The sequence below is a fragment of the Solibaculum intestinale genome, assembly GCF_040096205.1.
Taxonomy (GTDB): domain Bacteria; phylum Bacillota; class Clostridia; order Oscillospirales; family Acutalibacteraceae; genus Solibaculum_A; species Solibaculum_A intestinale.
Map to the genome: position 1 here is coordinate 1 of NZ_JBBMFD010000013.1, position 57671 is coordinate 57671.

The window sequence follows — 57671 nt, forward strand, 5'->3', positions numbered from 1 at the left end:
CCCGGCCATTTGGCCGGGCGCAATCAACTGGGAGGATGGAGAAGATGAAAGCGACGGGGGTTGTCCGCAAGCTTGACAAGCTCGGTCGGATCGTGCTGCCGAAGGAGCTGCGCGATTCCATGAACATTCAGGCAGATGATCACATGGAAATCTTCATGGAGGATGACGGTAGCATCATCCTGCGTAAATATGCGCCCTTCTGTGCGGCCTGCGGGAGCATGGAGGAGGTCGAGACATTTGGGGAAACCAGGCTGTGCAAGGCGTGTGTGAAACTGATTAAACACAATAATTTGTGATAACGCCTCTTGACAATCGCAATATATTGCGATATTATATATTTGTAATCGATATCTGTGCGCTCTCCGGTTTGGAGAATGCAGGCCCACGCGGCTTGCATAGCATACGTTTGTTTGAAGTTTGTACGTAAGTGAATTTTTTATTCACGAGTTAATTTTGCACGTGTCGTGGCCTTTTTGGGGTATGCGATTGATTTTGACAGAATGGACACGGGGGACTCCTCCAATTTTACAAAGGATTTATAATTAGGGCCAACGGCCGCAAAGCAGTTCGAAGGAATTTGTTTTGCGGCCTTTTTGCGTCTCAAACGGATCACGATGTTGTATCGGGAAAAGCCAGCCTGGTACGCATATAAAGAAGGAATGGTTAGAAATGAATCGGATTCGGATAATTAGGATATTTACCCGCCCGCAAGCAAAGGAGGCGGGAAAGTTAAAACAAGAAATCCTTTGCAGAAGAGGTTTGGCAACCTTCTTCGGACCGGTAGAGGCGGTACCGGTTATCTTACTCAAGGCTTGTTCTCCGTCCGGACAGGCCGCAGAGCGCCCGCATGTGCAGCCGGACTTCTCCGGAAATTTGCCGAATGGCAAAACGGCGCTTGCCGCTTGGGAAAACCAAGGCTTTTCAAAGCCTGATCTGCGGCTTCTTACTAAACAAATATCAAGTTGCTTCCTGTCAGAGACAGAAGGGAAAAAGACTGGATTCACGGCTTAAAATCAGGGCTTTTTTGGTTTTATGCTCAGAAAATTACCGGAAACCTTCCGTCGTGCTAATGGGGAAGCTGCGCCAATCGGCGGAAAGGAACGTATGAAAACCAATCTTTATCAGAATTTACTCGTACAGGCAAACAAGCTTTATCGGCATAACCGGCAGGGGAGCTATCGCACCCGGCAGCGGTATTACGAGGCGTACCAGCGCTTTTTACGCTTTGCGGCGAAAGAATTCCACTTGGAAAAGCTCAGCAACTGTTCGGGAAAGCATCTGTCCGCCTATGTGGAGGACATGCAAAAAAGAGGGCTGTCTGCCTCGACCATAAAAACCGATCTGGCCGCCATCCGGTTCTGGCATGACCAAATTCCTAACGCTCACTATGTGTTGCCGGGCAATGAGGAATTTGAACTGGAACGCCGCCAATTCGGGAAGATGGATCGGAGATGGACCGATCAGGAGCTTGAAGCGATGCTGTCCTTATGCCTGGAAGAAGGGCAGGAAGACTACTGGGGCAGTCTGATCCTCGCGCGGTACGCAGGACTGCGGCTCCACGAAGTGCTGCGGATCGACACGGCCATAGCCCGCGCCGCCTTAAAAACCGGATTTCTTACCATCAAAGGAAAGGGCGGGAAAATCCGAAACGTACCGATCTGCGAGCCGGTTCGGGAAGCGCTATCAAAGGCACTCAAGAAAACACCGTCGGGACAGAAACTATTCGTGTCCAAAGAGACCCCGACCCACGAAAGAAAGGCCGCGATCCAAAACTTCATTCGCGCCCATCGCGGACAGGTGCAGAAGGACGGCGACAGGCTGCCTATCACCTTCCATGGCCTGCGGCACACCTACGCGGCCGAACAATATGAGAAGGAAATGAAAGACGGAACAGAAGGCACGCTTGGCGGTTTCCAGGCTCTTGGGCCACGAACGGGAAGATGTCACCCGCGTGTATCTGGGAAGTGCGCAGAAGGTGCAACGAACGCCCAAACTGGTTGACGGACAAAAGGAGCGGGAGGAAAAAGGGACCCATGAGGATGCTGCGGACGGGAATAAAAAAACATCCGGACACATAGGATTGTAGTATCCCGATCAGAAGGGGGTGGGGGTATCGAGATCCGGGTCCATATTCCAAACACCCAGGAGGATGAAAAAGCGCTGAGGGAAAAGGTGGCGCTGGTCTATGCCCAAGCGGTTCTTTACACGCTCGAAAAGACGCCTTGCCCCAAAGAACAAAAGCTGGAATTGCTGAAGGCCGTTTCAAAACAGACGAAAAGCAACATTCTCCGATAGGGATACATAGTGGGCGGCTGATCATCCAGCCGCCCACTTCTTTGAGAGAAAACCAGTGGATACCTTATATAATACGAAGGAGCATTTCCCATGTCTCCTTTCGCATTCGAACCCTGCCGCTCTCCCATTTCCTTACGGTGCCCGCCTGTACGCCCAACCGCTTGCCGAATTCTTGTTGGCTCAAACCCAGGCGCTCGCGCATGTTGCGAACCTGCTCGCCCTGATTCATTAAAAACCGGTTATAGTCGTCGAGCAGCAGTTCTATGTCCACCTCCAGCAGCGCGGCGATCCGGCGAAGCTTGTCCAAAGGATAGCGTTCGTGACTCGGATTCTCATAATGAAGATAGGTACTCTTAGGAATCCCTGCCCAGGCGGCTACCTGCCGCTGAAGCAGGGATTTTTGATACCGGTAGTACCGCAGCTTCTCCGCAGTGAAAGTGAGGAGAGAATCGTCAAAATAAAAAGCGCGAAACCGTTCGGCCGCCAAGGAATGGGAGGGGGAAAAGGGGAAATGAAGAAGCACCAAGGGCGCATAGCGAATACCGGTCGCGCAGTGCAGGGCCATGAGAATGATTGGTCCGCTCACCTGGCGTAATGGACGCCAGATTTGCGCAGAGGGAGCCTTCCTTGCAAGATTGCCACACATGGAAGCCGCTATGGTAGAATAGCATTTTCAATGCATTTGGCTGCGTAAGTAGCGAGACGGCAGTTTTTCGCCCCGTTGAAGGTGTTTACCGCCTTGATCAGGCCGATGGTGCCGATGGAAATCAGATCGTCCTGATCCTTGGCGTTGGAGTAATATTTTTTGATGATATGGGCAACCAGGCGCAGATTATGTTCAATGAGCTTGTTGCGTGCTTCCAGATCGCCGTTGTGGAATTTGTCCAAACATTCCCGCTCCTCGGCGGCGGACAAAGGACGGGGAAAGGACCCGGCGTGGGTCACGTGCAGGGCAAAATAAATGAGGTTTGAAAAGATGGTGAACAAGAGGCTGGAAAACATGCTCGACCACTCCTCCTTCAAAGAGGTGTATTAAGGGCATGTTTTGAAAATTCAGCGCCGAGCATTTTCAAAACACGCCCTTAATGAGAGTATATGTCGTTTGGAAGGGAAATGTGCCAGTCCTCAACTGGTATAATCTTCGAGTATGGTTTGCAGCTCCTGGGTGGAGTAGGCGGTAATGCCTCTTCGCAGGAGGGCCTGGTCGGTTTCCGGAAGCTCGCTTATGAGCACATCCTCGTAAAGCTCCACCGGCCGGTCGTTCCCGTCCTGGAACACCGCCAGCTTTCCTTCGTATACCCCCACCGTCCAGGTGCTCGCTACGGCAGACGGATGATCGGCCTGGGAAACGGTCAGAGGCGGCTTTGTGGTGGCGGAAATCGCGGACGCGGCGCCGATGACGATGACGCAGACCGCCGTGACCAGCAGCAATATTTTCATCTTTTTATCCATCGTGATCCCTCCGTTGACGTCCAAAATGAACTGGACCGCCGAGAAGTTTGCAGCCATATGCTTTTGCTCGGTGTTATTCTTGCCCGATTCGGTCCATACTATGCGGGAACAGGAAATTTGTTACAAAGTCAGCGGCAAAACGGCGGGAATCCGGGAGATGGGGGAGAAATGCAAGAATGGGCAGAATTCAAATTATTGCCTTTCTTTCTGAAATAGATTATGCTATAATACCCTGACAAGGAGGCGAATAGTTGCATGAAGCAGAAAAAACCTGTGACCGGCAAGGAAAAAGACGAAGCGGCCAAGCGCCGCGAACGTCAATTAAAAAAATCCCTTCATATTGCCGGCGAGGTCTTCTCCAGTATTTTCAAGGTACTGCTCAGCGTTGTCCTCGTCATTATGATCACGACCACGATCGTCGGCGGCGCGATGGCCATTTATGTGGTCAAGGCAGTGGACCGTACGACGAACATCGACCTGGACCGGCTTACTCTAGACTATACGAGCTTTTTGTATGAACAAGATCCCCTGACGGGAGAATGGTTGGAGGCGGCTCAATACTACCATTCGGAAAACCGCATTTGGGTGGACTTCGACCAGATCCCGGAGTATATGAAGGATGCGGCCATCGCCATTGAGGATAAACGCTTTTATGAGCACAAGGGGGTGGACTGGAAGCGCAGCATCAGCGCCACCATCAACTCCTTCGTTCCCATCTACGGCAACCGCCAGGGCGGTTCCACCATCACCCAGCAGCTGATCAAGAACCTCACCGACGACGACGACGTGAGCTTTACCCGTAAGCTGCGGGAGATCATGCGCGCGTTGGAATTTGAAAAGCACAATTCCAAGGATAAGATTCTCGGTGCCTACTTAAACACCATTGCGCTGGGAAGCGGCTGCAACGGCGTGCAGGCGGCGGCGCATAAGTATTTCGATAAGGACGTGGGCCAGCTCAACTTGGCGGAGTGCGCGGCCATCATCGGAATCACCAAGTATCCCACCAAGTACAATCCTTTTATCAACCCCGAATACAACAAGGAGCGCCAGGAAACGGTGCTGCAGGCCATGTACGAGCAGGGGAAGATTTCGAAAGCGGAATACGATGAGGCGGTGGCTTATCCGCTGGAGTTTGCTACACAAAACATTGTCAGCCAGGAGACCATTGAAAACGACGTGGCCGGCTGGTATCAGGACATGGTGTTTGAGGACGTGGTCAACGACCTGCAGGAAAAGCTGGGCTATGAGGAAAAGTACGCCAAGAATCTGATGGTCACCGGCGGCCTGCGTATCTATTCCGCAGTGGACCGAGATATCCAAGCCCAGGTGGAAAATATTTATCAGAACGCGGACAATTTCCCAAAGATCAGCACCAGCGCCATCCAGCCCCAGGCGGCGCTGATCGTGATGGATTACGAGGGTCGTATCGTGGGGGTAGCGGGCGCCACGGGGAAGAAGACCCAGAGCCGCGCCTTTAACCGGGCGACGATGGCGTACCGGCAGACTGGTTCGAGTATCAAGCCGCTTACGGTATATTCCCCCGGCATTGAGCTCGATAAGATCACCTATTCCACCCTATACGACGATACGCCTCCCTTTAAGCTTAGAGGCGAGCCCTGGCCTAACAACTATTCGGGCACCTATACCAATGATCCCACCACCATTGCCAAGGGCCTGGAGCGGTCTCTCAATACCATCGCGGCTGGCGTAGTGAAGGACTTGGGATATAACACATGCTTTGACTTTGCAAAGGAACGGTATCATCTAGAAAATCTGATCGACGAGCCCAAAGACGAGACCGAGAAGTCCGACCGGGACGTGGGTTCCATGGCCCTGGGCGGCGTCAACGGCCTGACTCTGCGGGAAATGACCGCGGCCTTTGCCACCTTTGGAAACGGCGGTCTTTATTACGAGCCGTATTCCTACTATAAGGTGGAGGACAACAACGGAAACGTCCTGCTGGAGAACTCGCCCACTCCTGACCGGGCCATCAGCTCGGATACGGCATGGGTGATGAATCGGATGATGACCCAAGTCATTGATGGCTCCCAGGGCACCGCCAGGGCAGCACGCTTCCGCAGCGGCATTGAGCTTTTTGCGAAGACCGGTACCGCCGGCAACGACACTCTCGGCTCTACCGACGCCTGGCTCATCGGCGGGTCCCCCTATTACGTGACGGGCAGCTGGTACGGGTTCGACCGGATGAAGGACATTACGCCGGTGGTCACAACCGGTGCGGTAACCGGCTGGAAGATGGTTATGGCCATGATCCATAAGCATCTGGATAACGCGTCGTTTGACCCGGACCCGAATGTGGTGACGCGGACGTACTGCATGGACAGCGGACTGCTGGCAGGTTCCGGCTGCTCTCATACCGCAACAGGGTATTATAAAAAGAGCAACATCCCGACGACCTGTGACGGCAGGCATGGGGGCAGCGGAGGAGAAGAGCCGCCGGTTACTTCCTCTAGCTCCCCGTCTTCGTCGTCTAGTCCGTCTTCGAGCTCTTCGAACTCATCCTCTTCGAGTTCATCCAGCTCCTCTTCATCCAGTTCCTCTTCCAGCTCATCCAGTTCCTCAGTGAATTCGGAGGACGAGGATGCAGTAGGTTAATAGAAATGAAAAAAGCGCCCGGTATCTTTGATACCGGGCGCTTTTTGTTTTGTAAGCAGATATGCGCCAAAGAAAGGGAAGACACAGACGGCTGATGAAGAAATGGGCGATGGAAAGTTATCGCCTGCAGGCAAACGGGAAGAGGAAGGCGCCATATAAGGATAAACGTCGGTTTTGAAACAAAAAATTCCCGGCTGCGAAAGAATTTCACAGCCGGGAGCAAGATGCAAGAGGGCCATTAACCAAAGAACTTACTGTGCACCGCGCTGACCGCCCGGTCCGCGTCTTCCTGGGCGATGAGCACGGAAATTTTGATTTCACTGGTGGAAATCATTTGAATGTTGATGTTCGCATCAAAAAGCGCCTCGAACATTTTCGCCGCCACGCCCGGATGGGTTTCCATCCCCGCGCCCACGATGGAGACCTTGGAAACGGTTTCGTCGTGGGTAATGCTGGAGGCGTGCATGACTGTGGGGTTGGTCTTAAGCGCCTCCACCGCCTGCTTGACCTGGCTCTGGGGAACGGTAAAGGCAATATCCTTGGTGTTGTTGCGTCCCACCGATTGCAGAATAATGTCCACATTGATCTTTTCGCCGGCCAGCTGGGAGAAGATTTTAAACGCAATGCCGGGTTCGTCCGGCACCCCGATAATCGAAATCCGGGCTACATCGTTGTCCTTTGCTACCCCTTTGATCAGCATTTGTTCCACCTTGACTGCCTCCTTTACCTTTGTACCGGGTACGCGCTCCAAGCTGGAGAGCACCTCGAGATCCACATTGTATTTCTTCGCCATTTCCACCGAACGGTTGTGAAGCACCTGGGCGCCCAAAGTCGCCAGTTCCAGCATTTCGTCGTAGGTGATTTCCTCGAGCTTTTTGGCGCCGGGTACCTTACGCGGATCGGCGGTGTAAACCCCGTCCACATCGGTGTAAATCTGGCAGCACTTGGCGTGCATCGCCGCGGCAATGGCCACTGCGCTGGTATCCGAGCCGCCCCGGCCCAGGGTACTTACGTCGTCAAACCGGTTGAGGCCCTGGAAGCCCGCCACCACGACGATCTTTTTCTTATCCAACTCCTTGGTCAGACGGCCGGTGTCGATGCGCTTGATGCGCGCAGCGCTGTGGTTGGAGTCGGTAAGAAACCCAGCCTGCCAGCCCAACAGCGAAACCACCGGGCAGCCCATCTTTTCGATAGCCATGGCCAGCAGTGCGATGGAGATTTGTTCCCCGGCGGCTAGCAGCATATCCCGTTCCCGCTTGGAAGCGTCGGGGTTGATTTCGTTGGCCTTTTCGATCAGGTCATCGGTGGTGTCGCCCTGGGCGGAGACCACCACCACCACGTCGTTGCCCGCCTTGTAGGTATCGGTGACAATGCGCGCGACGTTTTGGATGCGTTCGGCGTCCTTGACTGAGGTACCGCCGAATTTTTGCACGATCAGACTCATGAAGTTCCCTCCAGAAAGTTTAGTAGAGGCACGTGAATGTATCACAAAAGCCGGTCCGGATTTCCAGACGCTTTTTTGACAAAATTGGCTTTAAAAAGGGCCGTCTTCCGACAGAATTTGTGCGCCGTTTTGGTCGCAGTCGAGCAAGACCGCCTGCCAGCCGGAGATGCCCTGTTCCAAAAGGCCCTGCTGCATACGGACGGCAAAGGAATTGTCCTCCCCGTCCACAATGGCCACCAAGGTGGGGCCCGCGCCGCTGAGATATACCCCGAAGGCGCCTTCCAGGTAGGCCAGGTCGAACACCTCCTTGGAATGAGGGATGAGCCCTAAGCGGGTGGGCTGGTGAATCCGGTCCTCACAGGCGACTTTGAGCACTTCCCGGTCCCCCGAGAACATGGCCGCCGTCATCAGTGCAGCCCTCGACAGGTTAAAAACCACGTCCGTTCTGGAAAAGGTCCCCGGCAGGATGGAGCGGGCAAAGGATGTTTTCATCTCGAAAGCAGGGATCAGAGCGGCAAAGCGCATGGTCTTGGAAACCGGGACACTGATGGAATGAACCTGGCCTCCCTCAATGACCGAGGTGACCAAACCTCCCGCGATGGCGGGAGCGATGTTGTCCGGATGGCCCTCGATGTGAGCAGCCAGGGAGATGATGTCCCGCTTTTGCATGGGGTCCCCCAAAAGCCGGTTTGCCCCCAAAAGCCCCGCCACAATACAGGCCGAGCTGCTTCCAAGGCCGCGGGTCATGGGAATGCGATTTCGCTGGCGGATTTTTAATCCCGGCAGTCTTTTACCACAGATTTCGTAAAGCTGGCGGACGTTTTCATAGATCATGTTGTCTTCCCCGGCGGGAACGGCCACGTCGTCGAGAGACTGGATGTCCACCGTGTCCCATTCCTCCAGGTAGACCTCGTTATAGAGGGTCAGCGCCAGGCCCAGAGCGTCAAAGCCGGGGCCTAGGTTTGCGCTGGTAGCGGGAACGCTTACCTTGAGCATAAAACACCTACTCCCGCTTTTAATAATCGCACAGGCGGATCATGCCCAGCACCTGAGCACCCTGTTTCTTGAGGACATCGAGCTTGCTTCTCAGTTCACCTTCCGGTCCCTCACCAGTGACAAAGGCCAGCTCATCATCCGGCGCGCCCGGGCGGCTTAAGCGCTGCACCTCGCCGAACTCTTCTCGGATGGCCGCCAGGGTTTCCATAGGTTTCTGAGCCGACAGGCGTACGTAGAACCGGGTGGGAACCTCCAGATAATCGGCAATGTACCCCTCCGCCTTATCCTCCCAGAAGAGGAGCTTGCGGCGGTTTACATGCTTGGCGCAGTCGATCACGTCGGCCACCACCGCAGAAGCGGTGGGCAGCTTTCCGGCGCCCCGGCCGTAGAACACCACGTCTCCAATGGCGTCGCCTCGTACCAGGATGGCGTTAAACACGTCCTCCACCCCGGCGAGCTGACCGGAGCGTTCCACGATGGCGGGGGATACCATCACCGACAGACGGCCGTCGTCGAGCTTCTTGACCCGGCCAAGGAGCTTGACCACGCCGCCGTAATTGGAGGCATATTCCACGTCCTCCAGCGTAATCTTGGTAATGCCCTCGGTATGGACCTGGTTGGGATACACATGCTTTCCAAAGGCGAGCGAGGCAAGAATGCAGATTTTGCGGCAGGCGTCCGCCCCTTCAATGTCGGCAGAGGGGTCCCGCTCGGCATAGCCGAGCTTTTGGGCCAGCGCCAGCGCATCGTCGAAGCTCATCTGTTCATGGATCATCTTGGAAAGGATGAAGTTGGTGGTGCCGTTCAAAATGCCGGCGATTTCGTAGACCTCGTTGGCCGCCAAGCACTGGTTTAACGGCCGGATGATCGGAATGCCGCCGCCCACGCTTGCTTCAAAGAGGAAGTTTACATTCTTGTCCTTTGCGATGCGAAGAAGCTCAGCGCCCTTTTCCGCCACCAGCTCCTTGTTGGAGGTGGCGACGCTTTTGCCCGCAAGCAGGCAGGCCTTTACGAAATCATACGCGGGATGAAGCCCGCCCATGCATTCCACCACTACCTTGACCGCGGGGTCCTTTTCGATGATGGAAAAGTCTTTTACAAACCGGTCGTGAAGGGGGGAATCGGGAAATTCACGCAGGTCGAGCACATATTTGATGTTGATTTCCTCGCCTGCTTTTTTCGCAATGCTGTCGTGGTTTTTGAGCAAAACCTCCACCACGCCGGAACCTACCGTTCCATGTCCCATGACTGCCACGTTGATCATGCTGCACCATCCTATCTGTTTCGTTGTGCGTTTCGGTTACTGGCTGACATTGCCGGAAATGTTCTCAATGCTCTGCACCCCGTCCAGCGCCTGGATGGAGCCGAGCAGCTCCTCCAGCGACCCCTTCATTCCATCGGTGCTCGCGGAGATGGAGACCGGCGCCGCGCCGGACACGGGAATGTTCTGATTGAGGGTGAGAATGTTCGCGCCCGCCTGGTAGAAGGCGGCGATGACCGGGGCGAGCACCCCGGGCCGGTCCTGCAAAATCAGGTGCAGGGTGATGATCCGGTTGCCCTCCCGTTCATTATAAGGGAAAACCGCGTCCTTGTACTTATAAAAGGCGCTGCGGGAAATGCCGGCCATCCGCGCCGCTTGGGCGGCGGATTTGGCGGCGCCGCATGCGAGAAGTTCCTTTGCCTGCATCACAAGCCGGAACACCTCGGGCAATGCGTCGGCTTCCACCACAAAATAACGCTGGGCGTCTGTCATTGTCGTCCACCACCTGAATACGATTGTCCGTATGCTGTATACTATAACACGATTGGGCGTCCGTTTCAAGAGCAATCGGCATTTTTCGCGGGAAAAAGGAGAGAAGAAGCGGAAAAGAAGCTGGATAATTTTGTGCAAAGAGGCCCTTGTCCAAAAAAATACGCGGGTTTTCGTTGTACCAGGCCGCCTTTCCCGGTATAATAGTTAAAAAGCGGAAAAGCTTTGGCTTCCCCGGCCGAGGCGGGCGGCTTTTGCAGGGCCAAGAAGGGGAAAAGCCTTCGTACATCCCAGTTGCTCAAAAAAGCGGCTGTGTTTTGGCCGCTCCCATTTGAAAGGAGAATATCATTGCAACTGCAAAGGATTGAGAGACGCCGGGCGTTTCTCATCAACGTAGCGTACATTGCGATCCTTATAGCCATTGCGTTTTTAGCCATCAAGTATCTGATCCTTTGGATCATGCCGTTTGTCATCGGGTTTGGGGTGGCGTTCGTCTTGCAGCGCCCTATTGTCTGGCTGAGTGAGAAAACCCGGATGAACCGAAGGCTGGCGGCGGTGCTGCTGGTGTTTGTGACCATGGCGGTGCTGGTGACGGTGCTGCTGGTGGTAGGGTACCAGGTGTACGCGGAGCTTTTAAGCCTGCTTCGTAAGCTGCCGGAGATGGTGCAGTCTGCTTTTCCTTCCATCACCAAAGGAATCGAAGAGGCTTTTTCCGGCCTGACGAGCACCCTTTCGCCCGACGCGGCCGAACAGCTGGCGTCCATGCTGGAAGGAGCGGCCGGTTCGCTCCAGTCCCAGCTTATTTCCCTGTCCGGCTCCATGCTTTCCTGGCTGGGACACGGGGTAACCCAGCTGCCAAGCTTTCTGATTTCCCTGCTGGTGACCATCATCGCCACCTTTTTTTTGAGCATGGATTACCGCAGGGTGGTGGACTTTATCCGCCGCCAGATACCGGAAAGGCACCAGGCCCTGGTCACCACCATCAAGGAAACCTTCGTATCCACCATCCTCAAGGTGCTGCGGGCCTATCTGATCATTATGACCATCACCTTTGTAGAGCTGTCGCTTCTCCTTACCTTCTGGGTGCAGGTGGATTATGCGGTTATCCTGGCGGGCGTCATTGCGCTGGTGGACATTCTTCCCATACTGGGTTGCGGTACGGTACTCATTCCCTGGGCAGTGGTGGCCGCAATTATGGGAGACTGGATGCTGGCGATCAAAATCGCCACTTCCTACGGCGTCATCACCATCATCCGAAACGTCATCGAGCCGAAGATCGTGGGCCAGCAGATCGGCCTGCACCCGCTGGTCACCCTCTTTTGTATGTACTTCGGCTTGCAGGTGCTGGGCGTGCTAGGGATGTTTTTGGTACCGGTCACGGTGATTTTACTAAAGAAAGTGCAGGATTCCGGGCAGATAAAGATCTGGAAATAGGAGGCGAAAGAATGAAGCCTGCGGTTGCAATTGTGGGCGGCGGCGCGGCCGGGCTCTTTGCGGCGGTGACGGCGGCAAGGGCGGGCGCTAAGGTAACGGTGCTCGAAAAGGCGGACCGGGTGGGCCGCAAGCTGCTGGCCACAGGAAACGGCCGGTGCAACCTGACCAATCTTAGGGCCTCGGCCGCTGATTACCATACCGACTGCCCCGCCGCGGTCAAAGCAGTGCTTGAGCAGCTGCCCCCGGCCCAGGCGGTCGCCCGGTTTGAACAAATGGGGCTTCTCTGCCGCGAGGAGGAAGAGGGCCGGGTGTATCCGTACAGCGCCCAGGCTGCCGCGGTACTCGACCGGCTGCGTTTTGCCTGCGCCCACCTGGGAGTGGAGACGGAAAGCGGGTTTTTGGTGCAGTCTATGGAAAAAAGCAAGGGCGGGTTCCTGCTGACGGACGAAACCGGCCGCCGGGTTCGGGCCGGCCGGGTGCTGCTGGCGGCGGGAGGTGCCGCCGCGCCGCAGCTCGGCGGGTCTTCCGACGGCTGCCGGCTGCTCGAGCGCTTTGGGCACACCGTTGCCCCATTGACCCCGGCGCTTACGCCGGTAAAAACCGATCCTGCCCGAGTAAAGCCGCTCAAAGGGGTACGGGTACGGGCGGCGGTGACTTTGCTTGTAGACGGCAAGCCGGGCCCGCGGGAGCTGGGCGAGGTACAGTTTACCGAGCAGGGCCTCTCCGGAATCGCGGTCATGCAGCTTTCCGGCCGCATCGGGGCGGACACGAAGGGAAAACATGCCTTCGCTCTTTCCCTGGACCTGATGCCCGACTTTACCCGCGAAGAGGTGCGCCGGCTGCTGACCGGCCGGCTTTCCTACGCAGGGGAAGAACCGGTCTCGGATTTTATGATCGGTCTGCTTCCCAAACGAGTGGGGCAGATGGCGGCGAAGGAGGCGGGGGCCTGCTTATCTCAACCTGCGGGTAGTCTGCCTGGGGGAGTGTGGGACAAGCTGGCACGAACGCTCAAGGATTGGCGCTTTGAGGCAAAGGGAACCCTGTCCTGGCCTCAAGCACAGGTGATGGCAGGAGGCGCGCGGCTTTGTGAATTTGATCCGTATACCCTGCAGTCAAACCGGGTGGTGGGTCTTTATGCGGCGGGGGAGGTCCTGAATGTGGACGGCCCCTGCGGCGGATACAATCTCCAGTGGGCCTGGGCATCCGGTTTTGCGGCCGGGCGCGGGGCGGCAACGGAAGGGAATCGAACATGATACGCATTGCAGATATCAAATTGATGCCTGGAAAGCCGGAAAGCGCCTTAAAGGGTAAGGCGGCCCGGCTTCTTGGCGTGCAGGAGAAAGACATTCAGTCCTGGCGGGTGGTCAAACGCTCGGTGGATGCCCGCAAGCGCGACCAGGTGCACTTGGTTTACACCATCGACGTTTCCTTGGGTGAACAGGAGGACGCGGTTTTTGCCCGCCAAAGGGAAGGCAAGCTTTCCAGGCCGAAGGAAACCGCGTATGTTTTGCCCAAGCCGGCCAGGCAGCCGGAGCACCGGCCCGTCGTGGTAGGAGCGGGTCCTGCTGGCTTATTCGCCGCGCTGGCGCTGGCGAAGGCAGGGCTAAAACCGGTTTTACTGGAGCGAGGCAAGCCGGTAGAGGAGCGGCAAAGGGATGTTTCTCGGCTGCAAAAGGACGGCGTTCTAAACCCTCAGAGCAACATCCAGTTCGGCGAAGGGGGGGCCGGCACCTTCTCCGACGGGAAGCTGACCACCGGCATCAAGGACCCCCGGTGCGCCGAAGTGCTGCGGTGCTTGGTGAAGGCGGGGGCCCCTGAGGAGATTTTATATCGTGCAAAGCCTCACATCGGCACCGATCTGCTCATCACCGTAGTGCGACGCCTGCGGGAGGAAATCATCACGCTGGGCGGCCAGGTCCGGTTTGAAACCAAACTGACCGGGATTGGGACGCGGCAGGGGCGGCTATGTTCCGTAACGGTGGAAGGCGGGGAAGAAATCCCGGCGGCCACGCTGATCCTCGCCATCGGCCACAGCGCCCGGGATACCTTCTCCATGCTCTACGAAAAAGGTTTCTCCATGGAGCAGAAGGCTTTTTCGGTGGGGGTGCGCATCGAGCACCTTCAAAAAGAGCTGAACCGCTGCCAATACCAGTCCGACGAGCTTGCGAAGGTGTTAGGTGCGGCGGACTATAAGCTGTCGGTCCACTTGCCGTCGGGCAGAGGCGTCTATACCTTTTGCATGTGTCCGGGAGGCGAGGTGGTGGCAGCGGCCACCGAGGAAGGCGGCGTCTGCGTCAACGGCATGAGCCAATACCGCCGGGACGGCGTCAATGCAAACGCGGCGGTGCTGGTGGGAGTGGGGCCGGAGGACTTTGGCAGCGCCCATCCGCTGGCAGGCGTGGCCTTCCAACGAAAGCTGGAAGCGGACGCCTACCGTTTGGGCGGAGGAGGATACCGGGCGCCGGCCCAGCTTGCGGGGGATTTTCTAAAAGGAATCCCGTCCGAAAAACTAGGACATGTGACTCCCAGCTATCTTCCCGGCGTGACCCTGTGTGACTTGCGCGAATGCCTGCCGGATTTCGTTTGCGATTCCATCCGGCTGGCTTTGCCGCTGTTTGCAAGAAAGCTGCCGGTCTTTGCGGACCCGCAGGCGGTGATGACCGGCGTGGAGACGAGAAGTTCTTCCCCGGTGCGTATCCGGCGGGACCCGTCGCTGCAATGCGAAGGCGTGAAGGGCGTGTACCCCTGCGGCGAAGGAGCCGGGTATGCGGGCGGCATCATGTCCGCGGCGGTGGACGGCCTTCGCTGCGCCGAAGCGGTGATCGAAGGGCTGGCATAGCAAACGGCGAAAAAAAGCAGGGCCTGTGCGAGTATTCCCGTACAGGCCCTGCTCAATGGATCGGATCCTTACCGGCCTACAAACCGGTTCATCAGCGTGTGGCCGGGTTCGACAAACACACCGGTCGCAGCCGCCGTCTCTTCGCAGAAGCAGGCGATGCCATTGTCCTTCTCTTCCTTGCTGTCGTATAAAAGGAAGGGCACCGGGTCGGAGGCGTGGGTGCGGGTGGAAAGGGGAGTGGGATGGTCGGGCAAGATCAAGATGCGGTAATGGTCACAGTATTGCAGCCCTGCGAGAATGGGACCAAGCACCCTTTCGTCGATAAGCTCAATGGCCTTGACCTTATTCTCTACCTCATACCGGTGGCCGCACTCGTCCGGCGCCTCAATATGGACGTATACGAAATCTTGTCCGCTGGTCAGCTCCACCAGCGCCGCGTCGGCCTTTCCCTCAAAATTCGTGTCCAGATAGCCGGTAGCCCCTTCCACGTGGGGCGTGCGCATCTTCGCGCACTGACCGATGCCTTTGATCAGGTCCACCGCCGATACCACCGAACCCTTCAGCCCGAACTTTTCTTCAAAGGACGGAAGCTGGGGCTTTTTTCCCTGGCCCCACAGCCAGATGGAATTTGCCGGGCGTTTACCCTGAGCCACTCGTTTTTGGTTCACCGGATGCTTGGAAAGCAGGGCGTAACTTTTCTCCATCATGGCAAGCAGCGCGGCGGCAGCCGGGTCTTTGGGCAGATAGTCCCCGATCACCTGGCCGGAAATATCGTGGGGCGGGGTGAGAAAACCGGGATCCTGGTCGGCGTGCTGCACCAGGCAGTGCCGGTAGCTGACGCCGGGGTAGAAGGAATAAAGCTCGCTGCCGAAGGCTTCCTGCACGGCGGCAATCAACTCGGCGGCCTCTTTGGAAGAAATGTCCCCGGCGCTGTAATCCACCATGGTTTTGGCCCCGTAATCCTCTTCGTCGGACAGGGTAACCAGATTGCAGCGCATGGCAAGGTCGCCGGGAGTGAGATTGATTCCCATGCTGACCGCTTCCAAAGGCGAACGGCCGGTATAGTAAAGGGCGGGGTCGTACCCCATCACCGAAAGGTTCGCCACATCGCTGCCCGGTTTTAAACCATCGGCCACCGTTTTGACAAGGCCCACCTCTCCCAGCCGGGCGAGCCGGTCCATGTTCGGCTTGTTTGCCCGGCGCATGGGGGTATCCCCATCCAGCTCCTTACAAGGATAGTCCGCCATGCCGTCGCACAGCACTACGATATATTTCATGTTCCGCATGCCTCCAACTCGATGAATTTCAGAAGTTTCTGTATAAACCGGCCGATTTCTGGGTAGAATATCGGTATGCCTTCCATTATAGCAAAGGAATGCGGAAAATGGAACGCAGCGTCAGAAAACGGCGGAAAAAAGTTTTGCTATTTGTGAAATGTGATAAATAGCAAAATATTGAATAGACAGAATGGACAAATATTTGAAAATACAAGGGGTCAAGTTCAACAATCTTTTTACCAAATTATTGTTGACTTCGCTGGGAATTGTGCTATACTATAGTCAACGGAAGGAAATAGAAACCCTCCGTAAGACATCAGGAAAGGAGAATGATTTATGAAATCACTTCTCGAACTTCACAACATCGATGTCGCATCCTTTATGAGCCTGCTCGACCGCTGCAAGGGCAATGTGTACCTTGTAACCGAAGAGGGAGATCGGCTCAATCTCAAGAGCAAGTTGTGCCAGTTCATGGGCCTTGCGAAACTGATTGAGGGCGGTAAAATTGCTCAGGCCTCGATCGTATGCGACGAACCGGAAGACGAGTCCATGCTGTTCCGGTTTAACCTCTACGGTGCTCAGTCCGTAGACGGCGAAAAGGAGACCAACTAACTGAGCTCCTACTTTGCTTTCTCTCCCTTCTTCTTATTTTTATAAAGGCCGGCCCGCTTTTTGCATCGGGCGGGACGGCCGCTTTCTCCCAAGCAAAAAACGCACGCGATCCGCGTGCGTTTTTTGCTTTTTCCGTTGCGGCAAAGAGAATGGACGGGTATAATAAGAAACAGATAACCGGGCGTTTAGGAGGAAATTATGAAGGAATATGGATATGTGCGGGTGGCGGCGCTTTCGCCTCAGATTCGGGTGGCTGACCCGGATTATAACAAAGCTTCCATCGTGGAAGCCATCCGGCAGGCGGCCGGAGCGAAGGCTTCGGTCATCGTGCTGCCGGAGCTTTGCGTGACCGGATATACCTGTGGAGACCTGTTTCTGCAGGACACGCTGCTAAAAGGGGCCGAAGAAGCGCTTCTTTCCATCGCGGCTGAAACCGCGCAATTGCAGGCGCTTTGCCTGGTGGGGCTGCCGGTCAGGGCAAGGTCCGGCTCACTTTATAATTGTGCGGCCATCTTGAACCGGGGAAAGGTACTCCACCTGATTCCAAAGACCCACGTTCCCAATTACAGTGAGTTTTATGAGCTGCGCCATTTTGCTCCCGGCAAGGCTGGCATGGAGGAAACGGCGCTTTTGGGCGGCGAGCCGGTGCCGGTAAGGCCGGACGTGCTGTTTCGCTGCCAGGAATGGCCCGAGCTTACCGTGGCGGCAGAAATCTGCGAGGATTTGTGGGTGGCGTCCCCCCCGTCGAACGGGTACGCCCTTGCGGGCGCAGCGGTCCTTTGCAACCTGTCCGCCAGCGACGAAACCATCGGAAAGGCGCAATACCGGCGTTCCCTGGTCTGCGGCCAGTCGGCCAAGACCTTGAGCGCTTACGTGTATGCGGATGCGGGAGAAGGGGAGTCCACCACCGACCTGATCTTTTCCGGCCACTGCATGGCGGCGGAAAACGGGGTGCTGCTGGCAGAGCGCCCGCCTTTTACCCAGGGGATGGCACTGGCCGACGTGGATTTGCAGCACTTGTGGCAGGAACGTCGGCGGATGAACACCTTTGAGCGGTGGGAAAACGTTTTGGAGGAAATCGAATTTTCCATCGGCTTTGCTCCCTGCACGCTGCAGCGCAGCATTGAGAAGACTCCTTTTGTCCCGGCAAACGAGGAAACGCGTAGCAGCCGCTGTGAGCTGATTTTCACCATGCAGGCGGCGGGGCTTAAAAAGCGGTTGGCTCACGCGAACGCTAGGCATGCGGTGGTGGGCCTGTCCGGGGGATTGGACTCCACCTTGGCGCTGCTGGTAATGACTCGAGCCTATGACGCCCTATCCTGGCCGAGGAAGGATATCATCGCCGTCACCATGCCCTGCTTCGGTACCACCGGGCGTACCTATCAAAACGCCTGCCAGCTGGCCAGAGAGCTGGGAGTAACCCTGAAGGAAGTCAACATCTGTGAAGCGGTGACCCGACATTTGAAGGACATCGGCCATGATTTCTCCCACGACGTGGCCTTTGAAAATGCCCAGGCCAGGGAACGCACTCAAGTGCTTATGGATGTGGCCAACCAATACGGCGGCCTGGTGGTGGGCACCGGGGACCTGTCCGAGCTTGCGCTGGGATGGGCTACCTATAACGGCGACCACATGTCCATGTACGGGGTGAATGCGTCGGTGCCCAAGACGCTCATCCGGTATCTGGTGGATACCTATGCGAAAACCGCCGAAGGAGAGCGGCTGCGGGCCGTGCTGCTGGACATTCTGGATACCCCCGTTAGCCCCGAGCTGCTGCCGCCGGAAAACGGAGAAATCGTTCAGAAGACGGAGGAACTGGTGGGCCCCTACGAGCTGCACGATTTCTTTTTGTACCATATGCTGCGCTTTGCTGAGGAGCCGCGAAAGATCCTTTTCTTGGCCGAGCACGCGTTCCAAGGAATCTATTCCCACGAAGTGATTCTTCACTGGCTCAAGAACTTTTACCGGCGTTTTTTTGCCCAGCAGTTTAAGCGCTCCTGCCTGCCCGATGGGCCTAAGGTAGGGTCGGTGACCTTATCCCCGCGGGGAGACTGGCGTATGCCCAGCGACGCCAGCGCCGCCGTCTGGCTCAAAGAACTCGAAGGAATGGAATAAACAAAAAGAACGCAAGCTCTTGCTTGCGTTCTTTTTGTTTTTCTCCCTGTTATCCAAGTAAATCGTCCGCGACGTGTGGTGAGAATCCGTGCGGACACCTATACGCATGTGAAAACCAAGGCCTAGGCTCTGCGAAGAATCGGGCGCTCTTTCGAAAGATCAATCATATCCAAGGAAACATCATAGAGTGCAGCGATCTGCAGCAGCTTTTCCACTCTGGGAAAGGACTCTCCGTTTTCCCACTTGGAAACCGTCGTCTGGTCTACGTTCAGGCTTTCCGCGACTTCGCATTGGGTGTAGCCCAGAGCTTTCCGAAGTTCTCGTAACGTTTTTCGCATACCGGCCACCTCCAAAGTAGTGTGTACAACTCGCTGGCATTACTATATCATATTTGTCTCATGAATTCAATACATATCGCAGCAGAAAATAGCAATTTCAACGTTAAAATCGCAAGAATAAAATCAAAATACAACAAGAATTCCGTTAAAATTAAATTTTTAACATTGTTTGGTGTATTTTGTATAGACAAATCGCTCTGGAAATATGGAGAATTAGTTGTCCGATGAATTCGGCAGGCTTTTTCCTTCTGCCAAATCCTTGACCACTTCCCCCGCCAAAATCAGCCCGGCAACGGAAGGCACAAAGGAAACGCTTCCGGGCGTTTGCCGCTTGTGAAGCAGGGAGGAGGATTCCTGCGGCGAAGCAGCCTTGGGACGAATAGGCGGCTCTTTGGAATAAACCACCTTTAAAGAAGAGACGCCGCGCTTTGGAAGCTCCCGGCGCATGACCCGGCACAAAGGGCAGACGGAGGTTTCGAAAAGATCGGCCACCTCAAAGCGGGTGGGATCCAGCTTGTTCCCGGCGCCCATGCAGCTGATGATGGGGATGCCCAGCGCCTTGGCTTTTTGCACCAAGTCCAGCTTAGAGGAGACGGTGTCGATGGCGTCGACAATGTAGTCGGGGCTGCCGGCCAGCAGCTCCCCGGAGTTTTCCGGCGTGCAGAAAATCTGGCGGACGGTTACCCGGCAGGAAGGGTTGATGTCCAGCACCCGTTCGCCCATCACCTGCGCCTTAGGCCGGCCCAGGGTGCTTCTCAGGGCGATGATTTGCCGGTTGAGATTGGAGGGAGCCACCGTGTCCGCGTCCACCAAGGTGAGCGCCCCGATGCCCGCCCGGGCCAGCGCCTCCGCTGCAAAGCTGCCCACCCCGCCGATGCCGAACACAATTACATGGGCGCTTTGTAAACGTGCAAGCCCTTCCTCTCCCAGTAAAAGCGTGGTCCTCGCAAATTCCTCCGTCATGGTGCTTCTTCCTTTCCAAACCGCGTCTTTTTTGTTCTCAGTATACGGTTGGGACGGGCGGCTGTCAACGGCTGGTGCTTTTCACACAAATGCGAAAAAATCCTTGCATTTTGGTGGGCGGTATGCTAAGATAATCTAGCGTAATCGTGTAACTATTTACGGAGGTGCTCATTAGAATGGGTGTTTTAGAGATTGTATTTGGCGTGATTCTTTTGTTGTTCGCTCTCGGTATTATTGCGGTTGTTTTGCTCCAGGAAGGCCGTCAGGCTGGCTTGAGCGGCGTCATCCAGGGCGGTGCGGACTCGTTTTTGGCGAAGAATAAGGCGCGCACGGTGGATGCGTTCTTGTCCCGTTCCACCAAGTTTATCGCCATCGTCTTCTTTGTGATGACCATCGTGATGAATATTGTGGTCGCGCTGATGGCGAAATAAGCAGCTCCGTTTAATAAAGGCAGCCAGGCTCTTGTTTTGGAATTCCAAAACAAGGGCCTTTTTGCATGTGGCTTTTAAAATACCCGCTTCTAGAAGGAAAGCTGAAGGAGAGAACGGCCTACCGCCAAATCGAAAAAGGTCGAGGGTTTTCTCTTGACATAGATAGATGATCAATATATTATATAGATGACCTATATAATAAGGAGGGAAATCAATGGCGATTGACAAGAGCTTGCAGGCGGGCAGCACGTCTATGCTGCTGCTGAGGCTGCTGGAGGAAGGGGACCGGTACGGCTATCAGATGATTGAAGAGCTGGAAAACCGGTCAGACCATACCTTTTCGCTCAAAGCGGGAACGCTTTACCCGCTGCTGCACCAGATGGAGGAGCAGGGGTTGCTGACCTCTTACGAAGGAGCGGCGGAGGGCGCGCGGGTGCGCAAGTATTACCGGATCACCCCCAAGGGAAAAGGAAGACTCCAGGAAAAAAAGCAGGAATGGGAACGGTACACCGCCGCAGTCAACCGGGTTATGAAGGGAGGGGCGGTCCATGCCGCACGCTGCTAGAATGGAAGAATTTATAAAGATTGTTTGTGAACAAATCCGGTTTAAGCGGGCGCGGGCCGGAGTCGCCCGGGAGCTGATGGACCACATGTGCGACCAGAAGCAGGCTTACTGCTGGCAGGGACTCGAGGATACGGAAGCGGAAAAGAAGGCGGTCGAGCAGATGGGCGACCCGGTCGCTGTGGGGATGCAGATGGACCTGACCCACCGTCCCAAGCCCCAATGGGGCCTTTTTGTACTGACGGCGGCCCTCCTGCTGGTAGGAATCGGATTGCAGTGGGCTTTGTTCGGGCAGGGGGATCCGTCCGGCCAGCTTTCTGTCACGCTGATTGCGGCGGCAGTGGGCGTACTGGGAATGGCGGGAGCTTATTTTGCCGATTATACGGTGCTGGCACGGGCGCCGCTTGTGATTTACTGGATTTTCTTGGCAGTGTCGTTTGTTCACTTTGCATGCCTGCCCATCATAAACGGCGCGGGCCAAAGGGGAACGTTGCTGTTCTTATTGTTCCCAGCGGTGTTCGCAGGCGTGGCGTTTCACTTCCGGCAGAAGGGCTATGGAGGACTGCTGGCAAGCTACGGTTTGATGGCGCTTGGCGTGCTTGCCTGTATGCGGGCTTTCAGCGTGCGCTTAGGAGTCCTAATTTTGATTGCGTGTCTGCTTCTTTTGACTTTAATGGTGGGAAACGGACAGTTTCGGGTGAAAAAGCGGTGGGCCCTGCCGCTTTTGTACTTGCCGGTTGCGGGAGGCTGCGCGGTATTTGCATGGGGATACTGGGGCCGTCTGATGACCGCCTTTTCCAGCGAAGAGGGTCTGGGATACCTTACCACGGTGACCCGCCAGCTCATAAGCGGGGCGGTGCTGATCGGCCCGGGAACCACGGCAGACAGCCTTGCCAGACTCCCGGAGCTGGATACCAGCTACGTGCTGACCTTTTTGATTGTCAAGTTCGGCTGGATTCCGTTTTTTCTGGTGGTGGGCCTGTTTGCCGCCTTCTTCGGCTATGCCGTTTTCCGCTGCCTTCGCCAGACGGGGCTTTTGGCTAGAATGACGAGCACGGCCATTCTTTCCACCCTTCTCATCGAAACCCTGTTCTATCTGGCGGCAAACTTGGGCTTCCTGGAGCTTTCCACTCTGCCGCTGCCCCTTTTGTCCTACGGAGGGACGGGGCTGGTTCTTCATATGGTGCTCATCGGCTTTTTGCTCTCGGTGTTTCGCTGCGGCTCCATGGAAGGCCCCGCGCCTTATGTAAGCCAGGAGTCTGGACGGGTTCAGGTGGCGGACGGGGTGCTCTCCATCCGATTCAAAGGCTTTAAGGGTCCGTTGAAATAAGCGTTTCGGGTAAAGCCCCGGGACGGATCATGCACTAAGAAAAGGCCATGCCGCATATGCGGCATGGCCTTTTTGGCTGACTCAACTGACTCCGGTTTCCCTTGGGCGTAGCGGCAAAGCGGGAAATGCGCCTGAGGAGCTGCTTTACTGCTCAAGGGTCTGTTTTTTGCGGTAGGTTTGGGGCACGTCGTTGGCGATAAGGCCGAGAAGCGCTGCACCGCTGTTTTGCAGCTTCAGAATAGCGTCGTCCGCCGCGTCAATCCGGGTCTTTTCATACCGGGCCACCAGCACACAGGCGTCGCAGGCGGCGCCCACCGCGCAGGCGTCGGCAAAGTTGTTGGCATTGGGCGCGTCCACCAAAATTCGGTCGTATTTGGGGCGCAGGGAGTCCAGCAGGGCGTACATAGCGGTGGACTCCAGTAGGGCGGACGGGTTCTCCACAAAGGAGGAGGTGGAGCAGATGACGTCTAGGTGGTCGCTTACCTTGGCAATAGCCTTGTCGATACTCACCCGGGCGGTGAGCACGTCGGAAAGGCCGTTGACCGAGTCCACCCGCAGGCGGGAGCGGATGTGGGCCGAACGCATATCCGCGTCGATGAGCAGTACCCGGTCCTGTGTCTCCGCGAAAGCCAGGGCAAGGCCGGAGGCAATCATGGAGCGGCCCTCTTTCGGGCCGGTGGAGCAGATGAGAAGGCACTTGCCGTCGCTCCCGGCGGCGTGCTTGACCGCGGCGCGCAAAATCCGCACCGATTCCGGCATCCCTTCTCCCGGACGCTTATCCAGCGGTTTTTCCGTGGAAGGCAGAACGCCCAGCAGCACGGTGTTCCTGGAGGCGCAGTATTTCTTATAGTCCCGGATGAAGTTGTCCTTCATTTGAAAATAGAAAAGGAAGCCCAGGTAAAAGAGCATTCCTAAAATCGCCCCGGCGAAGCCCTTGGTGACGGCTTTGACCAAAGTGGTAGTGGTGGAAGGAGCCGAGGCCCGGTCGAGCACGGTGGCGGAAACCGGCGGAGAGGTAAACCGGCGCTGAATTTCGTCGCTGCCGATGGTGGCCAGCTGGTTTGCCATGTTGGCGGCCTTCACGCCGTCCGAATAGGTAATGGTGATTTTTAAAGCGTTGGAATCGTCAATGCGCTTGACCGTGACCCCTCTGGCGAAAGAAGCGGTGTCCATAAAGATTTTCGCTTCGGTCATGGCCCGGTCCACCACGTCGAGGCTGCTGACGATGGCAACCGAGTCCTTAGCGATTTCTTCGGTAAGCTCTGCCTTCTGGGCTTCGGCGGCAACGCTGCCGTCGGTGGGAAGATTATTGACCAGCATGATGGAGGAGGAGACCGTCACGTTTTTATCCAGCACGGCATAAGAGAGAAACGCCATCACCGCGAACCCCACGAACATGGCGAGAATGGCAAAAATCGAACGTCTGCGTATCTGGGAAGCGTAGCTTGCGAAGCTGAAAATTCCACTGCTGAAAAACTTTTTCATGGCGCCCCCTAGTTAAATCGAAAAAATGTGGTATATTTGAAAAAGACCGCATATCCTATTGACGCAAGGAAAAGGAGTAACACGGCAAAGCAGGAACCGTCGAATGTATCCGCATTTAGTATAGTACAAAGGAAAATCCCCGTCAATAAAGTATGTGCGCAAAATGGCGTTTAGAAGCGCAGCCCGGCAAGAAAAAAGCCTTGACAGCCGCGGGGAAAGATGGTAGGATAAACAAGACAGTAAAGCAGAACAGCATTTTGTCCGTTCTCACCCTCCCGGCACATGGGACCGCGGAGGCGTTCATACGAAAGAAATTGAGGCGCTCGTATGGTGCCGAGATTTGTTGTGTGAAGATGCGCGGACGGAGAAACATCCATCCGTGCTTTTCTTTTTTAGACCCAATCAAAATAAGGCTTTGGAGGTGCTTACCCATTAGCAGCAAGGAACTGCAAATCAACGAAGATATCCGGGACAGAGAGGTGCGCGTCATCGACGCGGACGGAGCCCAGCTGGGTATCATGTCGACGAAAGAGGCGCTGGAGGTCTCCCTTCAGAAGAATCTGGATCTGGTGAAGATCGCCCCGACGGCCACGCCGCCGGTCTGCCGCATTATGGACTATGGAAAGTACCGTTTTGAACAGGCAAAGCGGGAAAAGGAAGCAAGAAAGAACCAGCATGTGGTGGAGATCAAGGAAATCCGTCTTTCGCTGAATATCGACGTGCACGACTTCAATACAAAAGCCGGCCATGCCAAGCGCTTTTTGAAGGAAGGCAACAAGGTGAAGGTTTCCATCCGCTTCCGCGGAAGGGAAATGGGCCATCCCGAAATCGGGCTTAACACCATGAAGCGGTTTGCCGAAACGCTCAGCGAGGAAGCGAACGTGGAAAAGCAGCCCAAGCTGGAAGGCCGTCATATGATCATGTTCCTTGCGGCAAAGCCCCAGAAGTAGTTTTTTCCTATGCGTTGGCATAGTGGAAGGTCCGCGGGCTCCTGCCGGCGGACGAATTAGACCGCGGGAGGCTGGGACGTTTGCCGCAGGATTCCCGCGCACAAAAATAAAGGAGGAAATACCATGCCGAAAATGAAAACGCACAGCGGCGCGAAAAAGCGTTTTAAGCTTTCCAAGAACGGTAAGGTCATCCGGGCGCATGCCTACAAATCCCATATTCTCACCAAGAAGAACACCAAGCGCAAGCGCAACCTTCGCAAGACCGCCGTGGCCGATGTGACCAATGTCAAGGCCGTGAAGAGACTCATTCCCTATAAATAAGAATCCCTGCGGTCCTACTGAATAACATTTACGATAATGGAGGTTGCTTATAAATGGCACGTATAAAGGGCGCAATGATGACGCGCAAAAGAAGAAAAAAAGTATTAAAGCTTGCCAAGGGCTACTATGGCGCCAAATCGAAGCTGTTCCGCACCGCCAAGCAGGCGGTCATGAAGTCCGGCCAGTATGCCTACATCGGCCGCAAGCAGAAAAAGCGTGATTTCCGCCGCCTGTGGATCACCCGTATTTCCGCCGCCTGCCGCATGAACGGAATGAACTATTCCACCTTCATGAACGGGCTCAAGAAAGCCGGCGTCACCCTCAACCGCAAGATGCTTTCCGAAATCGCCATTGCCGACCCGGCTGCGTTCACCGCGCTGACCGAGCAGGCGAAGGCTGCCAACAATCAGTAATACCGATGCGCCCGGGAGGATTCCCGGGCGTACTTTTATATGACTGGCAACGTCTGAAGAGAAAGGAAGAAGAACATGCCGCTGACCATAACGAGCCGGGACAATGAGCGGCTAAAGCACGCCGTACGGCTGCTGGGGAGCGCCAAGGCGCGCCGGGAGGAAGGGCTCTTTGTCATCGAAGGGGCCCGCCTTTGTATGGACGCGCTGCAAAGCGGCGCGGACATCCGGGAGGTTTACGCCACCGAAGCGGCGGCCAAGCGGTATGAAAACGAGGTGCAGGCGCTCTTCGCCGCGGGTAAAGAATGCTTTTTTCTGTCCCCCTCGGCAGCCGCCCGGCTGGCGGATACCAAGCAGCCTCAGGGGATTTTTTGCGTATGCGCTGCGCTTGACAAACAGGCGCGGTTATATACAATAAAAAAAGAATGCAAAATTCTGGCGCTGGAGGAAATGCAGGATCCTTCCAATTTAGGAGCGGTGCTGCGAAGCGCAGAGGCCTTCGGGATGACGGGGGTGCTGCTGTCGGAGGGCTGCTGCGACCTGTATAACCCCAAGGTGCTGCGGGCGTCTATGGGGGCGGTGTTCCGTCTGCCCTTTGTACGCACGCCGGATTTCGAGGGCGCCCTCTTGGAGTTGTCGGCAAACGGGGTGCAGACCCTGGCCGCCGTGGTGGACGCAGAGGCGCAGGCCATTACGAAGCTCGACCTGAAGGGGCCTGCCGCCGTAGTCATCGGCAACGAAGGAAACGGGCTAAGACCGCAGACCGCCGCCTTATGCGACAAGCGGGTGACCATTCCCATGAAGGGACGAGCGGAATCCCTCAACGCGTCGGTGGCGAGCGCCATCCTCATGTGGGAAATGACCAAAGAATAAGGAATAACAAATAAAAAGAAGGCGTGGTGTTGACAGAATGCACAGCATGTATTATTGGCTCTGGCTGCAAAGGGCGCTGGGTGTGGGCAGCCGCAAGGTTCGCGCCGTGCATTCTGCTTACAGTTCGCTCGAAGAGTTTTACCAGGGAGGAAGCACACTCTGGAAAGAAACCGGGTTCTTTACGCCCAAGGAGCTTAGGTGCCTTGGGGAAATCACGCCTCAATCGGTGACGCCGATCATTAAGGACTGTATCCGGCTCCACTATCACATCCTAACCCCGGATCATCCCAAATACCCCAAGCGTCTGCTTACCCTGCCGGACTATCCGGCGGCCCTGTATGTGTGGGGCGACCTGTGCGAGGTGGACGATGAGGTTTTGATTGCGGTCGTGGGAACCAGGGGCTGCACGCCCTACGGCCAGCAGGTGGCCATGCAAATTTCCGCCACCATGGCGAAGGCCGGAGTGGTGATTGTCAGCGGCGGTGCTTACGGGGTAGACACCATTGCTCACAAGGGCGCCCTGAAAGCGGGCGGGAGAACCATTGCGGTGCTGGCCGGCGGCATCAACGCGGGTCAGCTGGTGGGCAATGAGGAGTTGCGCCGTCAGATTGTGGAGCAGCAGGGCGCGGTCCTGTCCGAGTACCCGCCGGGCGCGCCCATCGGCCGCAACGCCTTTCCCATTCGAAACCGGCTTATGTCCGGCCTGTCTTTGGGCACCTTGGTGGTGGAGGCGGGCGAGCGAAGCGGCGCGCTCATCACCGCCAACTGGGCAAATGAACAGGGCCGGGACGTATTTGCGATTCCCGGCAGCGTCATGAGTCCCACGTCGCTGGGCTGTAACCGGCTGATTGCCCAAGGGGCCAAGCCGGTGGCCTGTGCCTATGACATCTTAGAAGAATATATCGACCGGTATCCGCATAGGATAAGCCTGAAAATCGCCGGGGTCAAGGAATCGGCCAGCCCGGTTACGCCGCCGGCTCCGGGAAAACCCCAAAAGCAGAAGTCTGCCGCTAAGCCCCATTCCGCGCCCGTGGAAAAACCGCAGGCGCTGCGTAAGGACGAAGCTATGCCCACCCTGTCCGATGGGGCGAAGGCGCTCTATAAGGTTCTTCCCTGCGAGCCTGCCCATATCAATGACCTGGCCGCCGCGGCAAAGGTCGAAGTGCGTGGGGCGCTTGCAGCCATAACCGAGCTTGAAATCGCGGGCTTGGCCCAATCGCTGCCGGGGCGGCGCTTTTGCCGCAAACCCAACCGATAACTCCTGATTCAAACAGGAGAATGATACACAAGGATGGTAATTTCATGTCAGATTTGGTAATTGTGGAATCTCCCGCCAAAGCCAAAACCATTAAAAAGTACCTGGGAAAGAACTACGAAGTCATCGCCTCCATGGGGCATATCCGTGATCTTCCCAAGTCCAAGCTTGGCGTGGATGTGGAGCATGATTTTCAGCCTATGTATACCGAGATCAAGGGAAAGGAGGAGCTGATTCAGGAGCTGAAGGACGCTGCCCAAAAAAGCGACAAGGTCTATCTCGCCACCGACCCCGACCGGGAAGGCGAGGCGATTTCCTGGCACCTAGCGGAGCTTCTTCACCTGGATGAGCACGCCTCCAACCGGGTGACCTTCAACGAGATCACCAAATCCGGCGTACAGGCGGGCATGGCTCATCCCCGTCAGATCGACGAGGATTTGGTCAACGCTCAGCAGGCCCGGCGCATCCTTGACCGGATCGTAGGCTATAAGATCAGCCCCTTTCTTTGGCGCAAGGTGCGAAGAGGCCTTTCCGCCGGACGGGTCCAGTCGGTGGCGGTGCGGCTGATTGTGGACCGGGAAGAGGAAATCAAGAAGTTTAAGCCTCAGGAATACTGGACTCTGGACGCAAAGCTCTTAAAAAAGGGTACCAAAAAGCCCTTTGCCGCCGTCTTTTACGGGGACCAGAAGGGCAAAATCAAAATCAAAAACAAGGAACAGGCGGACGAGATTCTAAAGAATCTCGAGGGCGCCTCCTATCAGGTTGCCAAGCTCAAAAAGGGCGTGCGCCGCAAATCTCCCGCGCCGCCCTTTATCACCTCCACCCTGCAGCAGGACGCTTCCCGTAAGCTGGGCTTCCAGGCTAGGCGTACCATGAAGGCGGCTCAGGAGCTGTACGAAGGCGTGGAAGTGGCCGGGATGGGCGCCATGGGTCTGATCACCTATATGCGTACCGACTCGCTGCGCATCGCAGACGAGGCGCGGGACGCGTCCGCCGCCTATATTAAGGAAACCTACGGGGACAAGTACCTGCCGGAAAAGCCCCGTGTGTTCAAAAGCCGCGCCTCCGCCCAGGATGGCCACGAAGCCATCCGCCCCACCATGCCGAGCCTCACTCCCGCCCAGGTGAAAGACAGCCTTTCCCTGGATCAGTATAAGCTTTATAAGCTCATCTGGGAGCGGTTTATCGCCAGCCAGATGGCAAACGCCGTGTACGACACGGTGGCGGCGGACATTTCGGCGGGGGACTATGTGTTTAAGGCCTCCGGCCATACCGTTCGCTTCGACGGTTTTACCGTCCTCTATGAAGAAAGCAAGGACGAGGAGGAAGAGGCGGGCACCATGCTGCCGCCTCTGGAAAAGGACGAGGTGCTGCGTCTAAAAGAGCTTAAGGGCAACCAGCACTTTACCCAGCCGCCTCCCCGGTTTACGGAGGCGTCTCTCATTAAGGCGCTGGAGGAAAACGGCATCGGCCGCCCGTCCACCTATGCGCCCACCATCACCACCATCCTGGCGAGGGACTATGTGGAGCGGGAAGGGAAGGCGTTAAAGCCCACCGTGCTCGGAGACGTGACCACCAAGCTGATGAAGGATCTTTTTCAAAACATCGTGGACGTAAAGTTCACCGCCAATATGGAGCACGATCTCGACGAAGTGGAAGCAGGAGAGAAAAACTGGGTGGAGACCCTTCACGACTTCTACGGCGGTTTTGAGAATACTCTGGAGGAAGCGGAAAAGAAGATGGACGGCACCCGGGTGAAAATCCCGGATGAGGAAACCGACATTGTATGCGAAAAATGCGGGCGCAAGATGGTCATCAAGCTCGGGCGGTTTGGTAAGTTCCTGGCCTGCCCGGGATACCCCGAATGCAAGAATACCAAGAAGCTCGTCAAGGAAACCGGCGGCTTTTGCCCGAAATGCGGCGCCAGAATGATTGAGAGAAAGTCCAAAAAGGGCCGGCCTTACTACGGCTGTGAAAACTATAAGGACTGCGGCTTTATGACGTGGGATCTGCCCATTGCGGAGAAGTGTCCCAAGTGCGGCAAAAGCCTGTTCCAGAAAAAAGGCAAGATGGCGAAAATCTACTGCGCCTCAGAAGAGTGCGACTATGAGCGTCCGGTGGAAAAGGCAGCCAAGAAGACGGAGGAGCAATGAACAGGGTTACGGTAATCGGCGCTGGCCTCGCCGGGTGTGAGGCAGCGCGGCAGCTGACAAAAGCGGGAATTCCCGTCACCCTGCTCGAACAAAAGCCAATCCAGTTTTCCCCGGCCCATCGGTCGGCTAATTTTGGAGAGTTGGTTTGCTCCAATTCCCTCAAAGCCATGCGCTTAGAAAGCGCAGGCGGGCTGTTAAAAGCAGAGATGGAGCGGCTGGGTTCGATTTGTTTGGAGGCGGCGAAAGCCTGTCGGGTGCCCGCCGGCGGCGCGCTGGCGGTGGACCGGGATCGGTTTTCCGGCCTTCTTACGAAGGCCATGGAAGAAGATCCTCTTATTACCGTGGAGCGCCGCCCAGTATCCGCGCTGCCAGAGGACGGGGTCACCATTGTGGCCACCGGGCCGCTGACGGCGGGGGCGTTTGCCAAAGCGGTGGAGCAAAAGGTGGGGGAAGGGTATTTGAGCTTTTATGATGCGGCCGCCCCCATTGTTACGGCCGAGTCGGTGGACATGGGCAGCGCCTTCGCCGCCTCCCGGTACGACCGGGGGGAGGACGATTACATCAACTGCCCCATGAACAAGGAAGAGTACGAGGCTTTTTATGAGGCGCTCATCCACGCCGAAAGCGCCACCCTTCACGCCTTTGACAAGCCCAACGTCTACGAGGGCTGCATGCCCATCGAGATTATGGCCAAGCGCGGGCCGGACACCATTCGCTACGGCCCCTTAAAGCCGGTGGGGTTGCGCGACCCGCGCACCGGGCACCGGCCTTGGGCGGTGGTGCAGCTTCGCAGAGAGAACGCCGAGGGGACCCTTTATAATCTGGTAGGATTTCAGACGAATTTGAAATTCCCCGAGCAGAAGCGGGTGTTCTCCATGATTCCAGCTCTTCGAAATGCGGAGTTTGCCCGGTACGGGGTGATGCACCGCAACAGCTTCTTAGACTCCCCTAAGCTCTTAAACCCCGACCAAAGCCTGAAAACCGACCAAAACTTTTTCTTCGCCGGGCAGATTACCGGGGTGGAAGGGTACATGGAATCGGCCATGTCGGGCATCTGGGCGGGGATTCATGCCGCAAGGCGGGTGCTGGGGAAAGAACCGGTGCTGCCGGGACCCGACACCATGTCGGGGGCGCTTTTGCATTTTATCACGGCTGGGAGCACGGCGAAATTCGAGCCTATGGGGGCGAATTTCGGCATTCTCCCCTCTCTGCCCGAGCACATCCGGGACAAAAAGCTGCGGTATGGAGCGCTTGCCAAGCGAGCGCTTTCCAGCTTGGAAGAAACGGTGCAAAAGCTTGAGAAGGAAGCATCTTTCCCAAAGGAACAAGACGGAAAGGAAGCGTAGCGTTATGAAAATCATTGTGGACGCTTTTGGCGGCGACAACGCGCCGCTGGAAATACTGAAGGGAAGCGCTGCGGCGGTGGCCGCTTACGGGTGTGACATTTTGTTGTGCGGCGACGAAAGCGTTATCCGCAAGGTGGCGGCAGACAATCAGATTTCCCTTGCAGGCATGGAAATCGTCCATGCGCCGGACGTGATTTCCATGGAGGACGAGCCGGGAGAAGTGGTCAAGACCAAGAAAAACTGCTCCATGGCCGAGGGGCTGCGCAGGCTCGCCGCCGGAGAAGGGGACGCGTTTGTGTCCGCCGGGTCCACCGGCGCCCTGCTCATCGGCTCGACTCTGCTTGTCAAGCGCATCAAGGGTATCAAGCGGTGCGCCCTGGCCCCGATTTTACCCAGCGACAGTGGGTTTTACATGCTCATCGACGGGGGCGCCAACGTGGAATGCCGTCCGGAGATGCTCGAGCAGTTCGGCATTATGGGCAGCGCCTATATGGAAAAGGTCATGGGAATAAAGGCGCCCAAGGTCGGCCTTGCCAACGTGGGTACCGAGCCCACCAAGGGCGGAGAACTCCAGCACGAGGCGTTTTCTCTGCTTTCCAAGGCGCCGGTCAACTTTATCGGCAACGTGGAGGCCAGGGATTTCCCGGCGGGCGTGTGCGACGTGCTGGTAGCGGACGGGTTTACCGGAAACGTGATCTTAAAGCTGACCGAAGGGGTGGCGGGCACCCTGTTCGGGAATATTAAGGGCATTTTAAAGGCAAACTTAAAGGGAAAGCTGGCCGCGGCCATGATTATGCCGGGGCTCAAAGCCTTCAAAAAGCGGATGGACACCGACGAATACGGCGGCGCGCCCCTGCTTGGCACTTCTAAGCCGGTTTTCAAGGCTCACGGCAGCTCCAACGCTTACGCCTTCCAGAACGCCATCCGCCTGGCCTGTGACTTTGCCAAGGGAAACGTCATCGGTACCATTGAGGAAAGCCTGCAGGGGAGCAAATAATCCCCGCATTCTGTTCGGATTCGGGGCGGTCTATTGACAAAGCCGGCCCGGGACTTTTATCATAAAAGGAAGCATAGAATTTCGTTTCATTTTTGCCGGTATTCCCGGAGAATGGGGGTACCGGCAATCGGTATTTTTCCCTTTGGCCGCTTAAAAGCAGCTCAGGGGAAAAACAAGAGGAAAAGGAGGCGTGTCACATGAAGGAACTGCAAAAGAAAATCGGGTATACCTTCCAAAACGAAGGCCTGCTGAAAACGGCGCTGACCCATTCGTCCTATGCTAACGAAGGAAAAAAAGGCGGGGTGAGCAATGAACGGCTGGAATTTTTGGGAGACTCGGTACTGAGCATCGTAGTGTCCGACTATCTTTACCGCAGTTACGAAACCCAGCCAGAGGGAGAACTGACTCGGATGCGGGCGGCCTTGGTGTGTGAAAAGTCCCTTTGCCGCTTTGCAAGGGAAATTGATTTGGGCAAGTACCTGCTTTTGGGCAAGGGCGAGCAGCACACCGGCGGACGGGAACGGCCTTCGGTGCTGGCGGATGCGTTTGAGGCGGTCATTGCCGCCATCTATCTGGACGGAGGCATGGAACCCGCCAGGCGGCACATCCTGCGCTTTGTTAAAGAGGAAAGCACCGTCAACGCGAAGCCGTTCCGGGACTACAAGACCACCCTTCAGGAGATTGTTCAGCAAAATCCAGGCGAAAGCCTGAGCTATGTCCTGACGGGTGAGAGCGGGCCGGACCACGACAAGCGCTTCACGGTAGAGGTGTTTTTAAATTCCAACTGCATCGGCAAAGGAAGCGGGCACAGCAAAAAGGAAGCGGAGCAACAGGCGGCAAGGGAAGCGCTGCACTTGATGGGCTGCGACAAGTGAAGCACGCAAACGTGGCTATTTTTGTTCCCCACGCGGGCTGCCCGTATGCCTGCAGCTTCTGCGACCAGAGGTGTATTTCCGGGCAGGCGCAAATTCCCACGCCCGAAACGGTGCGCAAGACAGCCGAACAGGCGTTAAAGGCTCTGGGCGACCGCACAAAAGACAGCGAGCTTGCCTTTTTCGGCGGCAGCTTTACCGCGATCGACCGCGGCCTCATGTGCGGGCTGCTGGAGGCGGCGCGGGACTATGTGGGCGAGGGGAAGCTTTCCGGCATCCGGGTTTCCACCCGGCCCGACGCGGTGGACGAAGAGGTGCTCGGCCTTTTAAAGGCTTACGGCGTTACCGCGGTAGAGCTGGGCGCCCAGAGCATGGATGATGCGGTGCTCGAAAAAAACGGGCGGGGCCATACCGTCCGGGACGTAAGGGAAGCGGCCGCGCGCATTCAGAAGACGGGGCTTTCTCTAGGCCTTCAGATGATGACTGGGCTTTATGGCGACACCGACGAGGGTGCCCGGCGTACCGCCCATGAGCTGGCGGCATTGAAGCCGGACACGGTGCGTATTTACCCCACGGTGGTTATGGAGGGGACCCCTCTTGCCGGCTGGTACTTAGAAGGCCGGTATACGCCGCCGGGGCTATGGGAGACGGTGGCCCTCTGCGCCAGACTTCTGGACTTCTTTGAGAAGCGGCACATCCGGGTCATCCGGGTGGGGCTGCACGCCGAGGTATCTTTACAGGAGCACCGGCTTGCGGGGCCTTGGCATCCGGCTTTCGGTGAGCTTTGCGAGAACGAACGGTTCTTTTGCCGGGCAGAGAGACTACTGAGCGGCAGGGAGCCGGGGCGCTATTGCATCCATACCAATCCAAGGGACCAATCGAAAATGACGGGGCAGAAGAAACGCAATCTGGCCCGGTTACAAGAGCTTGGCTTCTCCTGCAAGGTGGTCCCCGAAGAAGGGATGAAGGCGGGAGAGCTTCGAATCACTCGTACATAGAAAGGCGGAACTTTGGTGCTGTTAAAATCCCTTGAACTGCAGGGCTTTAAATCCTTCGCGGACAAGACCACTCTGACCTTCGGCCAGGGCGTCACGGCGGTGGTAGGCCCCAATGGCTCCGGCAAAAGCAACATCAGCGACGCGGTACGCTGGGTGCTGGGCGAGCAGTCCTCCCGCCAGCTGCGTGGCGCGCGCATGGAGGACGTGGTCTTTGTGGGTACTTCCACCCGCAAGGCCAAGGGCTTTGCCCAAGTGTCCCTGACTATCGACAACACTGACCGGAGCCTTAATTTCGACAGCGACGACGTGCGGGTTACCCGGCGGTATTACCGGTCGGGCGAGTCGGACTATCTGCTAAACGGCGCGGCAGTAAGGCTCAAGGACGTGCACGAGCTCTTTATGGATACCGGTCTCGGCCGGGACGGGTATTCCATCATCGGCCAGGGCAAAATTGCCGACATTGTGGGCTCCAAGTCGGACGAACGCCGGGAAATCTTCGAGGAAGCGGCGGGCATCTCCAAATACCGCTACCGAAAAATCGAGGCGGAGCGCCGCCTTTCTGCGGCAGAGGAAAATCTCGTCCGGCTGCTAGATATTTTAAAGGAGCTGGAAGGCCGGGTGGAGCCGCTCAAAGAGCAGGCGGCCAAGGCGGAAAAGTTTCTAACGTTATCCGGCGAGAAAAAAGAGCTGGAAATCGGCATCTGGGTCAAGAGCCTCAGCAGAGCCAAGGAAATCCTCTTGGAGCAGGAGCATAAGCTCTTGTCCGCCCGCAGCCAGCACGAGGGCGTGGAAGAAACGCTTTCCGGCATTGAGCGGGAAATTGAAGAGGTGCAGATCGAGTCGGGCCGGCTGGCGGCCGCCATCGACGAGGTGCGCCGGTCGGTTTCCTCGCTGGAAGAGCAGGCGGTGCGCACCGAAGGGGAAGGAAACGTCCTCAAGAACACGGTGGAGCACAACCTGGCTTCCATCCAGCGCATCGAAGGGGAAATTGCGGCCAGCAGCCAGTCAGGGGAAGAACTGCGCGGGCAGATGGCCGAATATGAGGAAAAAATGAAGAAGGGCGGGCAAACGGCGGCGGAAAAGACCGCCCGGCTCAACGAGTGCACCGCCCGGATGCAGGAGCTGCTGGAACAAAACCTGGGTCATTCCGAGCAGATGGACCGTTTGAGCAAGGACCTTTCCGTGCTTACTCAGAAGGACGCGGACGTGCGCATCACGTCCATCACCGCCCAGTCGGAGCTGGAAAGCATTGAAGGGCGGCAAAGAACGCTCGACGAGTCCCAGCAGGCGGCGACACTCACCAAGGACGCGCTGCTGCGGGAGCTTGTGGAAATCCAGGACGGGCTCAAAGAGCTGGGCGGGCACATGGAAAGCCTGCAAAATGCCGCCAAGGGCTATCAAATCCGCCTGGAAAGCCGCCAAAAGCGGCTGGACGGGCAGAGACAGCTGGCGGACAAGCTTTCCCTGGACGCAAATGAAATGCACCGGCGGGCAAGACTGCTTGAGGATCTGGAACGAAATTTAGAGGGCTTTGCGTATTCGGTCAAAAATGTAATGAAACAGGCGTCTCACGGGACGCTGCGGGGCATACTAGGTCCGGTGTCCCGGCTCATCACCGTGCCGGGAGAATACGCCCAGGCCATCGAGACGGCGCTGGGCGGCGCCATGCAGAACATTGTCACCGAAGACGAGAACGCCGCGAAAACGGCCATCGCTTATTTAAAGCGGGGCGACGGCGGCCGCGCCACCTTCCTGCCGGTCACCTCCGTCAAGGGAACCCGGCTTTATGAGAAAGGGCTTGACGACTGCTACGGGTTTGTGGGAATCGCCGCGGGACTTGTGGAATATAACCCGAAATACGAGGGCATCGTCACTTCTTTGCTTGGACGGGTGGCGGTGGCGGAGGATTTGGACTGCGCCATTGCCATCGCCAAGCGGTATTCCTATAAATTCCGTGTGGTAACCTTGGACGGGCAGGTGGTCAACGCCGGCGGTTCCCTGACCGGCGGCTCTCACACGAAGAATGCCGGGCTTTTGGGCCGGCGAACCGAAATTGAAAAAATCAAGGGGCAGGCGAAGGCGTTGGAAGGGCAGGCTGTTGCTGCCAGGCAGAAGCAGCAGGCCTTTGCCGAAGAGCTGGCCGCGTCCCAGGCGGAGCTTTCCGGCGTCAAAGGAGAAATCGTCACCGCCCAGGAGGATCGCATCCGCTTTGAGGCGGAGCAAAAGCGGGTGGAGAGCCAGCTTTTGACCGCGGAGCAGAACCTGCGGTCCATCGAAGTGCAGCGCACTCTTTTGGCCGATAAAAAGGCGGAGCTGACGGCGGCTTTGGAAAACGTGGGCAAGGATGCTGCGGACATCGCCGCACAGAAGGAGAAAGTTCAAGAGGAGCTGGCGGCGCTTACCGGCGGACGGGAGGATTTGGACCGCCGCCGCGAGCAGCTTTCCGCAAAGAGCGAAACGCTGCGGCTGGAACTTCTGGCGGTGGAGAAGGACGTGGAAGCGGCTAGAGAGTCCATCCGGCAGTTAGAAGAGCGAAAAAGCGGGCAAGCAAGACACAAGGAGGAACTAGAGCTTCAAAAAGCGGAGTTTCTTCAGAAGAACGAGCAGCTGACCCAGGACATCACCCAGCGGCTGCAATCCGCCCGGGCTCTGCGCGAGCAGGCGGCCAGGGCGGAAAACGACATCCGCGAGAAAACCGAACAGCGGGAAGGCTGCAGCCGGCGTTTTCAGGAGCTGCGCGGGCAGGAAAAAGAACGGTCGGACGAGCGCGAGCGCCTGGGCCGGGAGCTTGCCCGGATGGAAGAGCGCAAGGCGGCCAGCCAGAAGGACTACGACGAGCTCATCAAAAAGCTGTGGGACGAGTACGAGCTGACCCGGCGGGAGGCGGAGGAAGCCGCCGCGCCGGTAGAGGACCTGCCCAAGGCCCAGCGGCGGCTGGGCGAAATCAAAAACGCCATCCGGTCGCTGGGTTCGGTAAACGTCAGCGCCATCGAGGAATATAAAGAGGTCAGCGAACGCTATACCTTCCTGAAAGCCCAGGTGGAGGACGTGGAGCATGCCCGGGACGAGCTTTACCGCCTGATCAAAGAGCTCACCGGGAAGATGCACGAGCTGTTTTTGGACCGGTTTGCGAAGATCAACGGCGAGTTCGGCCAGATTTTCACCGAGCTTTTCGGCGGCGGTAAGGCGCAGCTTACCTTGACCGATCCCGAAGACGTGCTCACCTCCGGCATTGAAATTTCCGTGCAGCCGCCCGGGAAAATCATCACCCATCTAGACAGCCTCTCGGGAGGGGAAAAGGCGCTGGTAGCCATTTCCCTCTACTTTGCCATCCTGCGGGTAAGCCCGTCTCCCTTCTGCGTGCTCGATGAAATCGAGGCGGCGCTGGACGATGTGAACGTCAGCCGGTTCGCTTCCTATCTGCGGCGCATGAGCGGCAACACCCAGTTCATCGCCATCACCCACCGCAGAGGCACCATGGAGGAAGCGGACGTGCTTTACGGGGTGACCATGCAGGAGGAGGGCGTGTCCAAGCTCCTAGAGCTGCGGGCGTCCGAGCTGCAGGAGAAGTGGCATTTGTCTTAATATACGCATACGGCTGCCGGGGGCAGCTTTTGCATACGAGAATAGCGGGAAGAAAGGAAACAAACGTATGGGACTCTTTTCGAAAATCGCCCAGGGGCTGAAAAAGACCCGGGACAATATGGCCCAGCAGATGGACAGCCTCTTCAAATCCTTCAAGAAGGTGGACGAGGAGTTGTTTGAGGAGCTGGAAGAAATTCTGATTATGGCGGACGTGGGGATGCTCACCTCCGAACGCATCTGCGGAGAACTGCGCGAGCGGGTCAAAAAGCAGAAGATTACCGATCCGGAGGAGGTCCGGGGCTTACTCAGGGAGATCATCGCCGAGCTTTTGGAAGGGGACCAGACCCTTCATCTGAGCAGCCGGCCCTCCATCATCCTGGTCATCGGCGTCAACGGAGTGGGCAAAACCACCACCATCGGCAAGCTTGCAAACCAGCTCAGGGAAGAGGGAAAAAAGGTCATCCTGGCGGCGGGGGATACCTTCCGCGCCGCGGCGGGCGAGCAGCTGCAAATCTGGGCAGAGCGCAGCAAGACCGAGATTGTCCGCCATGCGGAAGGGGCGGACCCGGCGGCAGTGGTGTTCGACGCCATCGCGGCGGCCAAGGCCCGGCACGCGGACGTGGTGATTGTGGACACGGCCGGCCGCCTTCACAACAAAAAGCACCTGATGGACGAGCTTGCGAAAATCAGCCGGGTTATCAAGCGGGAACTGCCGGACGCGGACGAAGAGGTTTTGCTGGTGCTCGACGCGACGACGGGGCAAAACGCCGTCAACCAGGCCAGGGAATTCAAGAATGCGGCGGGCATTACCGGCATTGTACTGACAAAGCTCGACGGCACCGCCAAGGGAGGCGTGGTCATCTCCATCATGGAGGAGCTGGAAGTTCCGGTGAAATACATCGGTGTGGGCGAACAGATGGACGATCTGCAGCCCTTTGATTCGGCGGCCTTTGCGAAGGCTTTGTTTGAGGGCGGGGAGGCGGCTGAATGAAGCGGTTTGTAGTCGCCACCCAGAACCGGGACAAATTGGAGGAAATCGCCCGGCTTCTTCGTCCCATCGGCATCGAGCCGGTTTCCTTAAAGGAAGTGGGCGTGGATTTCTCCGACGTGGAGGAAACCGGGAAAACTTTTTTAGAGAACGCCCAGATTAAAGCGAGAGCCGCCTTTGAGAAAAGCGGCCTTCCCTCTATTGGGGACGATTCCGGCCTGGCGGTGGACGCGCTAAACGGCGCGCCGGGCATTTATTCCGCCCGGTACGCGGGAGAAGGCGCCACCAATGAAATGCGCATCGAAAAGCTCCTTCGAAACCTGGAAGGAGTGCCGGAAAAGAAGCGCACGGCCCGGTTTGTCTGCGCGGTGTGCTGTATCCTGGAGTCGGGAGAAGAGCTCTGCGTCCAGGGCGAATGCGAGGGAACCATTGCGTTCGAGCCGGTGGGCGAGGGCGGCTTCGGCTATGACCCGGTGTTTTTAATCGAAGACGGGCGCAGCTTCGCCCAGTTGACCGACCGGGAAAAGGACGGCATGAGCCACCGGGGCAGGGCGCTTAAAAAGCTTCAGCAGGCTTTAAGAGAGCGGGAAAGCGGACAATAACAAAGAACGGAGAAACGATATGTTAACGAGCAAGCAAAGGGCCTATTTGCGGGGCCTTGCCAATACCATGGAAACCATCTTTCAGGTGGGGAAGGGCGGCGTCAACGACGCGCTCATCGCCCAGGTGGATGACGCGCTTCGGGTGCGCGAGCTGATTAAGGTGCGGGTGCTGGAAACCTCGCCCGAATCGGTGAAGGAAGTGGCCCAGGCGGTGGCGGCGTGCGCGAAGGCGGACGTGGTGCAGGTGATCGGCAGCCGGTTCGTGCTCTTTCGGCGCAATCCCAAGGAGCCGAAAATCGAGCTGATCTGACCGGGATAACCTTCACTCGGATGGGAGTGGCAAACGTTGCAGAAAATCGGCATTTACGGAGGAACTTTCAACCCGGTGCATCTGGGCCATATCAGCCTGGCAAAGCGGTTTCGAAAGGCGCTGGGGCTCGATACGGTGTTTTTGGTCCCCACCGCCACGCCGCCCCACAAGGTGCATAAAGACCTGGCGGGCGGGGACGAGCGGTATGAAATGTGCAAGCTGGCGGTAGAAGGAGAAGAAGGGCTCGACGTGTCCGACGTAGAGCTGATCCGGGGCGGCAAAAGCTACACGGTGGATACCCTTTTGGAATTTCATCGCCGCTACCCGGACAGCGCCCTCTATCTCATCACCGGGGCAGACATGTTTCTCACGCTGGAACAGTGGTACCGGTTTGGGGACATCGCTCATCTGGCGGTGCTCTGCGCGGCGCCCAGGGACGAGGACTCGGCGGAGGACCTATACCGCTACGCCGACCGGCTGCGGGCCGTGTACGGCGCGCAGACCGCCGTCGTTAATTTCCCGCTGCTGCCCATTTCCTCCACTTTGGTGCGCGATCGGCTGCGGGCGGGAGAACCGGTGGACGATCTGGTGCCACAAGCGGTAAAACAGTATATATGCGAGCGTAAGCTCTATCAATAAATGCAAGCGGAAGGGAAGCGACAGGCATATGGAGTACGAGGCGGTTTTGCGGGAAAAACTAACCGAGAAGCGGTACGTGCATTCCATTGAGGTATCCAAGGCGGCGGTGCGGCTGGCACGAAGGTATGGCGCCGACGTGGAGAAGGCGCGTATCGCTGGACTTTTGCACGACGTGATGAAGGACGCGGGCGGGGACGCCCAGTTGCAAATCATCGAGAATTCTGGTACAATCCTTACGAATGTGGAACGCTCGTCCCAGAAGCTGTGGCACGGAATCGCAGGCGCCATTTATGTGCGCGATGTACTGGGCATCGACGACCCGGCTATCTTCGACGCCATCCGCTACCATACCACCGGCAGGGCGGGCATGTCGCTATTGGAAAAAGTGGTATTTGTGGCCGATTACACGTCGGACGATCGGGACTATGAGGACGCCCAGGTGGTGCGGGAGATTGCAAAGGAAAGCCTGGAAAAGGCCATCGTGGAAGGGATTGCGTTTACCGTGACCGACCTCATCCGGCGGGACCGCACGGTCGCCCCGGACACCATCGACGCTTACAACGAGAGCCTGCTCGCTTTGCAAGCCCAGGCGGAAAAGGAGAAACGCGAATGACAGCATTGGAACTGACTCAGGAAATCGCTTGTGTTTTAGATAAAAAGAAGGCCAAGGACATCAAGGCTATCTACATCCGGGATTTGACCATCCTGGCCGATTACTTCGTCATCTGCACCGGCACCTCCACCACTCAGGTTAAGGCGCTGGCGGATGAGGTGGAATACCAGATGAAGACCAAGTTTGCGCTCACGCCCGCCCGGGTGGAGGGGTATCAGTCTTCTTCCTGGATTTTGGTGGACTACGGCAATGTAGTCGTCCACTTCTTCCTGGAGGACACCCGCGATTTTTATTCCCTAGAACGGCTCTGGACGGACGGACAGCCGGTTGAGCCGGAGGAATTGTTTGCAAAGGTTGAGGAGGAAGAAACAAAATGAAGTGCGACTTTGGGAAGATAGAAAAAAAGTGGCAGGATATTTGGGAGGAAAAGGGCGTTTTTCACGCGAAAAACGACTATTCCAAACCGAAATTCTATGCGCTGGTGGAGTTTCCCTACCCGTCCGGGCAGGGGCTGCATGTAGGCCATCCCCGCAGCTACACGGCGCTGGACATTGTGGCCCGCAAAAAGCGCCTGGAGGGCTTTAATGTCCTCTATCCCATGGGGTGGGACGCGTTCGGCCTGCCCACGGAAAACTTCGCCATCAAAAATCACGTGCATCCTGAGATCGTGACCAAGCAGAACGTGGCCCGCTTTAAAAAGCAGCTGCAATCGTTGGGCCTTTCCTTTGACTGGAGCCGGGAGATCAACACCACCGACCCGGAGTATTACAAATGGACTCAGTGGATTTTCCTGCAGCTGTTTAAAAAGGGCCTTGCGTATAAGAAGGAGATGGCGGTCAACTGGTGCACCTCCTGCAAATGCGTGCTTGCCAACGAAGAAGTGGTCGGCGGCGTCTGCGAGCGGTGCGGCGGCGAGGTCATTCACAAGACCAAGAGCCAGTGGATGCTCAAGATTACCGCCTATGCCCAGCGCCTTTTGGACGATCTGGACAAGGTGGATTACATTGACCGGGTCAAAACCCAGCAGCGAAACTGGATCGGCCGTTCCACCGGTGCGGAGGTGGATTTCGCCACCACCGCCGGGGACAAGCTGCGGGTGTACACCACCCGGCCGGACACGCTGTTCGGCGCTACTTATATGGTTATTTCCCCGGAGCACCCGATCCTGGAAAAGTGGGCGGAAAGGCTTCAAAACCTGGACGAAATCAAGGCCTATCAGGAAGAGGCCGCCCGCAAGTCGGACTTTGAGCGCACCGAGGTGGCCAAGGACAAGACCGGCGTGCGCCTTGACGGCGTCATGGCCGTCAATCCGGTCAACGGCCGGGAAATCCCCATTTTTATTTCCGACTATGTCCTCATTTCCTATGGCACCGGCGCCATCATGGCGGTTCCGGCCCATGACACCCGGGACTGGGAGTTTGCCAAGAAGTTTGACCTGCCCATCATCGAGGTGGTCAAGGGCGGCGACGTTCAGAAAGAAGCGTTTACCGACTGCGCCACCGGCGTGATGGTCAATTCCGGCATGCTCGACGGGCTGACCGTGGAGGAGGCCAAGGAAAAGATTACCGCCTGGCTCAAAGAACAGGGCCTGGGCGAACCAAAGGTCAACTTCAAGCTGAGAGACTGGGTGTTCGCCCGCCAGCGGTACTGGGGCGAGCCGATTCCCATCGTCATCTGCGACAAGTGCGGCTACGTGCCGCTGCCGGAGGACCAGCTTCCCTTAAAGCTGCCGGAGGTGGAAAGTTACGAGCCCACCGAGGACGGAGAATCCCCTTTGGCTGCTTTGACCGATTGGGTGGAGACCACCTGCCCCCATTGCGGCGGCAAAGCCAAGCGGGAAACCGATACCATGCCTCAGTGGGCCGGGTCGAGCTGGTATTTCCTGCGCTACTGCGACCCGCACAACGACAAGGCGCTTGCCAGCAAGGAAGCGCTCGACTACTGGATGCCGGTGGACTGGTACAACGGCGGCATGGAACATACCACTCTGCATTTGCTCTATTCGAGGTTCTGGCACAAGTTCCTTTACGACATCGGGGTGGTTCCCACCTGTGAGCCCTATGCCAAGCGCACCAGCCACGGCATGATTCTGGGCGAAAACGGAGAAAAGATGAGCAAGTCGAGAGGCAACGTGGTCAACCCCGACGACATCGTCAAGGAATACGGCGCGGATACCATGCGCCTGTATGAGATGTTCATCGGCGACTTTGAGAAGGCTGCGCCCTGGTCGAGCAGCTCCATCCGCGGCTGCCGCCGGTTTTTGGACCGGATCTGGGATTTGCAGAAGAATGTGATGGACGGGCCCATCCGCCCAGAGCTGGAAAAAGCTTTTCACAAAACCATCCGCAAGGTTACCGAGGACATTGACAACCTGAAGTTCAACACCGCCATCGCCGCCATGATGGCTTTGATTAACGACATCGCGGCGGCCGGCGGCATTACTAGAGAGGAATACCGCGTCCTGCTTCTGCTTTTGAACCCCTTCGCGCCTCATATCACCGAGGAGCTGTGGGAAACCTTGGGCTACGGCGGCATGGTGACCGACCAGAAGTGGCCGGCGTATGACGAGGAAAAGTGCAGAGAAGACGAGATCGAGGTTGCCGTGCAGATCAACGGCAAGGTCCGCGACCGGATCACCATCTCGGCCGGCAGCGAGGCGGCCGACGCCATCGCCTGCGCCAAGGCGGCCGAGAAAATCGTCCCGCTTCTCGACGGCAAGCAGATTGTCAAGGAAATCTACGTCAAGGGGAAGCTTGTCAACATCGTAGCAAAGTAAAAGGCCTTTCGCTTTCAAACGGGCGGCTGTATAAAGCCGCCCGTTTCCTGTCACACGTCTGAGAAAAAAAGGTAGGCTGCCGGATGGGGAAAAGCCGTTCGGTCCGGCGATGGACGAAGCGTACAAAGCGACGAAGGCCGTTTTATGCCGACAGAGCAGGTGTGCCTGTTTTACACAAAGCGCGAACTGCCGGGAGTTTTTCCGGCGGCGCCGATGCGGGGAACAAACACGCGGGGACAGCCCCCGCCGATGCCATGACCATTGCCATAGAGTGGGAGGAACGAACTCTTGTCTGAGAAACGCAACAAACTGGTTCCCGCCGGGGAGCTTCAACGACAGCAGGCGTTTGCCGAGCAGGTGAAGGAGCTCATGCTCCTGCGTACCCGAAACCCTGTGCCTTTGGCCCATGTCCATACCTATGGCTGCCAGGGAAACGTGGCGGACGGGGAGCGGATCAAGGGCATGCTCGCCCAGATGGGATTCGAGTTTACTGAAGAGTCCAAAGAGGCGGACCTGATTTTATACAACACCTGCGCCATCCGCGAGCACGCGGAGGACCGGGTATTCGGAAACGTGGGGGCGCTCAAGCACATCAAGGAGCGCCATCCGGCCACCATCCTGGGCCTTTGCGGCTGCATGATGCAGCAGCCCCAGGTGGCCGAACGCATCCGCAAAAGCTTCCCTTACGTGAGCCTGGTGTTCGGTACCCATGTGGTCCACCAGCTGCCTGAGCTCCTATACCGGCTGCTCACCTGCGAGCGCCGGGTGTTCGAACTGCCCGACAGCGACGGGGTGGTGGCGGAAGGGCTGCCAGTGCGCCGGGACGGGGAGCTCAAGGCATGGCTTCCCATCATGTATGGGTGCAACAACTTCTGCTCCTACTGCATTGTTCCCTATGTGCGGGGGCGGGAACGCAGCCGCACGATGGAAGCCATTGTGGCGGAGGCGAAGGAGATCATCGCCGCCGGGTACAAGGAGATTACCCTTTTGGGGCAGAACGTCAACTCCTACGGTAAGGACCTGCCTGAACCGGTATCCTTCGCCCAGCTTCTCAGAACCATAGACGCCCTGCCTGGAGACTTTAAAATCCGGTTTATGACCTCTCACCCCAAGGACGCCACGAAAGAGCTCATTGATGTCATCGCCGAAAGCCGCAAAGTATCCCACCATCTGCATTTGCCGGTCCAGTCCGGCAGCAACCGCATTTTAAAGGCCATGAACCGGCACTATACCCGGGAGCAGTATCTGGATCTGGTGGCATATGCGAAAAAGCGCATCCCGGACCTTTCCCTGACCTCCGATATCATTGTGGGCTTCCCTGGGGAAACGCGGGAGGACTTTGAGGAAACCTTGTCCCTCATCAAAGAGGTGGGGTACACGTCCTTATTTACCTTTATTTTTTCTCCCAGAGAAGGGACTCCCGCCGCCAAAATGGACGATCCCATTGAGGCCAAAGAAAAGTCGGCCTGGTTTTCCCAACTTCTCAAGGTGCAGGAGGAAATCGCCGCGAAACGCTCGGCTTCCATGGTGGGGCAGGTAGTGGAGGTTTTGTGCGAGGAGGAAGGGAAAAACGGCCTGCTCACCGGCCGCACCGACGGCAACATTATCATCGAGTTTACCGGGAGCCCTGAGCAAATCGGGCGCACGGTAAACGTAAAAGTGACCCGCGCGCGGAACTGGATTCTCGTGGGGGAAGCGATCGACGAAGAAACCAAACTTTAGGAGGAAAAAACATGGATATTTTACAGCTGACGAGAGCGTTGGGCCACGCCATCCAGGAGGACGAGCGTTATCTTGCCTTTATGGCCGCCAAGGAGGCAAACGACCAGGACGAGGAGCTTCAGCGTCTCATCGGGGAATTCAACCTCAAGCGCATCTCCATCAACTCCGAGGCCAGCAAGGAGCACAAGGACCAGGAAAAGCTTGAGAGGCTCAACGCCGAGCTGCGCGACTGCTACGAAACCGTCATGCAGAATGTGCACATGGCCGCTTACAACGACGCCAAGCAGGCCATGGACGCGCTCTTAAACGAAATCAACACCATCATCGCCGTTTCCGCAAACGGCGGCGACCCGGATACCGCCCAGGCGTCCGGCGGCTGTTCGGGCAGTTGCTCGGGCTGTTCCGGGTGCAACTAAAGGGCGCAAATAAAACGCAAGGCGGGAAGCGAAGAAGCGGCAAAAAATGTCGAAGAGTCGTTTCCCGCCTTGCGTTTTTGTGTTATAATAGCTGCAAAAGCGACTATTATACGATTTTTCATGCCTTTCGGCTCGTCCGGACGGACAACCGCCGAAAATGGCATATTACACCACAAGCACAGCGTGCTTGTGGTGTAATAAAAGTTCCATGGAACTTTAGGCGAATGGTAGAAGACGGGGTGATTATAGTTGAAAGCGAATCTTTCAGCGAAGCTTTCGCCGATGATGCAGCAGTACCAGAACATCAAGGCAGAGAATCCAGATACCATCCTCTTTTTCCGATTAGGGGATTTTTACGAAATGTTCTTCGAGGACGCCAAGCTCGCGTCGAAGGAACTGGAGCTGACCCTCACCGGGCGGGACTGCGGCCAGGACGAGCGGGCGCCCATGTGCGGCGTGCCCTATCACAGCTGCGAGGCGTACATCGCCCGGCTGGTGGCCAAGGGCTATAAGGTCGCCATCTGCGAGCAGACGGAGGACCCGGCCAAGGCCAAGGGCCTGGTCCGCCGGGAGGTGGTGCGGGTGGTCACGCCCGGCACCGTCATTGAAAACTCCATGCTCGACGAGGGGAAGAATAACTTTTTGTGCGTGGTCGCCATGTTCGGCAACCGGGCGGGCCTGTGCTTTACCGACAGCTCTACCGGCGACATGCAGGTCACCGAGCTTGACGACGGAGATTTAGCCCAGCGCATCTGCAACGAAATCGGCCGATTTAACCCCAGCGAGGTGCTCTTAAACCCGGAGGCGGGGCACAGCAAAGAAATTACCGATTTCTGTAAAAATAAAGTAAACGGCGTGGTGTCGGTCCAGCCGGACGCCAATTTTGACGAAGCAAAGTGCAGCGACCTGATTCGCCGGCATTTTCACTGTACCTTAAAAACCCTGGAACTGGAGGGGAAACCTAACGCTACCGTAGCCTTGGGTGTGGCGCTGGGATACCTTTACGAAACCCAGCGTACCGGCCTTGAACGCATCCAGGGCATTAGCCTGTACAGCGAATCCCAGTATATGCAGCTGGACCTGTCCACCCGGAGAAACTTGGAGCTCATCCAGACCATGCGCACCAAGGAAAAGCGGGGTTCTCTCCTCTGGGTGCTGGACAAAACCCGCACCGCCATGGGCAAGAGGCTCATTAAATTCTGGATTGAGCAGCCGCTTGTCAGCTGCGCGCGCATCACCCAGCGGTTAAACGCCGTGGATGAACTGTTCAGCGAAGGCATCGCCCGGGCGGAGCTGGGAGAGCTGATGCAGGGCGTGTTCGACATGGAGCGGCTGATGACCCGGGTGGTCTACGGTTCGGCGGGGGGCCGGGAATTAAAAGCCCTTTCGAAATCCCTGGAATTTCTGCCTCGCATCAAGGAAATTCTGCAAAACGCCAAGGCCGGGATGCTGCGGGAAATCCACACCGCCATCGACCCGCTGGAGGACGTGCACGACCTCATTGAGCGGGCGATTGTAGACGAACCGCCGGTGTCGGTGCGGGAAGGCGGCATCATCCGCAAGGGCTATTCGGAAGAACTCGACGACATTCGCGAGGATATGACCGATTCCAAGAGCTTTATTGCGAAAATTGAAGCTCAGGAGCGGGAGCGAAGCGGCATCAAGAACTTAAAGGTGGGGTACAACCGGGTCTTCGGCTATTATATCGAGGTCACCAAATCCAATTTAAGCCAGGTCCCGCCCACCTATATCCGCAAGCAGACGCTGACCAACTGCGAACGCTACATCACCGAAGAACTAAAACAATTGGAAATGCGGGTGCTGGGCGCCCAGGAGCGGATTGTCGCCATGGAGTACCAGCTTTACGAGCAGGTACGCAAGTTCGTCTCTGACCAGCTTTCCCGCATTCAGAACACCGCCCAGGCGGTAGCGCGCCTGGACGTGCTTTGTTCCTTCGCCCAGACGGCGGCCATCAACGGGTACTGCCGTCCCGAGGTGAACATGGAGAGCACGGTGCGCATCGTGGAAGGCCGCCATCCAGTGGTGGAAACCATGATGAAGGACGTGCCCTTTGTTCCAAACGACACCCTGCTCGACGACGACGAAAACCGGGCGGCCATCATTACCGGGCCTAATATGGCGGGCAAATCCACCTACATGCGTCAAACTGCCCTGATTGTCCTGATGGCGCAGATCGGCTGCTTTGTTCCTGCCGCTGCCGCCACCGTGGGTATCACCGACTCGATTTTCACCCGGGTGGGCGCGTCGGACGATCTGGCCTCCGGCCAGTCCACCTTTATGGTGGAGATGACCGAGGTGGCCTTTATCCTCAAAAACGCCACCCGCCGCAGTCTGTTGATTCTCGATGAAATCGGCCGGGGCACCTCCACCTTCGACGGCATGTCCATTGCCCGGGCGGTGCTCGAATATGTGGCCGATAAAAAGAAGCTGGGAGCGAAAACGCTGTTCGCCACCCATTACCATGAGCTGACCGCTTTGGAAGACGAGCTCGACGGAGTGAAGAACTATAACATTGCCGTCAAGAAGCGGGGGGACGACATCACCTTTTTGCGCCGGATTGTCCGCGGCGGTGCGGACGACAGCTACGGCATCGAGGTGGCAAAGCTTGCCGGCGTGCCGGACACGGTGATGGCCAGGGCCAAGCAGATTCTCCGCCAGCTGGAAGGGGAAGGCACGGCGGCCGTAAGGCCGGTCCATACGAGAAAGCGCAAGACGCCTCCTCCGCCGGAACCGGAAGAAAGCGGGCAGATGAGCTTTGCCCCGTCCGCTGCTGAGAACATTTCCCGAAGGCTCAGAGAGGTGGACGTAAACACCTTAACCCCCATCGAAGCGCTCAACATCCTTTACGAGCTTTGCAGGCAGGCAAAAGAATAACCGAATTGAGGAGAACATATGCAGGAAATGATACTATTGAAGGTGGGCGAGCTGGCCCTGAAAGGCCTCAACCGCTCTACCTTTGAGGCGGTGCTTTTAAAGAACATCCGCCGCCGGTTAAAGCCTTTGGGCGAGTTTGCCATACAAAACGCCCAGTCCACCATCTACGTTACCCCCAAATCCGAGGATGTCGATTTGAACGAGGCGGTGGAGCGACTTTCCCAGGTGTTCGGCGTGGCGGCCTTGTCCAAAGCGCGGGTAACGGAGAAGAGGATGGACGCGATATTAAAGGAAGCGCCCCTTTACCTGGAGGATCCCCTCCTGGCCGCGCGCACCTTTAAGGTGGAGGCGAAGCGGGCGGACAAGGCGTTCCCCTTAAAGTCCCCGGAAATTTGCAGCGAGGTGGGCGGCTGCCTGCTGGAAGCCTTCCCCCATCTGAAGGTGGACGTCCACCATCCGGACGTGACGGTGATGGTGGAAATCCGGGACTTCGGCGCATACATCCACGCGGGTTCTCTGCCGGGGGCCGGCGGCATGCCGGTGGGAACCGCCGGGCGGGCGGCCCTGCTCATTTCCGGCGGGATCGACAGCCCTGTGGCTGGGTATATGCTGGCAAAACGGGGCGTGGAGCTGACGGCAGTACATTTTGCAAGCCCGCCTTACACCAGCGAACGGGCGCAGATGAAGGTGGTGGAGCTGCTCCGCCAGGTGGCCTGTTATGCCGGACGCATTAAGCTCTTGGTGGTGCCCTTTACGGAAATCCAGGAGAACCTGCGCGAGCACTGCCCCCAGGACCTGTTCACCATCCTCATGCGCCGCTTTATGATGCGTATCGCCCAGGAGCTGGCGCTTGAGAACCAGTGCCAGGCCCTGATTACCGGCGAAAGCGTCGGGCAGGTGGCAAGTCAGACCATGGCGGCCATCGCCTGCACCGACGCCATCGCACAGATGCCGGTGTTCCGTCCGGTCATCGGTATGGATAAGGACGAAATCGTCACCATCGCCCGGAAAATCGGGACCTTTGAAATTTCCATCCAGCCTTATGAGGACTGTTGCACCGTCTTTACCCCCAAGCATCCCAAAACCCGGCCGAGCCTCGAGGAAGTGGTGAAGGCCGAAGGAGCGTTCGAATGGGAGAACATGGTGCAAAGGGCCGTTGCCGGCGCCCAGGCGCAGATGCTGCACGCCGACTAAACACGCCACAAGATCGGGAGGGATTCGATTGAGAGCGGAAATTCTGTCCGTTGGAACCGAGCTGCTTTTGGGCGACATCGTCAACACCGACGCCCAGTATGTGGCCAGGGAGCTGGCCGCCTTCGGCATCACCGTCCATTACCAGGTGGTGGTGGGGGACAATATGGACCGCCTTACCGCCACGCTGCGGCAGGCTTTGTCCCGCAGCGACCTGGTCATCACTACCGGCGGCCTTGGCCCCACGGTGGACGACATCACCTGTGAAGGCATCTGCCGGGTGCTGGGCGTCAAGCGGGTGCTGGACACGGCGTCTTTGGAGAAAATCCAGGTGTTCTTTGAAAAGCTCGGCCGGGAGATGACCGAAAATAACGTAAAGCAGGCCATGCTTCCCGAAGGGTGCGAGATTTTCGAGAATGAATGGGGCACCGCCCCCGGCTGCGTCATCGAAAAGGACGGTAAGTCCGTCGTCATGCTGCCAGGCCCTCCCAGGGAGATGCGACACATGTTTGACCGCAGCGTACGTCCCTGGCTGCAAAAGCGGTCGGACCTGGTAATCGTGTCCCACACGCTGCATGTGTTTGGGGTGGGCGAGTCCAAGGCGGAGGCCATGACGGTGGACCTGATGCAAGGAGAAAACCCCACCGTTGCTCCCTACGCGAAGACCGGGGAGATGCAGCTGCGGGTGACCGCCAGGGCTGCCTCTAGGGAAGTGGCGGACGCCATGTGCCGCCCGATGATGGAGGAGCTTAAGGAGCGGCTTGGAAGCGCCGTGTACGGCGTGGACGTGGAGAATCTGGAAACGGCGGTGGTGGAGAAGCTCAAAGCGGCGGGGAAAACGGTGGCCTGTGCCGAGTCCTGCACCGGCGGGCTGCTCGCCAAACGGATAACCGATATTTCCGGCGCCTCCGCCGTATTTGAAAACAGCTTCATCACCTACTCCAACGAAAAGAAAACCAATCTCTTAGGCGTGCCGCCCAGGACCTTGCAGAAATACGGCGCCGTCAGCGAACAGACCGCCTGTGCCATGGCCATCGGCGTAAGAAAAGCCGGCCGGGCGGACTATGGCGTGGGCATCACCGGCATCGCCGGTCCCACCGGCGGCACGGCGGAAAAGCCGGTGGGCCTTGTCTACATTGCCGTGGCCGACGGGAAGACGGTCTGGGTGAAAAAGGTGCAGTACGCCAAGGAGAACGACCGATCCTATGTGCGAACCGGTTCGGCTTCCCATGCGCTCAACATGCTGCGCCTTTTGCTGGACAAGGACCGGGAGTTTCTCGAGGCCGGGATCGCGCTCAACAAAAAAAGCCGCGGCGGAAAGTTCCTAAAGGAAATTACGCCCTGGCCGGTCGCCACAGGCCGGCTACCCAAACGCCCGGGTTTCCTAGGCTTTTTGTCCGAATACCTGCCTTGGAAGGGGGACCGGTTCTCCGACGTGCTCTTTAAGCTTCTTCTGCTTGCGGCGGTGGCGGCGTTTCTTTTCTCGGTGTGGTACCTGGTGGACGACCAGCTTATCAAGCCCTCCCAGAACGACAGCCTTTATTCCCAGCTTGCAGGGGACTATACTCGGTCGGACAGCAGCACTTCCCCCATCGCCCCGCCCGCACCGGACAGCACGCAGGACGGCGAAGAAGGTTCCACCGCTCCGGTGGCGGAGGTGCCCGACTGGGTGCCCGCTTCCTTTGCCGACCTTTACCGCAACAACCCCGACGTGCGCGGCTATATCCAAGTGCCCGGCACCCGGATGAACTATCCGGTCACCCAGGCGGCGGACAACGAGTATTACCTCAACCGTAACTTCTATAAGCGGCGCAGCGTGTTCGGCAATCCCTATTTCGATTACCGCAACAAAATCGACGGCACCGACCGCAACCTGATCATCTACGGCCACCGGGTGGAAAATGGCCAGATGTTCGGGGACATGGAGAAGTATAAGGACCTGTCCTATTACCAGCAGCATGCCGCCATCCAGATGGATACGGTGTACCGCCCAGGGGATTACGAGATCGTTTCCGTGTTCTATGCCAGCACAAGGGAGGAACACGCACCCAATTTCAATTACCTGCGCACCGATTTTGCCAGTGACGAGGATTTCTTAAGCTTTGTCGACGAAGTGCGTAAGCGTTCTCTTTACGACATCCCCGTTACGGTGGACGCGGACGACGAGCTTTTGACCCTGTCCTCTTGTTCCTTTTTATTTGACGACGCGCGCATCGTCATCGTGGCGCGCCGCTTGCAGGAAGGGGAGACGGCGGTGAATCCCGCCCTCGCCACAGTAAACGAAGACTGTCTGATGCCGGAAATCTGGTACCAGCTTCACCCGGAAATCCCCCATCCGTAAAGCAACCGCTTTTTTGAGCGGATGACATAGAAAGTGCCGCGCTTCCTCGCGGCGGTCAGTCGCAACCTCCTGACCTTAAAGAAAACTACGAAGGAATGATGAATGATGCCAAACAAAGCGTTACGCCGTCTGGTGGAGGGCGCGGTCATCGCCGCGCTGTACACCGCCCTCACCCTGGCCTTAGCCCCCATCAGCTTTGGGCCGTTTCAGTGCCGGGTGGCCGAAGTGCTGACCATCCTGCCTATTTTTACCCCCGCCGCCATCCCGGGCCTGACCTTGGGCTGTATTCTGTCGAATGCCGTAGGCGCCGCCATGGGGACGAACATTTTGGGAATCCTGGATATCTTCGTGGGTTCCGCCGCCACCTTGCTGGCCGCCGTATGCACCTATCTGCTGCGAAACGTCTGCATCAAAGGGGTGCCGGTACTGGCGACTTTGCCACCGGTGGTGTTCAACGTCCTCTTCATCGGCACCGAGCTGTCTCTCGCTCTGGGGCACCCGCTGTGGTTCTCCATGATCGTGGAGGTGGGGCTTGGGGAAGCGGCGGCCAGCATGGTGCTGGGGATTCCGCTGGCAGCGATCCTGATCAAGTCAGGCGCTCAAAAACGGATTTTCGCCCAGCTTCGTTAGCAGGTAGGAAAGGCGGACGGACGCGTTTGAGGTGATTTCGATATGATGCTTCCTTTTTGTGAAATAGAGCCGTATTTGACCGCAAGCGGGTTTCCCGTCTGCGGGGCGTGCCGGTTCGAGGAGCTGGCGGACCGGCTGCTCGATTGCCGGGCAGCCGCCCGGCTGCCCAAAGGGGCGAAAACCGTGTTTATGCTGCTGCTTCCTTACCTGGTTTCGAAGGAAACGGGCAACCTTTCCAGGTATGCGCGGGTACCCGATTACCATGAGGCAGCCGCGGGAATGCTTAAGGACGCCGCCGCCCGCCTTCAGGCCGCCTTCCCGGCGGCCTGCTTTGCTTTTTTTGTGGACAATTCTCCGATCCCCGAGGTCTATGCCGCGGCGAAGGCGGGGCTGGGGGTGATCGGGGAAAACGGCCTGCTCATCAGCGAAACATACGGTTCCTGGTGCTTTTTGTGCGAAATTGTGACGGATCTGGAAGTGGAGCCTACCGGCGGCCAAATGAAACGCTGTGTGGGCTGTATGGCCTGCCGGGCCGCTTGCCCAGGCAAGGCGCTATCGAATGGCGGCGTCCAAAAGGAGCGATGCCTTTCCGCCGTCACCCAGAAAAAAGGGACGCTTACCGGATGGGAAGAACGCCTGCTTGCAGAAAGCGGCGTTTGCTGGGGGTGCGACGTGTGCCAAGAGGTCTGCCCTTATAATAAGAAGGCGAAGAAAACCCACGTTCCCGCCTTTCTTTCCGGCTACCAGGCCGATTATACGGGCGAAGCGGCGGAACATGGCTTTCGCCGGGCGTGGGAATGGCGGCCGAACCGGGTAATTGAACGCAATTATGGAATAACGAAGCGAAAAGACGGAAATACTAGTCCCATTGAAGAGCCGGATTCCTGAGGCATTTTCCTGCCCAAAGACCGGCTTTCAAAGCGAAGAGAGGGTGACAAGTATGTACGTCAGTGAAATCATGAGTACCCGGGTGGTGACCGCCCAGGCGGCCCAGTCGGTCTACGAGGCGGCTAGACTCATGGAGGACAACAACATCGGCGCCATTCCCGTGGTGGAGGGAAGCGAGCTCAAAGGTATGCTCACCGACCGGGACATCGTCCTGCGGTGCGTGGCCAAGGGGGAGAATCCCAAGTCGGTGCGCGCGGGGGACATTATGACTGAAAAAGCCACGTATGTGACGCCAAGCCAGCATGTGGACGATGCGGCGCAGGTCATGTCCTGCGAGCAGATCCGGCGGCTGCCGGTGGTGGAAAATGGGCGGGTGACCGGGATGGTCAGCGTGGCCGACATCGCCCGGCTTCGCCACGGCGTGGAAATTGCCCAAGCCATTTGCGAGATCAGCAAGCCATAACCACAAACCGCCCGTCTCCGGGCGGTTTTGTTTTGAAGGCTTGCCTCATTGACAACAACTTGCCGAACCGTGTATAATATAAACAATTACTGCCTGATTGGGGCGAATAAACCGGAAAGACGGCGAAATGAGAGCCGAGGCCCACGGCCGCACAAAATTCGGGACATGAGGTGACCGCTATCGTGACGGACTTTTTAAAGTCAATTGATTTTACCGCCCTCGTTGATTCCATTATGGACAATATTGTGTGGATCTGTGTCGGCCTGGCCGCGTTTTTCGCGCTGCTTTTAGGGGTTGGCCTGTTTAAGGACAAGCGCCGCTGGATCTGGCGTTCTATTCTGGTGGCGGTGGTCTGCGTGGCCACTTTGATTTTCACCAACTTCCAGTTTTATTACGACGCCTACACCGATGGCGACGAGCTTGGATCCGCTTCCCGTTTTTTGATTGGAAACACCGATCCAAAAACCGCCAAAGCCATCGAGTTTTTGATGATCGGGGTGGAGGACGTGGACCAGTGGGACGGCAGCGGCCGGTTCCTCTCCTGGCAGAAGAAATACGAGAATGAAACCGGGAAGGCCACCATGGTCAAGTACCTGTTCAATTCCACGCTGGAGATCGAGACCCAGGATGTGGTGTGGCGGGCCAACTGCGTGTTCGGCAGGGTGTCGGCGGAGATCACGTATAAAAACGGGCAGACAGGCTCTTAACATGGAGAAGGTTTTGGAAAGTTCACGATAAAGGAGATTCATCGAATGGAAAAAATCCTTGTGCTCGACTTCGGCGGGCAGTACAATCAGCTGATTGCCCGGCGGGTGCGCGAATGCGGCGTGTATTCGGAGGTAAAGCCCTATACCACGCCCCTTTCGGACATTCAGTCGGAGGGCTACCGCGGCGTTATTTTTACCGGCGGCCCCAGCAGCGTCTTCGACGAGGGAGCGCCTACGTGTGAAAAGGAGATGTTTTCGCTGGGCGTGCCGGTTCTGGGCATCTGCTACGGGGCTCAGCTCATGTGCCAGATGTTCGGCGGCGAGGTTTCCCGGGCGGATACCCGGGAATATGGGCTGACCGAGCTTTGCGTGGACAACGCTTCGCCCCTCTTTTCCGACGTAACCAAGGATACCACCTGCTGGATGAGTCATACCAATTACATAAAGACGCCGCCGTCCGGTTTCGCGGTGACGGCGACCACGAAAAACTGCCCGGTGGCGGCGATGGAGTCCAAGGAACAGGGGCTGTACGCGGTGCAGTTCCACCCGGAGGTGATGCACACCCCGGAGGGCCAGAAGATGCTGCGCCATTTCCTGTTTGAGGTGTGCCGCTGCTCGGGAGACTGGCAGATGTCCTCCTTTACCGCCCGCGCGATTGCGGAAATCCGCGAGAAGGTGGGGGACAAACGGGTGCTTTGCGCGTTGTCCGGCGGGGTGGATTCCTCAGTAGCCGCCGTTATGGTACATAAGGCGGTGGGCAAGCAGCTCACCTGTATTTTCGTCGATCACGGCCTTCTCCGCAAAAACGAAGGGGACGAGGTGGAGCAGGTCTTCCGGGAGCAGTTCGATATCAACCTCATCCGTGTGGACGCCAAGGACCGCTTCCTTAATAAGCTCAAGGGGGTCAGCGATCCGGAGCGCAAGCGCAAGATCATCGGCGAGGAATTTATCCGCGTCTTTGAAGAGGAAGCGAAAAAGGTCGGCCAGGTGGAATACCTTGTGCAGGGCACCATCTATCCCGACGTGATCGAGAGCGGCGCCGGTTCCGCCGCCAACATCAAAAGCCACCACAATGTGGGCGGCCTGCCCAAGGATATTGGGTTCAAAGGCCTCATCGAGCCGCTGCGCGACCTGTTTAAGGACGAGGTGCGCCGGGCGGGTATCGAGCTTGGCATTCCGGAGTTTCTGGTCTGGCGTCAGCCTTTCCCGGGTCCCGGCCTTGCCATTCGCATCATTGGGGACATTACCGAGGACAAGCTCGCCATCTTAAAGGACGCGGACGCCATTTTCCGCCAGGAGGTGGCCGATGCAGGGCTTGACAGGTCCATCAACCAGTATTTCGCGGTCCTGACCAACATGCGAAGCGTGGGAGTCATGGGGGACGAGCGGACATATGATTACACCGTCGCTCTGCGGGGCGTCACCACCACCGATTTCATGACGGCCGACTGGGCGAAAATTCCTTACGAGGTGCTTGGAAAGATCAGCTCCCGCATCATCAACGAGGTGCCTCATGTCAACCGCATCGTTTATGATATCACCTCAAAGCCGCCGGCTACCATTGAGTGGGAATAACAGCCGGCATGTCTCGGGCGGAGAACCGCCTGAAATGTTCGATCGAAACAGGAATGTGCTTTCAATACATGGAGGGTATTTGACATGCCGACTAAATACGTATTCGTCACCGGAGGCGTGGTATCCGGTCTGGGAAAAGGAATCACCGCCGCGTCCTTGGGCCGCCTGCTCAAGGCCCGGGGCTACAAGGTGACCATGCAGAAGTTTGACCCTTACTTAAACGTGGACCCGGGGACTATGAATCCTTTCCAGCACGGCGAGGTGTTCGTCACCGACGACGGCGCGGAAACTGACCTGGACCTGGGCCATTACGAGCGGTTTATCGACGAAAGCCTGACCCAGAACAGCAACGTTACCTCCGGCCGGGTGTACTGGTCGGTGCTCCACAAGGAGCGAAACGGCGCCTATAACGGCGGCACTGTGCAGGTGATTCCCCATATCACCAACGAAATCAAGAGCCGCATCGCCTTGGGGAAGGATTCTTATGACTTTGCTCTCATTGAAGTGGGCGGCACGGTGGGCGACATCGAAAGCCAGCCGTTTTTAGAGGCCTTCCGCCAGTTTGCCGCCGACATCGGCCGAAATAACTGCATTTTTATCCACGTCACTCTGGTGCCCTACTTAAACGCTTCCCGCGAGCAGAAGACCAAGCCCACCCAGCACAGCGTCAAGGAACTTTTGGGCCTCGGCATCCAGCCGGATGTGATCGTCTGCCGGTCGGAGAAGCCGGTGGGCCGGGACCTGCGCAATAAAATCGCCCTGTTCTGCAACGTGCGAAACGACTGCGTCATTGAGAACCTGGACCTGCCCACCCTTTATGAGGTTCCGCTGGCCTTGGAAAAGGAGCATCTGCCTCAGATCGTGCTGCGGCATTTCGGCATGGAATGTCCCGAACCTGACCTGACCGGCTGGACAAAGATGGTCGATACCCTCAAGAGCCTGCCGAAAACCGTGAACATCGCCCTGGTGGGTAAATATGTGGGCCTGCACGACGCGTACCTGTCGGTTGCCGAAGCCCTCAAGCACGGCGGCATTGGCAATAACACCGACGTAAACATCCATTGGGTGGATTCGGAGGAACTGACCGAGGAGAACATCGCCGAACGCATGAAGGATATGGACGGTATCCTGATCCCCGGCGGGTTTGGTACCCGCGGCATCGAAGGAAAGATCGTGGCCGCCCGGTATGCCAGGGAACATAAAGTGCCTTACTTCGGCA

Annotated in this window: 52 protein-coding genes (1 of these 52 running past the window's edge); 41 read left to right on the forward strand and 11 right to left on the reverse strand. The window is 57.3% G+C overall.

From position 1 onward, the window contains the following. From WMO26_RS08305 to WMO26_RS08315, 3 genes are all read left to right on the forward strand, one after another. Nucleotides 1-296, forward strand: a 296-nt coding sequence (locus WMO26_RS08305; RefSeq protein ID WP_349219547.1) for an AbrB/MazE/SpoVT family DNA-binding domain-containing protein, incomplete at its 5' end; no start/stop codon positions are given. Nucleotides 297-669: 373 nt separating this feature from the next. Continuing rightward, on the forward strand, nucleotides 670-1011 hold the full coding sequence (locus WMO26_RS08310) for a hypothetical protein (protein WP_349219549.1): 342 nt from the start codon (nucleotides 670-672) through the stop codon (nucleotides 1009-1011). 93 nt (nucleotides 1012-1104) lie between these two features. Next, a complete protein-coding gene (locus WMO26_RS08315) occupies nucleotides 1105-2001 on the forward strand; it encodes a tyrosine-type recombinase/integrase (RefSeq protein WP_349219551.1) in 897 nt (298 codons plus the stop codon). Between the two features lie 358 nt (nucleotides 2002-2359). On the opposite strand, the gene WMO26_RS08320 is transcribed toward WMO26_RS08315, so the two are convergent. The 3 genes from WMO26_RS08320 to WMO26_RS08330 all read right to left on the reverse strand — a co-directional run bounded on the left by WMO26_RS08320 (nucleotide 2360) and on the right by WMO26_RS08330 (nucleotide 3747). Next, nucleotides 2360-2881: a helix-turn-helix domain-containing protein gene (locus WMO26_RS08320; protein ID WP_349219552.1), complete on the reverse strand. Its 522-nt coding sequence runs from the start codon at nucleotides 2879-2881 to the stop codon at nucleotides 2360-2362. Between the two features lie 68 nt (nucleotides 2882-2949). Beyond that, a complete protein-coding gene (locus WMO26_RS08325; protein WP_349219554.1) occupies nucleotides 2950-3297 on the reverse strand; it encodes a sigma-70 family RNA polymerase sigma factor in 348 nt (115 codons plus the stop codon). 123 nt (nucleotides 3298-3420) lie between these two features. Continuing rightward, the gene (locus WMO26_RS08330; RefSeq protein ID WP_349219555.1) at nucleotides 3421-3747 is read right to left on the reverse strand and encodes a BofC C-terminal domain-containing protein; all 327 of its coding nucleotides are present in this window, start codon (nucleotides 3745-3747) and stop codon (nucleotides 3421-3423) included. A gap of 255 nt (nucleotides 3748-4002) precedes the next feature. Here WMO26_RS08330 and WMO26_RS08335 point away from each other — a divergent pair, with 255 nt between their 5' ends. Then, nucleotides 4003-6360, forward strand: a complete 2358-nt coding sequence (locus tag WMO26_RS08335) for a transglycosylase domain-containing protein (protein WP_349219557.1) — start codon at nucleotides 4003-4005, stop codon at nucleotides 6358-6360. A 238-nt stretch (nucleotides 6361-6598) separates the two neighbouring features. On the opposite strand, the gene WMO26_RS08340 is transcribed toward WMO26_RS08335, so the two are convergent. The 4 genes from WMO26_RS08340 to WMO26_RS08355 form a co-directional block, all read right to left on the reverse strand. Beyond that, on the reverse strand, nucleotides 6599-7804 hold the full coding sequence (locus WMO26_RS08340) for an aspartate kinase (RefSeq protein WP_349219558.1): 1206 nt from the start codon (nucleotides 7802-7804) through the stop codon (nucleotides 6599-6601). A gap of 90 nt (nucleotides 7805-7894) precedes the next feature. After that, nucleotides 7895-8800 carry a homoserine kinase gene (gene thrB, locus WMO26_RS08345; protein ID WP_349219559.1) on the reverse strand — a complete coding sequence of 302 codons (906 nt, stop codon included), beginning with the start codon at nucleotides 8798-8800 and terminating at the stop codon, nucleotides 7895-7897. Between the two features lie 19 nt (nucleotides 8801-8819). Continuing rightward, nucleotides 8820-10064, reverse strand: a complete 1245-nt coding sequence (locus tag WMO26_RS08350; RefSeq protein WP_349219560.1) for a homoserine dehydrogenase — start codon at nucleotides 10062-10064, stop codon at nucleotides 8820-8822. 36 nt (nucleotides 10065-10100) lie between these two features. Then, a complete protein-coding gene (locus WMO26_RS08355; protein ID WP_349219561.1) occupies nucleotides 10101-10553 on the reverse strand; it encodes an ACT domain-containing protein in 453 nt (150 codons plus the stop codon). 345 nt (nucleotides 10554-10898) lie between these two features. Between WMO26_RS08355 and ytvI the strand changes: the two genes are divergently transcribed. The 3 genes from ytvI to WMO26_RS08370 are packed head-to-tail and all read left to right on the forward strand — an operon-like array spanning nucleotide 10899 to nucleotide 14823. Beyond that, nucleotides 10899-11984 (forward strand): sporulation integral membrane protein YtvI, encoded by a 1086-nt coding sequence (ytvI, locus tag WMO26_RS08360; protein WP_349219562.1) that lies wholly within the window; start codon nucleotides 10899-10901, stop codon nucleotides 11982-11984. Between the two features lie 11 nt (nucleotides 11985-11995). Further along, entirely contained in the window at nucleotides 11996-13237 is a 1242-nt protein-coding gene (locus WMO26_RS08365; protein ID WP_349219563.1) for a BaiN/RdsA family NAD(P)/FAD-dependent oxidoreductase, read from the forward strand. Then, nucleotides 13234-14823: an NAD(P)/FAD-dependent oxidoreductase gene (locus tag WMO26_RS08370; protein WP_349219564.1), complete on the forward strand. Its 1590-nt coding sequence runs from the start codon at nucleotides 13234-13236 to the stop codon at nucleotides 14821-14823. Before WMO26_RS08365 ends, WMO26_RS08370 begins: the two co-directional genes overlap by 4 nt. 68 nt (nucleotides 14824-14891) lie before the next feature. Here the strand turns inward: WMO26_RS08370 and WMO26_RS08375 are convergent, their stop codons facing one another. Next, nucleotides 14892-16100: a cofactor-independent phosphoglycerate mutase gene (locus WMO26_RS08375; protein ID WP_349219565.1), complete on the reverse strand. Its 1209-nt coding sequence runs from the start codon at nucleotides 16098-16100 to the stop codon at nucleotides 14892-14894. A gap of 336 nt (nucleotides 16101-16436) precedes the next feature. Here WMO26_RS08375 and WMO26_RS08380 point away from each other — a divergent pair, with 336 nt between their 5' ends. Both WMO26_RS08380 and WMO26_RS08385 read left to right on the forward strand, forming a co-directional pair. Then, nucleotides 16437-16712 carry a hypothetical protein gene (locus WMO26_RS08380; protein WP_349219567.1) on the forward strand — a complete coding sequence of 92 codons (276 nt, stop codon included), beginning with the start codon at nucleotides 16437-16439 and terminating at the stop codon, nucleotides 16710-16712. A 198-nt stretch (nucleotides 16713-16910) separates the two neighbouring features. After that, complete coding sequence (locus WMO26_RS08385) at nucleotides 16911-18827, forward strand: NAD(+) synthase (protein WP_349219569.1); 1917 nt, start codon at nucleotides 16911-16913, stop codon at nucleotides 18825-18827. 122 nt (nucleotides 18828-18949) lie between these two features. Here the strand turns inward: WMO26_RS08385 and WMO26_RS08390 are convergent, their stop codons facing one another. Then, complete coding sequence (locus tag WMO26_RS08390; protein WP_349219571.1) at nucleotides 18950-19165, reverse strand: helix-turn-helix transcriptional regulator; 216 nt, start codon at nucleotides 19163-19165, stop codon at nucleotides 18950-18952. Nucleotides 19166-19378: 213 nt separating this feature from the next. Beyond that, a complete protein-coding gene (locus WMO26_RS08395) occupies nucleotides 19379-20128 on the reverse strand; it encodes a tRNA threonylcarbamoyladenosine dehydratase (RefSeq protein WP_349219573.1) in 750 nt (249 codons plus the stop codon). Between the two features lie 176 nt (nucleotides 20129-20304). Between WMO26_RS08395 and secG the strand changes: the two genes are divergently transcribed. The 3 genes from secG to WMO26_RS08410 all read left to right on the forward strand — a co-directional run bounded on the left by secG (nucleotide 20305) and on the right by WMO26_RS08410 (nucleotide 22451). After that, a complete protein-coding gene (gene secG / locus WMO26_RS08400) occupies nucleotides 20305-20559 on the forward strand; it encodes a preprotein translocase subunit SecG (RefSeq protein WP_349219575.1) in 255 nt (84 codons plus the stop codon). A gap of 214 nt (nucleotides 20560-20773) precedes the next feature. Next, nucleotides 20774-21124, forward strand: coding sequence for a PadR family transcriptional regulator (locus WMO26_RS08405; protein ID WP_349219577.1), 351 nt, complete (start codon nucleotides 20774-20776; stop codon nucleotides 21122-21124). Then, nucleotides 21108-22451, forward strand: a complete 1344-nt coding sequence (locus tag WMO26_RS08410) for a permease prefix domain 1-containing protein (RefSeq protein WP_349219578.1) — start codon at nucleotides 21108-21110, stop codon at nucleotides 22449-22451. The genes WMO26_RS08405 and WMO26_RS08410 overlap by 17 nt, the downstream gene beginning before the upstream one ends. 144 nt (nucleotides 22452-22595) lie before the next feature. Here WMO26_RS08410 and WMO26_RS08415 read toward each other — a convergent pair whose 3' ends face one another. Beyond that, nucleotides 22596-23936 (reverse strand): polysaccharide biosynthesis tyrosine autokinase, encoded by a 1341-nt coding sequence (locus WMO26_RS08415; protein WP_349219580.1) that lies wholly within the window; start codon nucleotides 23934-23936, stop codon nucleotides 22596-22598. A 353-nt stretch (nucleotides 23937-24289) separates the two neighbouring features. Here WMO26_RS08415 and infC point away from each other — a divergent pair, with 353 nt between their 5' ends. From infC to pyrG, 29 genes are all read left to right on the forward strand, one after another. Further along, nucleotides 24290-24886, forward strand: a complete 597-nt coding sequence (gene infC, locus WMO26_RS08420) for a translation initiation factor IF-3 (RefSeq protein ID WP_494338188.1) — start codon at nucleotides 24290-24292, stop codon at nucleotides 24884-24886. A gap of 123 nt (nucleotides 24887-25009) precedes the next feature. Further along, complete coding sequence (rpmI, locus tag WMO26_RS08425; RefSeq protein WP_349219582.1) at nucleotides 25010-25207, forward strand: 50S ribosomal protein L35; 198 nt, start codon at nucleotides 25010-25012, stop codon at nucleotides 25205-25207. Nucleotides 25208-25260: 53 nt separating this feature from the next. Continuing rightward, complete coding sequence (gene rplT, locus WMO26_RS08430; RefSeq protein ID WP_349219584.1) at nucleotides 25261-25620, forward strand: 50S ribosomal protein L20; 360 nt, start codon at nucleotides 25261-25263, stop codon at nucleotides 25618-25620. Between the two features lie 75 nt (nucleotides 25621-25695). Further along, nucleotides 25696-26490: a TrmH family RNA methyltransferase gene (locus WMO26_RS08435; protein WP_349219586.1), complete on the forward strand. Its 795-nt coding sequence runs from the start codon at nucleotides 25696-25698 to the stop codon at nucleotides 26488-26490. A 46-nt stretch (nucleotides 26491-26536) separates the two neighbouring features. Further along, nucleotides 26537-27748 carry a DNA-processing protein DprA gene (gene dprA, locus WMO26_RS08440; RefSeq protein ID WP_349219587.1) on the forward strand — a complete coding sequence of 404 codons (1212 nt, stop codon included), beginning with the start codon at nucleotides 26537-26539 and terminating at the stop codon, nucleotides 27746-27748. Between the two features lie 44 nt (nucleotides 27749-27792). Continuing rightward, nucleotides 27793-29898: a type I DNA topoisomerase gene (gene topA, locus WMO26_RS08445; protein ID WP_349219588.1), complete on the forward strand. Its 2106-nt coding sequence runs from the start codon at nucleotides 27793-27795 to the stop codon at nucleotides 29896-29898. Continuing rightward, nucleotides 29895-31244, forward strand: coding sequence for a methylenetetrahydrofolate--tRNA-(uracil(54)-C(5))-methyltransferase (FADH(2)-oxidizing) TrmFO (gene trmFO, locus WMO26_RS08450; RefSeq protein WP_349219589.1), 1350 nt, complete (start codon nucleotides 29895-29897; stop codon nucleotides 31242-31244). Before topA ends, trmFO begins: the two co-directional genes overlap by 4 nt. Before the next feature lie 4 nt (nucleotides 31245-31248). Continuing rightward, nucleotides 31249-32241 carry a phosphate acyltransferase PlsX gene (gene plsX, locus WMO26_RS08455; protein WP_349219591.1) on the forward strand — a complete coding sequence of 331 codons (993 nt, stop codon included), beginning with the start codon at nucleotides 31249-31251 and terminating at the stop codon, nucleotides 32239-32241. A 197-nt stretch (nucleotides 32242-32438) separates the two neighbouring features. Beyond that, on the forward strand, nucleotides 32439-33116 hold the full coding sequence (gene rnc, locus WMO26_RS08460; protein ID WP_349219593.1) for a ribonuclease III: 678 nt from the start codon (nucleotides 32439-32441) through the stop codon (nucleotides 33114-33116). Nucleotides 33117-33127: 11 nt separating this feature from the next. Beyond that, on the forward strand, nucleotides 33128-34111 hold the full coding sequence (locus tag WMO26_RS08465; protein ID WP_349219594.1) for an elongator complex protein 3: 984 nt from the start codon (nucleotides 33128-33130) through the stop codon (nucleotides 34109-34111). A 15-nt stretch (nucleotides 34112-34126) separates the two neighbouring features. After that, a complete protein-coding gene (smc, locus tag WMO26_RS08470) occupies nucleotides 34127-37696 on the forward strand; it encodes a chromosome segregation protein SMC (protein ID WP_349219595.1) in 3570 nt (1189 codons plus the stop codon). Between the two features lie 67 nt (nucleotides 37697-37763). Continuing rightward, the gene (gene ftsY / locus WMO26_RS08475; RefSeq protein ID WP_349219596.1) at nucleotides 37764-38687 is read left to right on the forward strand and encodes a signal recognition particle-docking protein FtsY; all 924 of its coding nucleotides are present in this window, start codon (nucleotides 37764-37766) and stop codon (nucleotides 38685-38687) included. Continuing rightward, nucleotides 38684-39286 carry an RdgB/HAM1 family non-canonical purine NTP pyrophosphatase gene (gene rdgB, locus WMO26_RS08480; RefSeq protein ID WP_349219598.1) on the forward strand — a complete coding sequence of 201 codons (603 nt, stop codon included), beginning with the start codon at nucleotides 38684-38686 and terminating at the stop codon, nucleotides 39284-39286. Before ftsY ends, rdgB begins: the two co-directional genes overlap by 4 nt. 19 nt (nucleotides 39287-39305) lie before the next feature. Next, a complete protein-coding gene (gene yhbY / locus WMO26_RS08485; RefSeq protein WP_349219600.1) occupies nucleotides 39306-39596 on the forward strand; it encodes a ribosome assembly RNA-binding protein YhbY in 291 nt (96 codons plus the stop codon). Nucleotides 39597-39632: 36 nt separating this feature from the next. After that, nucleotides 39633-40235 (forward strand): nicotinate-nucleotide adenylyltransferase, encoded by a 603-nt coding sequence (gene nadD / locus WMO26_RS08490; RefSeq protein WP_349219602.1) that lies wholly within the window; start codon nucleotides 39633-39635, stop codon nucleotides 40233-40235. A 28-nt stretch (nucleotides 40236-40263) separates the two neighbouring features. Continuing rightward, nucleotides 40264-40848, forward strand: a complete 585-nt coding sequence (gene yqeK, locus WMO26_RS08495; protein WP_349219603.1) for a bis(5'-nucleosyl)-tetraphosphatase (symmetrical) YqeK — start codon at nucleotides 40264-40266, stop codon at nucleotides 40846-40848. After that, the gene (gene rsfS / locus WMO26_RS08500; RefSeq protein WP_349219605.1) at nucleotides 40845-41225 is read left to right on the forward strand and encodes a ribosome silencing factor; all 381 of its coding nucleotides are present in this window, start codon (nucleotides 40845-40847) and stop codon (nucleotides 41223-41225) included. Before yqeK ends, rsfS begins: the two co-directional genes overlap by 4 nt. Then, nucleotides 41222-43624, forward strand: a complete 2403-nt coding sequence (gene leuS / locus WMO26_RS08505) for a leucine--tRNA ligase (RefSeq protein ID WP_349219606.1) — start codon at nucleotides 41222-41224, stop codon at nucleotides 43622-43624. The genes rsfS and leuS overlap by 4 nt, the downstream gene beginning before the upstream one ends. 288 nt (nucleotides 43625-43912) lie before the next feature. Beyond that, the gene (miaB, locus tag WMO26_RS08510; RefSeq protein ID WP_349219608.1) at nucleotides 43913-45346 is read left to right on the forward strand and encodes a tRNA (N6-isopentenyl adenosine(37)-C2)-methylthiotransferase MiaB; all 1434 of its coding nucleotides are present in this window, start codon (nucleotides 43913-43915) and stop codon (nucleotides 45344-45346) included. An 11-nt stretch (nucleotides 45347-45357) separates the two neighbouring features. Beyond that, nucleotides 45358-45762, forward strand: coding sequence for a YlbF/YmcA family competence regulator (locus tag WMO26_RS08515; RefSeq protein WP_349219610.1), 405 nt, complete (start codon nucleotides 45358-45360; stop codon nucleotides 45760-45762). Nucleotides 45763-46044: 282 nt separating this feature from the next. Further along, nucleotides 46045-48657: a DNA mismatch repair protein MutS gene (gene mutS, locus WMO26_RS08520; protein ID WP_349219648.1), complete on the forward strand. Its 2613-nt coding sequence runs from the start codon at nucleotides 46045-46047 to the stop codon at nucleotides 48655-48657. 18 nt (nucleotides 48658-48675) lie between these two features. Beyond that, nucleotides 48676-49851: a tRNA uracil 4-sulfurtransferase ThiI gene (gene thiI, locus WMO26_RS08525; protein WP_349219612.1), complete on the forward strand. Its 1176-nt coding sequence runs from the start codon at nucleotides 48676-48678 to the stop codon at nucleotides 49849-49851. Nucleotides 49852-49879: 28 nt separating this feature from the next. Then, nucleotides 49880-52189, forward strand: a complete 2310-nt coding sequence (locus WMO26_RS08530) for a competence/damage-inducible protein A (protein ID WP_349219614.1) — start codon at nucleotides 49880-49882, stop codon at nucleotides 52187-52189. 102 nt (nucleotides 52190-52291) lie between these two features. Then, nucleotides 52292-52819, forward strand: coding sequence for a QueT transporter family protein (locus WMO26_RS08535; protein WP_349219616.1), 528 nt, complete (start codon nucleotides 52292-52294; stop codon nucleotides 52817-52819). 42 nt (nucleotides 52820-52861) lie between these two features. Further along, nucleotides 52862-53707, forward strand: a complete 846-nt coding sequence (locus tag WMO26_RS08540) for an epoxyqueuosine reductase (RefSeq protein WP_349219617.1) — start codon at nucleotides 52862-52864, stop codon at nucleotides 53705-53707. Between the two features lie 52 nt (nucleotides 53708-53759). After that, entirely contained in the window at nucleotides 53760-54170 is a 411-nt protein-coding gene (locus WMO26_RS08545) for a CBS domain-containing protein (protein WP_349219619.1), read from the forward strand. A gap of 182 nt (nucleotides 54171-54352) precedes the next feature. Continuing rightward, entirely contained in the window at nucleotides 54353-54877 is a 525-nt protein-coding gene (locus WMO26_RS08550; protein ID WP_349219621.1) for a hypothetical protein, read from the forward strand. Between the two features lie 45 nt (nucleotides 54878-54922). After that, a complete protein-coding gene (gene guaA / locus WMO26_RS08555) occupies nucleotides 54923-56452 on the forward strand; it encodes a glutamine-hydrolyzing GMP synthase (RefSeq protein ID WP_349219623.1) in 1530 nt (509 codons plus the stop codon). Nucleotides 56453-56536: 84 nt separating this feature from the next. After that, on the forward strand, nucleotides 56537-57671 hold the 5' portion of the coding sequence (gene pyrG, locus WMO26_RS08560; protein ID WP_349219625.1) for a CTP synthase. It continues 470 nt past the right edge of the window; 1135 of the gene's 1605 nt are visible here — the first part of the coding sequence; its start codon is at nucleotides 56537-56539; the stop codon falls past the right edge of the window.

Coding starts and splice junctions, on each gene's coding strand:
- WMO26_RS08415 (WP_349219580.1), bottom strand. CDS start 23,936: ATGAAAAAGTTTTTCAGCAGTGGAATTTTCAGCTTCGCAAGCTACGCT.
- ftsY (WP_349219596.1), top strand. CDS start 37,764: ATGGGACTCTTTTCGAAAATCGCCCAGGGGCTGAAAAAGACCCGGGAC.
- WMO26_RS08535 (WP_349219616.1), top strand. CDS start 52,292: ATGATGCCAAACAAAGCGTTACGCCGTCTGGTGGAGGGCGCGGTCATC.
- rdgB (WP_349219598.1), top strand. CDS start 38,684: ATGAAGCGGTTTGTAGTCGCCACCCAGAACCGGGACAAATTGGAGGAA.
- WMO26_RS08365 (WP_349219563.1), top strand. CDS start 11,996: ATGAAGCCTGCGGTTGCAATTGTGGGCGGCGGCGCGGCCGGGCTCTTT.
- WMO26_RS08405 (WP_349219577.1), top strand. CDS start 20,774: ATGGCGATTGACAAGAGCTTGCAGGCGGGCAGCACGTCTATGCTGCTG.
- WMO26_RS08330 (WP_349219555.1), bottom strand. CDS start 3,747: ATGGATAAAAAGATGAAAATATTGCTGCTGGTCACGGCGGTCTGCGTC.
- WMO26_RS08385 (WP_349219569.1), top strand. CDS start 16,911: ATGAAGGAATATGGATATGTGCGGGTGGCGGCGCTTTCGCCTCAGATT.
- mutS (WP_349219648.1), top strand. CDS start 46,045: ATGATGCAGCAGTACCAGAACATCAAGGCAGAGAATCCAGATACCATC.
- WMO26_RS08370 (WP_349219564.1), top strand. CDS start 13,234: ATGATACGCATTGCAGATATCAAATTGATGCCTGGAAAGCCGGAAAGC.
- infC (WP_494338188.1), top strand. CDS start 24,290: ATGCGCGGACGGAGAAACATCCATCCGTGCTTTTCTTTTTTAGACCCA.
- WMO26_RS08315 (WP_349219551.1), top strand. CDS start 1,105: ATGAAAACCAATCTTTATCAGAATTTACTCGTACAGGCAAACAAGCTT.
- yqeK (WP_349219603.1), top strand. CDS start 40,264: ATGGAGTACGAGGCGGTTTTGCGGGAAAAACTAACCGAGAAGCGGTAC.
- rsfS (WP_349219605.1), top strand. CDS start 40,845: ATGACAGCATTGGAACTGACTCAGGAAATCGCTTGTGTTTTAGATAAA.
- plsX (WP_349219591.1), top strand. CDS start 31,249: ATGAAAATCATTGTGGACGCTTTTGGCGGCGACAACGCGCCGCTGGAA.
- WMO26_RS08340 (WP_349219558.1), bottom strand. CDS start 7,804: ATGAGTCTGATCGTGCAAAAATTCGGCGGTACCTCAGTCAAGGACGCC.
- rplT (WP_349219584.1), top strand. CDS start 25,261: ATGGCACGTATAAAGGGCGCAATGATGACGCGCAAAAGAAGAAAAAAA.
- rpmI (WP_349219582.1), top strand. CDS start 25,010: ATGCCGAAAATGAAAACGCACAGCGGCGCGAAAAAGCGTTTTAAGCTT.
- thrB (WP_349219559.1), bottom strand. CDS start 8,800: ATGCTCAAGGTAAGCGTTCCCGCTACCAGCGCAAACCTAGGCCCCGGC.
- WMO26_RS08395 (WP_349219573.1), bottom strand. CDS start 20,128: ATGACGGAGGAATTTGCGAGGACCACGCTTTTACTGGGAGAGGAAGGG.
- WMO26_RS08410 (WP_349219578.1), top strand. CDS start 21,108: ATGCCGCACGCTGCTAGAATGGAAGAATTTATAAAGATTGTTTGTGAA.
- WMO26_RS08350 (WP_349219560.1), bottom strand. CDS start 10,064: ATGATCAACGTGGCAGTCATGGGACATGGAACGGTAGGTTCCGGCGTG.
- rnc (WP_349219593.1), top strand. CDS start 32,439: ATGAAGGAACTGCAAAAGAAAATCGGGTATACCTTCCAAAACGAAGGC.
- topA (WP_349219588.1), top strand. CDS start 27,793: ATGTCAGATTTGGTAATTGTGGAATCTCCCGCCAAAGCCAAAACCATT.
- WMO26_RS08435 (WP_349219586.1), top strand. CDS start 25,696: ATGCCGCTGACCATAACGAGCCGGGACAATGAGCGGCTAAAGCACGCC.
- secG (WP_349219575.1), top strand. CDS start 20,305: ATGGGTGTTTTAGAGATTGTATTTGGCGTGATTCTTTTGTTGTTCGCT.
- guaA (WP_349219623.1), top strand. CDS start 54,923: ATGGAAAAAATCCTTGTGCTCGACTTCGGCGGGCAGTACAATCAGCTG.
- WMO26_RS08325 (WP_349219554.1), bottom strand. CDS start 3,297: ATGTTTTCCAGCCTCTTGTTCACCATCTTTTCAAACCTCATTTATTTT.
- WMO26_RS08515 (WP_349219610.1), top strand. CDS start 45,358: ATGGATATTTTACAGCTGACGAGAGCGTTGGGCCACGCCATCCAGGAG.
- WMO26_RS08375 (WP_349219565.1), bottom strand. CDS start 16,100: ATGAAATATATCGTAGTGCTGTGCGACGGCATGGCGGACTATCCTTGT.
- yhbY (WP_349219600.1), top strand. CDS start 39,306: ATGTTAACGAGCAAGCAAAGGGCCTATTTGCGGGGCCTTGCCAATACC.
- thiI (WP_349219612.1), top strand. CDS start 48,676: ATGCAGGAAATGATACTATTGAAGGTGGGCGAGCTGGCCCTGAAAGGC.
- WMO26_RS08545 (WP_349219619.1), top strand. CDS start 53,760: ATGTACGTCAGTGAAATCATGAGTACCCGGGTGGTGACCGCCCAGGCG.
- dprA (WP_349219587.1), top strand. CDS start 26,537: ATGTATTATTGGCTCTGGCTGCAAAGGGCGCTGGGTGTGGGCAGCCGC.
- leuS (WP_349219606.1), top strand. CDS start 41,222: ATGAAGTGCGACTTTGGGAAGATAGAAAAAAAGTGGCAGGATATTTGG.
- WMO26_RS08355 (WP_349219561.1), bottom strand. CDS start 10,553: ATGACAGACGCCCAGCGTTATTTTGTGGTGGAAGCCGACGCATTGCCC.
- WMO26_RS08390 (WP_349219571.1), bottom strand. CDS start 19,165: ATGCGAAAAACGTTACGAGAACTTCGGAAAGCTCTGGGCTACACCCAA.
- WMO26_RS08540 (WP_349219617.1), top strand. CDS start 52,862: ATGATGCTTCCTTTTTGTGAAATAGAGCCGTATTTGACCGCAAGCGGG.
- WMO26_RS08310 (WP_349219549.1), top strand. CDS start 670: ATGAATCGGATTCGGATAATTAGGATATTTACCCGCCCGCAAGCAAAG.
- WMO26_RS08335 (WP_349219557.1), top strand. CDS start 4,003: ATGAAGCAGAAAAAACCTGTGACCGGCAAGGAAAAAGACGAAGCGGCC.
- trmFO (WP_349219589.1), top strand. CDS start 29,895: ATGAACAGGGTTACGGTAATCGGCGCTGGCCTCGCCGGGTGTGAGGCA.
- WMO26_RS08380 (WP_349219567.1), top strand. CDS start 16,437: ATGAAATCACTTCTCGAACTTCACAACATCGATGTCGCATCCTTTATG.